Below are 57671 nucleotides of genomic sequence, written 5' to 3' on the forward strand. Positions count from 1 at the left end.
CACGCGCTCGACGTGGTGGGGCGCCCATTCCGGCACGAGACGGATGAGCACGCGGCCACCGTTGCTGAGATCGAGGACCAGCACGTTCTGCGGATCGTGGCTCGGGTCCATGTCGATCTTGGTGGGCAGCTGCGCCGGAGCCTCTGTGGCTGCGACGTCCTTGTCCTTGGCGAACGCGGCCGGGCTGGCAAGTACAGTGGCACCCAGCATCAGCGCGGCAACGGTATGGCGAAAATTCATGGATTACTCACAAGCTCGAAAACCGATCCTTGGCTGGGGCGATAGAGCCCTCTCGCTGTCGGTACAATGAATGATTTAGCGGGAAGCCCCCGCGCTCAGTAGTCGCCGAGGCGTCCGCGCGCGTCGATCCGGGCGATCACGTCCTCGCGCACGGCCGGGCTGACGAACTTGGTGATGTCGCCTCCGAACAGCGCGATTTCCTTGACCAGCTTGGAGGCGATCGGCTGCAGGCTGACGTCGGCCATCAGGAACACGGTCTCGATATCGGGATCGAGCTGCTGGTTCATGCCGGCCATCTGGTACTCGTACTCGAAGTCCGCGACGGCGCGCAGGCCCCTGAGGATGATCGTTGCGTTCTGCCGCTTCGCAAACTTCATCAGGAGCGCGTTGAAGGCCACCACCGTGACGTTCTCGACGCCCAGCGCCTTCACCTCGCGCTCGACCATCGCCATGCGCTCTTCGGGGGTAAACATCGGATTCTTGGACGGATTGGTCGTCACGCCGATGATCAGGCGGTCCACCAGCTTCGCGCCGCGCCGGATGATGTCGGCATGGCCCAGCGTGATCGGATCGAACGTGCCGGGATAGACGCCCACGCGCTCCGCAGTCCGGGTCTCAGTCATTTCGGCTTCCTCCATGCGGCTCGCGGGCCGCGGCTTCCTGCCCTGATGCGCGCTGCCTTGCGCGAAAAAATCAGTGATCGCGCTCGACGATATAGCGCGCAACGCTGCGCAGAAGATCGGCTTCCTCGCCATGCCCCGACAAGTGCCCGACAGCCTGCTCCACCAGCATGCGCGCCTGATCGCGCGCGCGCTCGGCGCCCATCAGCGAGACGAAGGTGGCCTTGCCGGCATCGGCATCCTTGCCCACGGCCTTGCCCGCCACTTCGGCGTCGCCCTCATGATCGATCAGGTCGTCGGCGATCTGGAAGGCCAGCCCGATATCGCGGGCATAGCTGCGCAGGTGCGTGCGCCCCTCAGGCGGAACATGGCCCAGGATCGCGCCCATCTCCACCGCCGCGCCCAGCAGGGCCCCGGTCTTGAGCTGCTGGAGGCGCGTGATCGTGTGCAGGTCGAATTCGGACGTTTCAGCCACCAGATCCATCATCTGGCCGCCTGCCATGCCTTCGGCACCGCTGGAGGTCGCCAGCACGCGCACCAGTTCGATGCGCGTGAAGGGATCCGCGCTCGTCGCCGGATCGGACAGCACCTCGAACGCAAAGTCGTGCAGGGAATCGCCCGCCAGGACCGCCGCCGATTCGTCGAAAGCCAGGTGCAGGGTCGGCTTGCCGTGGCGCAGGGCATCATCGTCCATGCACGGCAGGTCATCGTGGATCAGTGAATAGACGTGGATCGATTCGAGCGCGATGGCCGCGCGGATCGCCGCCTCGCGCTGAACACCGTACATGCCCGCAACCGCGGTCAGAAGCAGCGGACGCAGCCGCTTGCCCCCACCAATCGCGGCATAGCGCATCGCCTCGTACAGACGCGCACGCGCATCGTCGGGTACCGGCAGCAGCGCATCGAACGCGCCGTCCACTTCACCCGCAATCGCGACCAGCGCCTCTTTCAGCCGCGAATCGCCCGAAGCCCCCTCACCCACGTCTCAGCGCTCCGGCGTGTCGAAAGGCTGGGTGGAGACGGGCGTACCGTCGGGTCCGGTCACGATCTTTTCGATCCGGGCCTGGGCGGCATCGAGCCGCTTCTGGCAGTGCTGGCGCAGCTTCTCACCCTTTTCATAGAGCGAGATCGAATCCTCCAGCGGCACTTCACCGCTTTCCAGCTGGCGCACAATGGTTTCCAGTTCGCGCAGCGCGTCTTCGAAGCTGAGCGTGTCGAGTTCGGGTGTCTGGGCATCCATGCGCCAAGCAATGGCGCTGCCCGGCACGAGGGTCAAGGTCACACAGCGCTCTTCCGACAGGCAATTCGTGCATCAAAGGCCGGTTCGGCGATATTGGAGACTAGCAAGCGCGCACCGACATGGCTAAGGGCCGTGCGCATGAGCGAAATCACCCCTGACGTCGTCGAGGCGCATGGCCTCAGCCCCGAGGAATACGAGCGCGTCGTGAACGCGATGGGCCGCGTGCCCAATCTCCTTGAACTCGGCATCTTCTCGGTCATGTGGTCCGAGCACTGCTCGTACAAGTCGAGCCGCTTCCACTTGAAGCAGCTCCCGACCGAGGCCCCCTGGGTCATCTGCGGCCCGGGCGAGAACGCGGGCGTGATCGACATCGGCGATGGCCAGGCCGCCATCTTCAAGATGGAAAGCCACAACCACCCCAGCTACATCGAACCCTACCAGGGCGCGGCGACGGGCGTCGGCGGCATCCTGCGCGACGTCTTCACGATGGGCGCGCGCCCCGTCGCGAACATGAACGCGCTGCGCTTCGGCCGCCCCGAACACCCCAAGATGAAGCACCTCGTGCAGGGCGTGGTCTCGGGCATCGGCGGCTACGGCAACTGCGTGGGCGTGCCCACCGTTGGCGGCGAAACCAACTTCCACAAGGCCTACGACGGCAACATCCTCGTCAACGCGATGACCGTGGGCGTCGCGGACACCGACAAGATCTTCTACTGCGCGGCGACCGGCCTTGGTAACCCCATCGTCTACGTCGGCTCGAAGACCGGCCGCGACGGCATCCACGGCGCGACCATGGCGTCCGCCGACTTCGACGAGAAGTCCGAAGAAAAGCGACCGACCGTGCAGGTTGGCGACCCCTTCACCGAGAAGCTGCTGATCGAGGCCTGCCTCGAACTCATGGCGACCGACGCCATCGTCGCGATCCAGGACATGGGCGCGGCGGGCCTCACCTCGTCCTCGGTCGAGATGGCCAGCAAGGGCGGCGCAGGCATCCGCCTCGACATGAACCAGGTTCCCTGCCGCGAAGAGGCGATGACGCCCTACGAGATGATGCTGAGCGAGAGCCAGGAGCGCATGCTCATGGTGCTCAAGCCCGGCAAGGAAGCCATGGCCGAAGCCATCTTCCGGAAGTGGGAACTCGACTTTGCGGTGATCGGCGAAGTCACCGACACCGGCCACATGGTCCTCGAATTCGACGGCGAGGTCGTCTGCGACATTCCGCTGGGGCCCCTGGCCGACGACGCGCCGGAATACCAGCGCCCCTATGTCTCGGCTGAGGACTACAAGATCTGGGCCGCGGTCCCCGCAATGGACGACGTGCCCGCGACCACCGATCTGGGCGCAGATCTCACCACACTCATCGGCTCGGCTGACCTCGCCTCGCGCGCGTGGATCTGGCAGCAGTACGACAGCCAGGTCGGCGCCGACACGATGCAGAAGTCGGGCGGTGACGCTGCGGTGGTGCGCGTGCACGGCACGAAGAAGGCGCTCGCCATCAGCACCGACTGTTCGCCCCGCTACTGCTACGCCGACCCCTACGAGGGCGGCAAGCAGGCCGTGGCCGAGACCTACCGCAACATCTCGGCCGTCGGCGGCCTGCCGCTGGCGATCACCAACTGCCTCAACTTCGCGAACCCCCAGCGCCCTGAAATCATGGCGCAGATCGTGGGCTGCCTGAACGGCATGGGCGATGCCTGCCGCGCGCTCGACTACCCGATCGTGTCGGGCAACGTCTCGCTCTACAACGAATCGAAGGCCACCGGCGGCGGCTCGGCGATCCTGCCCACCCCCGCGATCGGCGGCGTCGGCATCCTGGCCGACCACGACGCGATGGCCACCATCGCCTTCAAGAACGAGGGCGATGCGATCTGGCTGATCGGCGGCAAGGGCACGCACCTTGGCCAGTCGCTCTGGCTCAAGACCATCGCGGGCAAGGAAGCGGGCGATGCACCCGTCGTCGATCTCAAGGCCGAGGCTGCGAACGGCGGCACGGTCCGCAGCCTGATCGGCGCGGGAACGGTCAACGCCGTCCACGACATCTCCGACGGCGGTCTTCTTGTTGCGCTCGCCGAAATGGCGCTGGCAAGCGGCCTTGGCTGCACGCTCGACGCGGAACTGAGCACGGCCGAAGCCTTTGGCGAGGACCAGTCGCGCTATGTCGTGACAGCTCCTGCAGGGACCGAGATCCCGGGTGCCGAGAAGATCGGCAGCGTTGGCGGCTCCTCGGTTGCCGGTGTCGAAGTCACCGAACTGCGCCGCGTCAACGAGGCCTTCTTCAAGGATTGGATGGAAGCCTGATCGGCTTTCCTTGAGGAAACACAATTCCCGGCCGCCCCCCACCGCAAGGTTCGGGGGCGGTTTCGTTTGGGCATTGTCGAAATGTCAGAGCGTGGCCGGTTCCAGGCTTTGGGCGAAGGCGGCCAGCAGGTCGGGATCGAAATTGCCGCGTGCGCGGCGCATTTCGTCCAGCGCCAGCGCGCTCGACCAAGCCTGCTTGTAACTTCGCCTTGAAATCAGCGCGTCGTAGACATCGCAGATCGTCGCGACCCGAACCGGCTCGGCGATGTCCTTCGCGATCAGCCCGCTCGGATAGCCGCTGCCATCAAGCCGTTCATGATGATGACGGCAGACCGCGATCACCAACGGGCTCACCAGCCCCCAGCGCTCCAGCAGCACGCAGCCGTTCTCGGCGTGCCCACGCATGACCATTGCCTCTTCGGAATCAAGTCGCCCTGGTTTGTTGAGGATCTCCGACGGGATGGTCAGCTTGCCGATATCGTGCAGGAGGCCCGCAAGCCCCATCTCCAGGACGTATTCACGCGGGCAGTCCGCATGATGGGCAAAATTCATCATGAGGCACGCGACGGCGAGCGCGTGCGAGCGAACTCCCTCGCGCCCGAAATGATCGTGCACCGAGCCCAGGATGCCTTCGCGGCTTTCGCGCAGCCAGCGCTCCATCAGTGCGACGAGATGGCGGGCCTCGTTCAAACCACATGGCTGGGCGTTCAGAATTTCCTGCGCAATCGCGCCGACGCGTTGGCGCAGCTCAACGCGAATTTCCAGTTCGGTTTCCGGCCGCCAGGGCATGACCTCAAGCCAGTCCTGGCGGCATCTGGGTCCGCTTTCCGCAATCCAACCACCGCCAAACGCCATAAGTCCTGCTAGTTCCGCACCTTGATCATCAAGGCACGGTCCAACCACCATACCCGCGTTTACAAAGCCTTAATGGGCAAGCCTTGCCGCAAGGCCTTTGCAGATCCTGAGAACCAGTTGCAGCCGCGATAGCCGCCGACGCGAAGTCAGCCGTGCACCCAGTCCTGCTCGTCAATGCCCAGCAGGCGCAGAACATCGGTGAGGTCGCCCCGGTCGATCCAGCCATTGGCGGCAAGGCGCGCCTTGGGCTTGGCGTGGTAGGCGATGCCGTAGGTCGAGGCCTCGAGCATCGGAATGTCGTTGGCACCATCGCCCGTTGCAAGACTGGGTACGAAGTCGCCGCCTTCACCGGCCACCGCCGCGATTTCGGCCAGCAAAGTGGCCTTCTTGACCGAACTGTCGACCACGGGCCCGGCCAGTTCGCCGGTCAGCTTGCCATCGGCGACCGCAAGGCGGTTGCCCACGACGTGCTCGAAACCCAGCATCGCGGCGATGGGATCGGCGAAGTGGTGGAAGCCGCCGGTGACGAGCACGGTGCGACAGCCGAACTTCTTGAGCGTTTCGACCAGCGTCTTGGCGCCGGGCATCGGGCGGATACGCTCGGCAAGGCAATCGTCGACCGCGGTCTGGCGAAGGCCCGCAAGAAGACCCACGCGCTCGCGCAGTGCCGATTCGAAATCAAGCTCGCCCTGCATCGCACGCTCGGTGATGTCGGCAATCCGCTCCTTGAGCCCGGCAAAATCGGCCAGCTCGTCGATGCACTCCTGCCCGATCATCGTCGAATCCATGTCCGAGATGAAGACTTTGGGCAGGATCGGCTCATGGTCGGTGACAAGGCCATCGCTCGCGCCGAAGTGCGCATCCAGCGCACCGCGCAGGACATCCGCGCCGTCGTCGGGCGAGGCGATCTGGAGCGTCTTGTCACAGAAGTCGAGCATCGCCGCCGAGGCCAGGCGCACCCCGCCCTTCTCCATCTCGGCGCGTACGGTGTCGATTTTTGCCGAGAGATTTTCTGCGTCTGCTATCAGCCGGGCAATGAGCACTGCCAAATTCCTTGATGCGAAATATGATTCCAAGGCCGGGGACCGGCCGCCGCTGGCGCTCATTGCAGGGCCGACGGCCAGCGGCAAGAGCGATTGTGCGGTAGCCCTGGCCCAGGAACTGGAGAAGCGCGGCCGCAGCGGCGTGGTTCTCAACGCCGATGCCTCGCAAGTCTACGCCGACATACCGATCCTGAGCGCCTGCCCGACTGAGGAAGAGCGTGGCGGGATCGCGCACCGCCTGTTCGGCACCTGGGACGCGGCCACGCCCTGCTCCGCCGCCGATTGGGCCAAGGCCGCCCGCACGGAAATTGCCGGGGCCCATGAGCGCGGCGCCGTCCCGATCCTTGTCGGCGGTACCGGCCTCTATATCCGCACCCTGCTGGATGGGATCGCCCCGATCCCGGCCATCGACCCCGCTGTGCGCGCGGAAGTGCGCGCCCTTCCCGTTGCCGAGGCGCACGCTGCACTGTCCCGCGAAGACCCGGCGCGCGCCGCACAACTCGCCCCGGCAGACACCACCCGCGTGGCGCGCGCACTGGAGGTCGTGCGCTCCACCGGCCACCCCCTCGCCCATTGGCAGGAACGCAAGGAAGGCGGGATTGCCGACCAGGTCACGCTCTTCCCGGCCATCCTCATGCCCGAACGCCAGTGGCTCTACGAACGCTGCGACCTGCGCTTCACGCGCATGGTCGAGGCCGGCGCCCTCGCCGAAGTCGAGGCGCTAATGGCGCGCCAGCTTGATCCCGACCTCCCCGCGATGCGCGCGATCGGCGTGCCCGAACTGGCGGCCCATCTGCGCGGCGACATCACATGCGAGGAGGCCATCACACGCGGCGCACAGGCAACGCGGCGCTACGCCAAGCGCCAGTTCACCTGGCTGCGCCACCAGCCCCCGGAAGACTGGTCCCGGATTGAATCTGAAAATTACACCCTAAAGTCCATTTGCGATATTTTATTTCGACGTTTTGGGTTGACGTGATATTTCGCAATGCCTAAAGGCTGCCTCGTCAAGCCCTCGGAAGTTGGGCTCGGAGGAGAGGATGACCCGGCGCGGCGATTGCCGTGCCGGGTCCGCTTCTTTGGAGGGAAATCCTCCTGACTTATCCATCTCGCGGCGCCCGGTTTTTCGGGGCCCCGAGGCAAAAAGGAACGTGTTGTGAGTGACGAGCGCAGCGGCGCGAACATCCTGGTCGAAAGCCTGGTCCGGCAGGGCGTCGAATTCGTATTCGGCTATCCCGGCGGGGCGGTTCTCCCGATCTACGATGCCCTATTCGGCGATGAACGCCTGCGTCATATCCTTGTGCGGCACGAAGCCGGCGCGGCCCACGCAGCCGAAGGCTATGCCCGTTCAACCGGCAAGCCCGGTGTCGTGCTGGTCACGTCTGGCCCGGGCGCGACGAACGCCATCACCGGCATTGCCGATGCGTACATGGATTCGATCCCGCTCGTTGTCATCTCGGGCCAGGTTGCGACCAACCTGATCGGTTCGGACGGCTTCCAGGAAGCCGACACGGTCGGCATCTCGCGCCACTGCACCAAGCACAACTACCTCGTGAAGGATCCGGCCGACCTCGCCGCGATCATCGACGAGGCGTTCCAGATCGCGACGACCGGCCGCCCCGGCCCGGTCCTCATCGACATCCCCAAGAACGTCCAGGTCGCCACCGCCACCTGGAGCGACGCGCCCGTCCAGCGCCGCGACCGTTACGCGCCCCGCCTGCGCGCGGACACCAATGAGATCGACGAAGCGATCGCCATGATCGCCTCGGCCCGCGCGCCCGTGCTCTACACCGGCGGCGGCGTCATCAACTCGGGCCCGCACGCCACCGCGCTGCTGCGCGAGCTGCAGGCCAAGACCGGCGCGCCCGTCACCTCGACCCTGATGGGTCTGGGCGCTTTCCCGGCGGACCACGCGGACTGGCTCGGCATGCTGGGCATGCACGGCACCTACGAGGCCAACCTGGCGATGAACCAGGCCGACCTCATCGTCTGTGTCGGTGCGCGCTTCGATGACCGCGTGACCGGGCGTCTCGACGCCTTCGCGCCGAACTCGAAGAAGATCCACATCGACATCGACCGTGCCTCGATCAACAAGATCGTGCCTGTCGACCTGCCGCTCGTCGGCGACTGCGGCGAGATCCTGGGCCAGCTTCTCGAAGCCTGGGGAACCCGCGCGCCGCAGGACCTGTCGGGCTGGAAGGCCCGGATCGACACCTGGCGCGAACGCAACAGCCTGGCCTATCCCGGCAATACCGCCGCGATCATGCCCCAGCACGCGGTCGAACGCCTATTCGAGCTGACCAAGGCGAAGGACCCGATCATCGCCACCGAAGTCGGCCAGCACCAGATGTGGGCGGCGCAGTACTTCCACTTCTTCGGCCCGAACAAGTGGCTGACCTCGGGTGGCCTGGGCACGATGGGCTATGGCCTGCCCGCCGCCATCGGCGCGCAGCTCGGCAACCCCGACAGCCTCGTCATCGACATCGCGGGCGACGCCTCGATCCAGATGAACATCCAGGAGATGGGCACCGCCAGCCAGTACCGCCTGCCGGTCAAGGTGTTCATCCTCAACAACGAATGGATGGGCATGGTCCGCCAGTGGCAGGAGCTCACCTATGAGAGCCGCTACTCGAACTCGTACTCGAGCAGCCTGCCCGACTTCGTGACGCTCGCCGAAGCCTATGGCTGGAAGGGTATCCGCATCGAGAACGAGAGCCAGCTCGACGCGGGCATCGAGGAAATGATCGCCTACCAGGGTCCGGTCATCGTCGATTGCCACGTGGCCAAGGAATCGAACTGCTTCCCGATGATCCCCTCGGGCGCGGCCCATACCGAGATGATCCTCTACGGCGATGCCGTGGCCGGTACCCTCGACGATGCCGCCAAGGCGCTCGTCTGAGCGCGCTTGCGAACCCAGGAATACGGACAATGATGCACATCAAGCAAGAGGTCGAGGAACGGCACGTCCTGACCGTCATGGTCGACAACGAAGCCGGTATCCTTGCCAAGATCGCCGGGCTGTTCACCGCGCGCGGCTACAACATCGATAGCCTTACCGTGGCCGACATCACCGAGAACCACTCGGTGAGCCGGATCACCATCGTCACCCACGGCCCGCCGAGCCAGATCGACCAGATCCACGCGCAGCTCGAACGCCTCGTGCCCGTGCACAAGGTGGTCGACCTTACCGAAGCGGGCCCGCACGTGCAGCGCGAACTCGCGCTCATCAAGGTGGCGGGCGTGGGCGAGAAGCGCGTCGAGGCGCTGCGCGTCGCGGACGTGTTCCGCGCCAAGGCGGTGGACACGACCACCTCCAGCTTCATCTTCGAGCTCACCGGTAGCCCGGAGAAGATCGACAGCTTCGTCGCGATCATGCGCGAACTGGGCCTTGTCGAGGTGGGCCGCACCGGCATCGTCGCGATGATGCGCGGCGCCGAGGAAGCCTGACCAATTAATCCCAACTTCGCGTCGCACCGCACTTGATTGCGGGCAGGCGGTCGATAAACCGCGACGCAGGATCGAAAGCGAGCTGGCCGTCCCATCCGCACAGGACGCGCCCGAGCACCAGAAGGAAAGCCAGATGAAAGTCTATTACGACGCCGATTGCGACATCAACCTGATCACCTCCAAGAAGGTCGCGATCCTGGGCTACGGCAGCCAGGGCCACGCCCACGCGCAGAACCTGCGTGACAGCGGCGTCAAGGACGTGGCGATCGCGCTGCGCCCGGGTTCGGCTTCGGCTGCGAAGGCCGAAGGCGCGGGCTTCAAGGTCATGGCGAACGCCGAAGCGGCCGCCTGGGCCGACGTGCTCATGATCCTCGCGCCCGACGAGCACCAGGCCGCCATCTACGCTGCCGACCTGCACGACAACCTGAAGCCCGGCGCTGCGCTCGCCTTCGCCCACGGCCTCAACGTCCACTTCGGCCTGATCGAGCCGCGCAAGGACATCGACGTCATCATGATCGCGCCCAAGGGCCCGGGTCACACCGTGCGCGGTGAATACCAGCGTGGCGGCGGCGTGCCCTGCCTCGTCGCGGTCGACCAGGACGTCTCGGGCAACGCCCACGACATCGCGCTGGCCTACGCATCGGGCGTCGGTGGCGGCCGTTCGGGCATCATCGAGACCAACTTCCGCGAAGAGTGCGAAACCGACCTCTTCGGTGAGCAGGCTGTCCTGTGCGGCGGCACCACCGCTCTCGTCCAGGCCGGTTTCGAAACCCTGGTCGAAGCCGGTTATGCCCCGGAAATGGCCTACTTCGAGTGCCTTCACGAGCTCAAGCTGATCGTCGACCTGATGTATGAGGGCGGCATCGCCAACATGCGCTACTCGATCTCGAACACCGCCGAATACGGCGACATCAAGACCGGTCCGCGTCTCATCACCGAAGAGACCAAGAAGGAAATGAAGCGCGTTCTGGAAGACATCCAGTCGGGCCGCTTCGTGAAGGACTTCGTCCTCGACAACCGCGCCGGCCAGCCCGAGCTGAAGGCTTCGCGCAAGACCGCGCAGCGCCACCCGATCGAGGAAACCGGCGCCAAGCTGCGCGCCATGATGCCCTGGATCGGCGCGAACGCCCTGGTCGACAAGACCAAGAACTGATCGCGCTGCGTCCCTCCGGACGCCGCATCGCGACACTTGCAGACCCGATCCTGTTCGCGCAGGGTCGGGTTTGTGCTTTTCCGGGTTCTGCACGCACGCAGCCAGCGCCCGTTCAGCAGCCCCTTGCGAAGGATCGCGAATGACACGCAACCACCGCCGCCTCGCCGCCCTCATGGCCGCTCTTGCCCTTCCCCTGATGGCCCTGCCCGCCTGCTCGGCCTCTTCGCAAGGAGGCCCCGACATGGCCGCGACCCCCACCGATCCGACACCGGCGGCATCCCGCGATGCCTCGCCCATCGGCCCCGAGCCTGAGGCGCTGTGCGGTGTCGAGCTGTTCGAACGCCACGTCGGGGAAGAGGCCTCCGAAGCGCTCCTCGCCTCGATCCGCGAAGCGCGCGGCAAGAAGCCCATGCGGGTTCTTCCGCCGGGCTCGGTCATGACCATGGATTTTCGTCAGGACCGCCTCAATATCCTGACCGATGAGGACAATATCATCACCACCATGCGCTGCGGCTGATCTGTCCCCACGCCCGGTTCTGCCGCCACGCGGACAGATGCGCGGCGCGCGGCGCGGCGTGCGGATTTGGCGCAATCAGACCCTTTACATTGCGCGCAGCAGTGCCCATAGGCTTGGGCATGACTCGTCGTCTTGGCCTTCTCCTGCGACTTACGCGCCCTTGGGCGTGAGCTTGCGTGCTGCCCTGACAGCGCGCACGGCGCTCAAGGGGACCTGAGAAAGACGCGCGCTGGACCCAAGGTCCGCGCCGCGCAAGGCCAGCAAGACACATTCCGAACGAGACACACCCATGACAATGCTGAAAGACCCCTCGGTCAAGTACCGCCCCTTCCCGCAGATCGACCTGCCCAGCCGCCAGTGGCCGTCGCAGACGATCACCAAGGCGCCGCGCTGGCTCTCCACGGACCTGCGCGACGGCAACCAGGCCCTCATCGATCCGATGGGCGCGGAGAAGAAGACCCGCTTCTTCGACCTGCTCGTCAAGGTCGGCCTGAAGGAGATCGAGGTCGGCTTCCCCAGCGCGGGTGCGACCGAGTTCAATTTCATCCGCGGTCTCGTCGATTCGGGCCGCATCCCCGAGGACGTGCTGGTCCAGGTCCTGACCCAGTCGCGCCAGGATCTGATCGAGAAGTCGTTCGAAAGCCTCGCGGGCGTCCATGAGGCGATCGTCCACGTCTACAACGCGGTCTCGCCGCTGTGGCGCAACGTGGTCTTCAACATGGACCGCAAGGACGTGCGCGGCATTGCCGTCAACGGCGCGAAGATCATCCGCGACCAGATCGCCAAGTACCCTGAGACCAAGTGGAACGTGGAGTACAGCCCCGAGACCTTCTCGACGGCCGAACTCGATTTCTCGATCGAGTGCTGCGAGGCGGTGATGGAGGTTCTCCAGCCCACCCCTGAGAACCCGACCATCCTCAATCTGCCGGCCACGGTCGAGGCGGCAACGCCCAACATCTACGCTGACCAGATCGAGTACTTCTGCAACAATCTGCCCAACCGGGAAAGCGCGGTCATCTCGCTGCACACCCACAACGACCGGGGCACCGGCGTGGCCGCGGCGGAACTGGGCCTGATGGCGGGCGCGGACCGTGTCGAGGGCTGCCTGTTCGGCAACGGCGAGCGCACCGGCAACTGCTGCCTGGTGACAGTTGCGATGAACATGTACACGCAAGGCGTCAGCCCCGAGCTGGACTTCTCGAACATCGACGAGGTGATCCAGACGGTCGAGTACTGCAACCAGCTCAAGGTCCCCGAACGTCACCCCTACGGCGGCGAACTGGTCTTCACCGCGTTCTCGGGCTCGCACCAGGACGCGATCAAGAAGGGCTTCGCGGCCAAGGAATCGCGCAACGACGAAATCTGGGCCGTGCCCTACCTGCCGATCGATCCCGCGGACCTCGGCCGCGACTACGAGGCGGTCATCCGCGTTAACTCGCAGTCGGGCAAGGGCGGCTTTGCCTGGGTCATCGAGCAGGACCAGGGCCTCAAGCTGCCCAAGCGGATGCAGGCGCACTTCTCCAAGCACGTGCAGAACCTGGCCGACGAACTGGGCCGCGAGCTGCAGGCGGGCGACATCTGGGACGTGTTCCGCACGGCCTACCGCCTCGATGCGCCGCAGCGTTTCCAGCTCATCGACTGGGACGAGGCGCGCGGCAGCGACGGCACCCGCGTCTTTGCGGGCAAGATCGGCGTCGATGGTCAGGAACAGTCGGTCTCGGGCCGTGGCAAGGGCCTGATCTCCTCGATCGTGGCGACCCTCGATGAGGGCTTCGGCGTCAAGCTCGACGTGCGCGACTACGCCGAGCACTCGATGGGCAAGGATTCCAACGCCCGCGCCGCCGCCTACGTGGAATGCGTAACGCCCGAGGGCCAGGTCATCTGGGGCGTGGGCATCGACGAGGACGTGGCGACCGCCAGCGTGCGCGCGGTGCTGAGCGCGGCCAACGCCGTCGGCGCCTGATCGCTCCGCCATCCCTATCGCAGAAAGGCCGGGAGAGCAGGCGCTCTTCCGGCCTTTCTCGTAGGCCGCGCCCGCGATTTTTCCTTCCCTATACGTAAAGCAATCTCGACAGTCCGCTCCCGCCCGCCTATCCTCGTGAGCAAAGCATATGTTCTGGAAGAGAGATTGCCCGTGACTGGACCCGACAGCGGCGCTGCAGCGCGCCTTCGCGCCAAGCTGCGCCTGCCCGTGATTGCCGCCCCGATGTTCCTGGTGTCCGGCCCCGAGCTCGTGATCGCGCAAGTCCGCTCCGGCATCGTCGGCAGCTTTCCCTCGCTCAACGCCCGGCCCGTCAGCCAGCTCGACGAGTGGCTTCATCAGATTACCGAGGAAACTGCGGGGTGCGAGGCTCCCTTCGCGGTCAACATGATCGTGCACAAGTCGAACGCGCGGCTGGAGGAAGACCTCGCCGTCCTCGAGAAGTGGAAGGTGCCGCTCGTCATCACCTCGCTCGGCGCCAATGCCGAGCTGAACCAGGCCGTCCATGGCTGGGGCGGGTTGGTCCTGCACGACGTGATCGACGACCGCTTTGCCCGCAAGGCCGTGGACAAGGGCGCGGACGGCCTCATTGCGGTCGCGGCAGGCGCTGGCGGACATGCCGGGCGCCTCTCCCCCTTTGCTCTGGTCCAGGAGATCCGCAGCTGGTTCGACGGCCCGCTTGCCCTGTCCGGCTCGATTGCCAATGGTTCGGCCATCCTGGCCGCCCAGGCCCTGGGCGCCGACTTCGCCTATATCGGCACACCCTGGATCGCGACCGAGGAAGCCCGGGCCGTTCAGGGCTACAAGGATGCCATCGTGGCGGGCTCCGCCTCCGACATCGTCTATTCGAACCTCTTCACAGGCGTTCACGGCAACTACCTGCGCCCCTCGATCGTGGCGGCCGGGCTCGACCCCGACAACCTGCCCGAAGGGGACCGAAACCAGATGAACTTCGGCTCAGGGGGGAATACCGCGGCCAAGGCCTGGAAGGACATCTGGGGCGCCGGGCAAGGGATCGGTGCCGTCGAGGCCGTGGAAAGCGTCGCTGCGCGCACCGAGCGCCTCGAACGCGAATATCAGGAGGCCCTGGCCCGCCTGCGGGCTCGCACCGGCATGGCCTGAACTGCAGGCTCGGCGGTTTCTGGAAGCACGGCAGGGACAGGCGTTGCCGCCCAGAGGGATTCGGCCACTTCATCAAGCTCGGAGAAGTCGCGCGTGGCCGGGTCATAGCGGTTCAGCAGTGGACGCGTATCGAGCAGGAAGCGTCGCAAGGCACGCTGCAAGAGCGCAAGGCGCATCTGCGCCTGACGGGCCGCCTGTGCGGGATCGCGGCTCCGCTGACGGGCCCAGTCCGCCTCGATCTGCCCCACCCGCAACGTGACGAGCTCGCTGTAACGCCGATGCGGCCCTCGATGGAGCGGCAGCCCAAGCCGCAGCGCCGCCACTTCGCGGCAGGGCAGCAGCAGGCCGTTTTCGCGAAAGTCCTCGAAGCGGGCATGATCATCACCGATTTCGCGAAACATGCGCTCAAAGCTGGTGCGGGCCAGCAACTGGCGCGGCAGGAGGTGATGGCGCTGGAGGGCAGGATCGTATCCCGGCGCGTTCTGGCGGTTGACCGATCGGAACGCGAGGAATTGACGCCTGCCACCCTCCCGCAGGGTCATTCAGAGCGCCACGCCCAGATCTTGCGCCCCTGCCCGGCCGGTTCGAGGACGAGCTGCTCGCCGCCGATGGAGACGTCGACCTCGCCTGGAGGCACGCCGTTTGCGACAAGGTAATCGACCAGCCGCACCGCCAGCTTGATATCCGCCACGGGATCGCCCTTGGGCCCGGCTTCGAGCTGCATTTCCGCGCCGGTAAAGAAGGCCAGTCCCTCGCTCGCCACGCTGCCATCGGGCGCACGCGCCAGCGAGGTCAGCCCCAACGCCGGAAAAGCTCCGCCCGCCAGCCAGTTGAGAACGAGGCGGGCAAAATAGGCCGGCTCCATCGCGCTGCGGGCCGGAGGCCAGAGCACTTCCCGAAGCGGCAGATGCAACGCCAGGTTTGCCGCCAGCCCGGCCATGGTGCGAATGACCGGTGCCAGCCCCGCTCCGGCCGCGATGTGGCCCGCGGGCCCCAGGATCACGGCTTCGCCCGGCATGGTCGGCGCGTCCTTGCCCGCCGGAGCAAAACCATATCTCTGGGAAGACGCTGGCAGCGGTCCGGCCTCGGCGGGAGCAAGCCCGCGCAAGTCGAACGTCAGGCCGCTTGCGAGGATTTCCACCCAGCCTTCCTCGGCCGGGGGCTCATGGCTCAGGCGCGCGACAAGTCCGTCGTTGCCCCCCTCTTCGACAATGCGGCGTATGGTGGCAAGATCCGGACGCGTTCCGGGCGCAAAGACGAGCGCGAAGGCCTCGTCCGCGACGGGCCAGGCCCTGGTTGAAACGCTCGCTTCCACCGCTCTTGCCGTCCTCCCGGGCCCCCGAACCGGATTGGCGCAAGGCCGACCCTCGCTGTCCAATAGGCCACAACTGGCCCCCGTTCGTCGAGTCTCTTGCGCACCTTCGTCTCAGGACGGGTCAGAAGACACCCATGGCAAGCCCGGTGGCAAGCGCCTCGCCCATCTCCCGGGATGCCGCGAGCGAGGCCTGCGGCACCGTCTTGGGCGCCAGGATTTCCTCGGGCGTCTGCGCCCCCAGGTCGACGATCATCCCCTCGGCCACACGCTTCAGCCGCCAACCCGTGGCGATGCGCTCGATCTGGGCCTGCGCCCCATGTCCGTCCGAACCCGCCGCGATCACCGTCGCATAGCCCCGCCCCTCGATCCGGCCGAGCACCGGGTAATAGGCCTGGTCGAACATCTCCTTCATCTCGCCCGTCATGCTGGCCAGGTTCTCCGGGCAGACGAAGACGTAGGCCCCGGCCTCCAGGATATCCTCTGCCGTCACGTCCCGGGCCCGGATACGGCGCACAGCGGCGCCATCTCCGGCGCGCAGCGCCCCCTCTTCCAGCGCCTGCGACAGCGCGCGGGCCGCCCCTGTCCGGCTGTGCCAGATGATCGCCAGATGGCTCATTGCGGGGTGTACTCCTCATGCCCGGGTGTTGGCGGCGTGAACGCTCTTTACCGTTGCCACGCGGTACGTGTAACCGCAGCGCCATGGCTTCGCGACCTTCAACCGTTTTCGGCATCGAGCGCTCCCTCACCGGCAAGTCCTGGCTCTGGCGTGGGGGAAACATGGACATCTCGCAAGGGTTCGGAAGCCCCGGCGGGCTGGAGGACGACATCGTCACCCAGCTCCTCCTCTCGCGCGGGGTCGATCGCAGCGACCTCGACCGCCATCGCAATCCTTCGCTGCGCGCTTTCCTGCCCGACCCCTCCGAGTTCCAGGACATGGACGTGGCCGCGGCGCGCCTGGCCGATGCGGTCCAGAAGCGCGAGGCGATCACCGTCTACGGTGACTACGACGTCGATGGCGCAACCAGCGCGGCGCTGCTGATCCTGCTGCTGCGCCGCCTGGGTATCGAGGCGCGCTACTACATCCCCGACCGCCTGCTCGAAGGCTACGGCCCTTCGGGCGAAGCGCTGGTGCGCCTGGGCAAGGAAGGCTCCGATCTCGTCGTCACGGTCGACTGCGGCGCGATGGCCCACGAGGCGCTGGCGATGGCGAAGGACGCCGGGCTCGACGTCGTCGTGGTCGACCACCACAAGTGCTCGCCCGAGCTTCCCAGAACGGTCGCGCTGGTCAATCCCAACCGCCTTGATGAGAGCGACCTTGCCGCCTCGCACGGCAATCTCGCGGCCGTAGGCGTTGCCTTCCTCCTGGCCATCGCGACCGTGCGCACACTGCGTGCGCGCGGCTACTTCCAGGAGAGGCGCGAGCCCGATCTCTTCGCCCTGCTCGATCTCGTCGCGCTGGGCACGGTGGCGGATGTCGCCTCGCTTCACGGCCTCAACCGCGCGCTTGTCGCCCAAGGGCTCAAGGTCATGGCGAGGCGCGAGCATATCGGCATGTCTGCGCTGATCGATGCGAGCCGCCTCAGCCGCGCGCCCACCTGCTCGGACCTTGGCTTTGCCCTTGGCCCGCGCATCAACGCCGGCGGGCGCGTGGGCGAATCGACGCTGGGCGTGCGCCTTCTCACCACCACCGACCCGCACGAGGCCGAGCAGATCGCCGCCCAGCTCTCGCACCTCAACGACGAGCGCCGCGCGATCGAGCAGGCCGTGCAGGAAGCCGCCGAGGAACAGCTGGCCCGCCAGGACAACCGGTCGGTTCTCGTCCTCGCCGGCGCAGGCTGGCACCCCGGCGTCATCGGCATCGTCGCCGGGCGCATCAAGGAGAAGACCGGAAAGCCTGCCCTTGTCATCGCGCTTGAGGCTGACGAGGCGGGCAACGGCAAGGGATCGGGCCGCTCGATCGCAGGTGTGGACCTGGGCGCGGCGATCATCGCCGCGCGCGAGGCCGGCCTGCTGGTGGCGGGTGGCGGCCACGCGATGGCCTGCGGCCTGACCATTGCGCCGGACAAGCTGGAGGCCCTCTCCGACTGGCTCGACGACAGGTTGGCCGGAGACGTCGCCCGCGCCAGCGCCAGCCAGTCGATTCGCCTTGATCTGGCGCTCTCACCGGGCGGGCTTACGCCCGATCTTGTCGAAACGCTCGACGGCGCAGGCCCTTACGGCATGGGTTGGCCGGGCCCGCGCGTGGCCGTGGGGCCCGTGCGCGTGTTCAAGGCGGACGTTGTCGGCAAAGACCATGTGCGCCTGATCGTGGGCGGTCAGGATGGCGGGCGCTTCAAGGCCATGGCCTTCCGCGCGGCCGAGACGGACATGGGCCAGGCCCTCCTCCACGGCAGCGAGGGACGCCGTCTGTGGCTCGCCGGACGGACCAAGATCGACGATTGGGGCCCCCGTCCCCAGGCCGAACTCCACATCGAAGACGCCGCCTTTGCCGACTGACTTTGCAGAATTTTTGCAGGAATTTCATTTTTCGCCAACGATAGGGGTTGACCGCTCATGGGACCCCCGCTAGAGGCGCGGTCCTGCCACCGGCGCAGCACGGTTTGGCCCCTTCGTCTAGCGGTCTAGGACGCGGCCCTTTCACGGCTGAAACACGGGTTCGAGTCCCGTAGGGGTCACCATTTCGGTGCTGTGCCTGGCAGGTTTTAAAATGGCTTAACGGCCCCTTCGTCTAGCGGTCTAGGACGCGGCCCTCTCACGGCTGAAACACGGGTTCGAGTCCCGTAGGGGTCACCAAGCTTTTTTGAAACGCCTTACATGGCCTTCGTGGCCCCTTCGTCTAGCGGTCTAGGACGCGGCCCTTTCACGGCTGAAACACGGGTTCGAGTCCCGTAGGGGTCACCACTTCTTCTCCCGGCCACAGTGCCGGTTCGGGTGCGATAAAGCCCCCCTCCCCCTCACATTCTGAACCTCGTCCTACCGGCATGCCGTAGCGCCCATCGTGCGCCGCGCCTGGTCCAGATGCAGGTGGTTGGCGTGCGCGGCGTTGTAGTCGGGCGAAAGCACGGTCGCAAAGGGCCCGCAGGCCGCATCGCGCACCGCGTGGAGAAACGCCGCCTTGCCGCCGCTTTTCTCCTCCCAGTCATCGAGTACGGTGACGCGCGTGCCATCCTCCAGGACGAAGCCCGCAATGTCGATGGCGTTGCCGGTGGCGTGCTCGCTCCAGTTTCCCTCCTCGCCACCGCCGATCCGGCGGCAGTTGTAGGTTCCCATGTGCTCGATCCGGGCGACACCCTGCCCCAGATGCGCGCGCGCCGCCGGTTCGATGCCATGGCGCAGCCAGCGCGCGAAGGCCGCATCCACCGCGCAGGTCGCCTGCGCCGTGGAGGGACGTAGCCCAAACCCCAAGGCGGAGACCGAGGCCAGTTGCTGGCGGTCCGCGCGCCGACAGGCACCGTCGCCGGTAGCGGGCAGAATTTCAGGGACGATGGCGCTGCGCTCCAGAAAGGCGGCACATGCCCTGGGATCGTCACGCAGGGCCGCGAGCTTGAGCCCGGTCGCCCAGCCCTCGGGCTGGTCAAGCGTCAGCGGCGCACGTGGGTCGTGCTCGGGGTGATCGGCAAGCCAGGCCAGCCCGGCCGCCACAAGGCACACCAGCGCCAGGAGAACGAGGGCAATCCGGTCGAGAGGCAGGCGGCCAAGAAACGAGGACATGGCCCTTACAAGCCTTGTCGCGCCGCTTTGCTCCCGCCCGGTGTGTCCTGCAGGTGGCGGTCTCAGTCGCTCAGCATGGCCACGACGAACCAGGACAGGCCGGTTGCGGCCAGGAACAGGGGCCAGGACCAGAAAAAGGTATGGCCGTCGATCGACGCGCGCTCAAGCAGGAGCACGCCGCCGCGCATGCCCTGCGAGCCCAGGATACCCGCCACGACCCAGGTCAGCAGCCCGGCCGGAAAGAACGCCTTGATAAGCGCCACGTCGCAATCTCCTCCTTCAATTCCCCGGCTAGACATGCGCCCAAGTGGTTAACGTCGTGCAAATACATAACGAACGATAGCGAAATTCAATGAAAGTCGCGTGACTTGGGGATCACGCGGACATCGCGCGGGTGGCTGCGATGGTAGCCGCAGTCGCGGTTGCCCGGCCCCGGCGCGCGCCAGGGCTCGACCGGCGCGAAGGCCTCCCCCGATCCGTCGCCTCGGGCCCCGGCCCTGTCCATCTGCTCGGCGCGGCTCGGCAGCGGTTTGGTCACATGATCGGCGCGCGCCGGAGAGGCGGGCAGAAGGTCCTCGGACAAGCGGTGCAGGTCCTGCGTCGCGTCGGTAAGGTGCGCGGCGATGACGTGGATCACCTCGTCGTCGTATTCCACCCGCCCGCGCACTTCCATGACGCGCGCGCCCATGATGACGCGGCGCTGCTTCTCCATGAGATCGGGCCAGACCACGATATTGGCCACGCCCGTCTCGTCCTCCAGCGTGATGAAGCACACGCCCTTGGCGCTCCCCGGACGCTGGCGGATGAGGACCACGCCCGCGACCTTGACCATCGCGCGGAACTTGCGCGCGCGCAGGTCCGCGCAGCGCACGAAGCCGCGTTCGGCCAGAGATGCCCTCAGGAAGGCCATGGGATGCGCTTTCAGGCTCAGGCGCTGGGTCTGGTAGTCGGCGACCACTTCCTCGCTGAGAGGCATGCCTGGAAGGCGTGTGGGCGATATCTCGGCCCCCTCGTCCCGGGCCGCCGCCGCCGCGAAGAGCGGAAGGTCGGGCGCGGCGATCAGGCTGCGCGCCTCCCACAGGGCCTGGCGGCGCGGCAGGGACAGCGAGGAGAAGGCATCGGCCGAGGCCAGTTTCTCGACCAGGGGTGGCCCCAGATGCGCCCGCTCGCGCAGGGCCGCAACGTCGGCGAAGGCCCCGCCAGCGGTCCGCGCGGCCACCAGCTTGGCCGCGGCGTGTTCGGGAAAACCGTCGATCTGCCGCAGGCCCAGCCGCAGCGCCACGCGTCCACCGTCCCTGGGAGAACCCTCCAGCGTGCAGTCCCAGTGCGAGTGGTTCACATCCACGGCACGCACCTCCACCCCGTGCTCGTGTGCGTCGCGCACGATCTGCGCGGGCGCGTAGAAGCCCATGGGCTGCGAATTGAGGAGCGCGGCGGCAAAGGCCGCCGGGAAATGGCATTTCAGCCAGCTCGACACGTAGACAAGGTGCGCAAAGCTTGCCGCGTGGCTTTCGGGAAAGCCATATTCACCAAAACCCTTGATCTGGTTGAAGCAGCGCTCGGCGAAATCGGGATCGTAGCCGCGCGCGACCATGCGCCCGACCATCATGTCCTCCAGTTCGTGGACCATCCCGCGCGAACGGAAGGTCGCCATCGCCTTACGCAGCCGGTTGGCCTCGGCGCTGGAGAACTTCGCGGCATCGAGCGCGATCTTCATCGCCTGCTCCTGGAAGATCGGAACCCCCAGCGTGCGCGCGAGAATACTGGTCAACTCGTCTGGGGGACCATGCGCGGGCGCAGGCGCGGGGATCGCCACCGCCTCCTCGCCGCGCCGCCGCTTGAGGTAGGGATGGACCATGTCGCCCTGGATGGGGCCGGGGCGCACGATGGCGACCTGGATGACAAGGTCGTAGAACTCGCGCGGGCGCAGGCGCGGGAGCATGTTCATCTGCGCGCGGCTCTCCACCTGGAACACCCCCAGCGAGTCTCCCTTGCGCAGCATCGCATAAGTCTCCGGGTCCTCGCGCGGGACCGTGGCCAGCGTCAGGTCGCGGCCATGGTGCGCCCCCAGCAGGTCCAGGCACTTGCGGATGCAGGTGAGCATGCCAAGCGCCAGGACATCGACCTTGAGAATGCCCAGCGCGTCGATGTCATCCTTGTCCCACTCGATGAAGGAGCGGTCCGCCATGGCCCCGTTGCCAATCGGGACGGTCTCGCTCAACGCCCCCTGGGTGAGAATGAAACCGCCCACGTGCTGCGACAAATGACGCGGCATACCAATCATTTGCTCGGTCAACTTGAGAACACGCCGCAAGTGTGGATCGGAGAGGTCCATGCCCGTCTCGTTGACGTGTTTCTCGCCGATTTCCTTGCCGTAGCCGCCCCATACCGTGCGGGCGAGCGCGCTCGTCACATCCTCGGTCAGGCCCATCGCCTTGCCCACATCGCGGATCGCCATGCGCGGACGGTAGTGGATGACGGTGGCGCACAGCCCCGCGCGGCGGCGGCCGTAGCGCGTGTAGATGTACTGGATCACCTCCTCGCGCCGCTCGTGCTCGAAGTCGACGTCAATGTCGGGCGGCTCCTTGCGCTCCTCGGAGATGAAGCGGTCGAAGAGCAGCGCGTGCTTGGCCGGATCGACCGCGGTGATCTCAAGACAATAGCAGACCGCCGAATTGGCCGCCGAGCCGCGCCCCTGGCACAGGATCGGCGGCTCCTGCCCGCGCGCGAAGTCGACGATGTCCTTGATCGTCAGGAAATAGCGCGCCAGCCCCATCTTGCCGATCAGCGCCAGTTCGCGGTGCAGCGTGGCGTCCACCGCCTCGGGCGTACCTTCGGGGTAGCGCCGCGCCGCGCCCTCCCAGGTCAGGAGCTCAAGCTGCGCCTGTGGATCGCGCCCGCCGGGACAGATCTCCTCGGGGTACTCGTACTGCAGTTCCTCCAGACTGAAGGTGCAGGCATCGGCGAAGTCACGCGCGGCATGGATCGCGTGGGGCCAGCGCGCAAAGAGCCGCTCCATTTCGGCCGGGGACTTGAGGTGCCGCTCGCCATTGGGCTCCAGCGCCAATCCGGCGCGCGCGACGGTGGTCCTGTGACGGATCGCGGTCATCACGTCGTGCAGCGGACGGCGCTCGGGCGCGTGATACAGCACGTCATTGGTGGCGAGCAGCGAAAGCCCTGCCTCGCGTGCCAGCGCATCCAGCTGGGCAATGCGCGCCACATCATCGCCGACATGGAGGTAACAGGCGGCAATATGCCCCAGCGTGGGAAGCCGGGCGGCAAGATCGGGCAGCAGCTCGCTCAGCGTGCCTGTGCGTTCGTGGACGACAGGTGCCGCCTCGCCCTCCCCTCCAAAGGCAACCACATTGCTTTCGACGGCAATCGTGACGCGCTCCTCCAGGTCGCGCGGCGGCACCAGCACGAGGTGGACACCCTCCCCCCGCGCGGCCAGCATCGCCAGCGAAATCTCGCACACGCCCTTGTCCTGCCACTCCCCCTCCAGCGTCCCCATGCGCCCGGCCGAAATCAGCGCGCAAAGCCGCCCATAGGCCGCGCGGTCCTGCGGATAGGCTAGGAAGGTCAGCCCCTCGACAGTCTCGATCCGGCACCCGATGACGGGGCGCAGCTTGAGCGCGCGGGCCTCGGCGTGGATACGCACGACGCCCGCCATCGAGTTGACGTCGGCAATGCCGATGGCATCGTAGCCCAGCTCATACGCGGTCTCGACCAGGCTCACCGCATCCGAGGCCCCGCGCAGGAACGAGAAGCAGCTCACCAGACCCAGCTCCACGAAGGAACTGCGCGCAGGCGGCTCCACGCTGTCGGGATCGACAGTCACGCGGCGGCGGTCAGGGGTCAGCGGAGCTTCGGGCATGGTATACGAACGCAATCACGAAAGGAACAATGTTCCTTATATGTTCTCATTCAGCCCTGCGCCAGCCCGGAACCTAGGAATACGTGGCGATCGTCGCGGCCATCTCGTCGAAGCGCACCCAGGCGGCCACCGCCAGCGCCGCTGTCAGCAGGCAGGTCACGCAAATGGCCAGGCTTCCGCGCGAAAGTGGGTTTGGACGCAAGGGAAGCAAGGTCATCACCGCCACGCCCAGCGGCAGCGCCACGGCGCCCGGCATATCCGGCCCCACCCCCTGCATCAGCAGGAAGCCCAGCGTCAGGCCGTATCCTAGGCTCACGGCCGCCACCACGCCATCCACCACCAGCGCAAGGCCAGCAGGAACGAAACGCCGCAGCCCGGCGGCAAGGCCCGTCAGCATGAGCGGGATCGTCAGCGGATAGGCCGCCACCGGCGCGAGCGCCTGTGCCGCGCATCCCAGCAGCAGGATCGGCACCATCGCCCCGACGTCGCCGCTCACGCCCCGAGGCTTGCGGCCGAACGTCGCCACAGCCAGCGCCACGGCGGCCAAGGCGACCATGGCCTGAAGGCGGGGGATCGCGGCCAGCCTGTCATAGTAGTTCGCCCCCTCGCCCGAGACCGAGAGCATGTTGAGGCCCGTGAAAACCAGCGCGGATCCGACCAGCAGCACCAGCATCCGCACCAGACCGCCCAGCGCCGCGCGCCCCTCGACACGCCCCGCGAGCGCCAGCCCGCCGCCCGCCACCGCGAGCACCAGCATGACCCAGCCCCAGACAGGCGCATAGTCGAGCACGAAGAGGCCAAAGACGTCGAAGAAGACCCGCCCGGGGGCAGGCTGGGGGAGGTGTTCCGCGCCCAGCAGCGCCCGGGTCAGGCCCAGCGTCTGCCCGCCCATCTGCTGAAGCGCGCCCCGGTCCAGGTTGTCCGCCGTCGCCTGGGGCGAATGGTAGAGCTCGGGCCGCCCGATGAAGGCGAAGTTCCAGGCCGCGTAATCGCGCTCAAGCGCAACGGTAAGATCGGTGTCGTTGGGCAGGAAGGCATAGATGAACGTGGACAGCGAATCCCCGCCCGGATGCGGTGCCGCCTTCGCCCAGAGACGCGCCACTTCGCCATTATCCCGCGAGGTCTGGAACATGCGGGCCACACCCCCGCCGCCCCGCGCCTCGAGGTTGATGATCGCACCGATCCGCTCGGCCTCGGGCGCGGCTTCAAAGAACATCCTGGCTCCGCGAAGCCCGGCCTCTTCACCATCGGTCAGAAGAACGTAAAGACTGCGCGCTGGAGCAGGCCCTGCCTTCAGAGCCCGCACGGTTTCAAGGATCGTGGCTACCCCGGCTCCATCATCGGCTGCGCCGGGCGAGCCTTCAACGCTGTCGTAATGCGCCATCAAGGCCACCCCGGGCAGCGAGGGATCGCGCCCGGGAAGCTGCGCGATGACGTTGATGAGCGGAATGTCCGCTCTCTCCAGTCCCGCCCTCGCGTCGAGGTGCTGGCGGCCCAGATCGTCAAAGGCGCCCGCCTGTTCACGCACCACCAGCCCCTGTTCGCGCAGCTGCGCGCCCAGCCAGGCACGTACCTGCGCAATTTCGGCGGATCCGCTGGGGTGCGGTCTCCGGGCAATCCGCTTAACATGGACCATGGCCCTTTCGGCCGAGAACGCCTCGGCCGGAGTATCCTGCCCGCGCGGGAACGGAGGCGTAGTCCCCACGATCGCCAGGACCAGAGCGCACAGGACTGCGCTGCATAACACCAGAACCTGCTTCAACGGCGCACTCCCCTCAAGTGCGCCGTTTGTCCTGCCTCGGGCGCAAGGCTGTCAAGAGCCCCCGCCCTTGCGCCGGACGTGTCAGGGAATGAGGCGATCCTCGCGCAACTTTGCAAAGAGATCGAAGAACGCCTCGTCGGTGGCCTCATACCCGGTGAAGCCCAGCTTTCGGCTCTTGCCCATGTCGGTGACGACCTCGATGGGACGCCCCAGGTCAGCATCGGTGTGCCAGGGGGAGGCCAAGCGTGCGAGGTCGCTTTCGACAAGGCCATGGCGCGCCGCGATATCGGTCCAGATGTCCGCGTCGTGCGCCATCTGCTCTTCCAGCGGGCGCACGGTGCCATCGAAGGGCGCAGCCTCGATGCCGAACCACTGCGCGATCCGCTCCCACATCCAGCTCCAGCGAAAGACATCGCCGTTGACGATGTTGAAGGCCTCGTTCGCCGCAGCGGGCGTGGTCGCGGCCCAGACCAGCTGGCGGGCCAGCTGGCGCGCATCGGTCATGTCGGTGAGGCCGTTCCACTGCATGGCCGACCCCGGGAAGGTGAAGGGACGCCCCGTTTCGCGGCAGATCGTGGCATAGACAGCCAGCGTGGTGCCCATGTTCATGGCGTTGCCCACGGCCTTGCCGATCACCGTGTGCGGGCGGTGGACCGACCAGGTGAAGCCATCCCGCTCGGCCGCGGCGAACAGCTCGTCCTCCTGCGCGTAATAGAAGTTCTCGACATCGAGCCGCCCCTGGTCCTCGCGGAAGGGGGTCTTGGGCAGGTGGCCCTTGCCGTAGGCTCGAACGGCCCGAGGTAATGCTTGAGCCCGGTGACCAGCGCCACGTGCCGCGCGCCGTGGGCGGGAGGCAGCGCGGCAAGCAGGTTACGCACCATCGCGCCGTTCACACGGATGTTCTGTGCCTCGCTGTCCCGGCGCAGCCAGGTGGTGAGGAAGACGGCGTCGGGATGGATGTCCGCCAGCGCAACCTTCGCCGCTTGCGGGTCGAGCAGATCGGCCGCGACCGGCGCCACGCCGTCCTGTTCCTGCGGGCGGCGGGCGAGGCCATGGACCTTCCAGCCTTCGGCGACGAGCTGGCGCGCCACGGCGCTGCCGGTAATGCCAGTTGCGCCCACCACGAGTGCAGTGCGGGTCATGCAATTCTCCGTTTCTCAGCTTTGCAGGTTTACCTTGGCCCCCGATCTAGGCAGGAACGTGCCGAGCTTCCAGAAGGCACCATTTCGGGACATAGGCACCAGGAGGTAACCACCCATGCAACCGGGCACACCCGAGGACCAGTGGCGCGAGGACTGCGCGCCGCGCCGGGTCCTTGAACTCTTCGCGACCAAGTGGACCAGCATGGTCCTGCACACGCTGCACTCCCGCCACGAAGGGGCAGCGCGCACCGGCGTGCTCTTGCGCAGCCTTCCTGGAATCTCCAAGAAGATGCTGACCCAAACCCTTCGAGACATGGAATATTCTGGTTTGATATCACGCCACGTTCAGGGCACCATCCCGCCCGCGGTCGAGTATCGCCTGACACCGCTCGGCCTGCGCTTCGTGGAGCCGGTCGAACTGCTCTATGGTTGGGGCCGCGAGAACGCGGACGCCCTCGACGAATTGAAACAAAGGCCGACCTCGCGCCGTTGAGCGCGCGTCCGTTGCCACCTACGAAAGACGTTCCCATGCGCCAGGTTCTCCGCCAGCACCCTGCCCTTCGCGACGATATCGGTGATCTCACCACGCGCCGTCCGCTGCCGAGCCGCGATCTGCCCCAGCTCGATCCGTTCCTGTTCCTCAACCACCATGGCCCGCAGGTCTACGCCCCCGGCAACCATGGCCTCCCCTTCGGCCCGCACCCCCACCGCGGCTTCGAGACGGTCAGCTTCATCCTGAAGGGCGAGATGGCGCACCTCGACAGCGGCGGGCACGAAAGCGTGATCGGCGAAGGCGGGATCCAGTGGATGACGGCGGGCTCGGGGCTCGTCCACGCCGAGATCAGCCCGGAGAGCTTCAAGCAAAGCGGCGGCCCGCTCGAGATCCTGCAGCTGTGGGTCAACCTGCCCGCCCGCCTCAAGATGACGCAGCCCGCCTATACCGGCCTGCAGCGCGCGGACATTCCGGCCATCGCGGTGCCGGGCGGGACAGTGAACCTGATCTCGGGCGATTTCGAAGGGCAGAAGGGTCCCTATGCCTCGCTCACCGGCGTCGCGATGATGACGGTGGAACTGGAGGCCGGGGCTACGCTGGCACTGCCCGCCCCCTCGACGCGCTCGGTGTTCCTCTATGTCGTGGCGGGCGAGCCCGTGGTCGGGGGCACTGCGTGCCGGGAAGCGCATCTCGTCGAACTCGACCAGGGCGGTGATGCCGTCGAGGTCTCGACGCACGGCCCCGTAACCCTGCTTTACGGGCACGCCGATCCCATCGGCGAACCCGTCGTGGCGCATGGCCCCTTCGTCATGAACACCCGCGAGGAAATCCACGCCGCGATCCAGGACTATCAGGCGGGCAAGTTCGGCGCGATTGCCGGGTAATCCGGCAACGCGCCTTCAACGCAGACGCCGCCTGTCGAGCGCGATCCCGGCGAGGTTCTGCCCTCGCCGGATCCAGCGCACACGCAGCGAAGGACCTCCCGCGACGAGTTCGCGCAAGCGCGTGGCGTGGGGCTCTCGCCCCAAACCACCGTCCAGCACGGCCTGCGCCTCGTTCACCACGGCCAGCGCATCGCCGAGCAGGACCACGTCCTCAAGGCCGATCCGGCAGGCCAGATCGAGCGCCTCCAGCAGCGCCAGCCACTCGGCATCGAAGCTGCCTCCCTCACCCATGTCGTCGAACAGATGCGCCTCGCCGCGCACCACGACCGCCGCTTCCATCCGGCCCGGATTGGGACGGCAACCGCCGTCGAAATAGATCTTGGTCCTGCCTCCTGCCATGGCGCCCTTTACCGCGTGGACCGCGCGTGCGCGAGCCCCCTCTTCCAGGGTCGCCGAATGCGGATCGGGCCAAGTGCAACCCAAAGAAAGAAGCATTTTTCAAGGGGCCATCGCCCCTTGACCCCAAAATCGGCGACCTCGCCTTTCTCAGCCAGGGTGGCGCGCGCAAGGTGAGCTAGACAGGTTGGGGAGCCCGAGGGCGATGGCCCTCGGAAGATTCCTTATTAACTTGAAATATAAAATTCAAATACCTGAAAAATATAGATTTCAAATCTATCCAAACACCCCCTGCAGGAACCACGCCGGGACACCCCCGCGCCCGTCGCCGACAACGCCGCTGCGGTAGATCCAGTAACGGCGACCTGTGGCATCCTCGATCCGGTAATAGTCGCGCAGGCGCACGGCACCGCGTTCGCGCCACCATTCCGGGGCGATGCGCTCGGGTCCTTCGGAGCGCAGCACATCGTGCGTTGCGCCTCGCCAGCGAAAACGTCGGGGCAGGCCGTCCGGGGTCTCGTAGATCACCGATATCGGCTCAGGCTTATCAAGTATTTTCAATGGCCTAATCTTGAAATCGGATGCACCTTGCGAAGTCTTGAGGGGAGCCAGAGGCTCCTGCCAGCGCTGCGCACGTTCGGGCATGTGGCTGGCAAAGGGAACCGGGCGGCGCACCGCCTCGGCCCCGAGGCGCACGGTCAGGCGGTCTACGCAAGCCGCAAGACTGGTTCCGCGCGCCTCGCCTTCCTCGCCCGCCTGTTCGAGATCGCGCTGGGCCAGATCGAGCGGCTCGCACCAGGACGCGCGCAGGCGCACCATCTCGATCCCGAAGCCGGCATCGACATCCTCGATCCGCCGCGCGAAGAGCCCCGCCAGATGCGCGGCCGTGCGCGAGGGTGCCGCCATCTCGACCTTGCGCACGACGAGTTCGCCATCCACTTTCCAGAGGCCCAGTTCGAGCCGCCGTGCCCCTTCCCCCCGGCCTTCGAGCACGCGCTCCATATCCCCCGAGAGATCCCGCACCACCTGCTCCAGAAGGGTCAGATGGCGGATCGGTTCGAGCAGGCGGCGCTGGACAAGCGGGGCGTGGGTGACAAGCACGGGCAAGAGCGGCTCGGGCACGCGGCCCAGCAGCTGGTCCATGCGCATGAGCGGGTTGGCGCTGGCCGAACGGCGGTTGCGAAAGCGCCGCACCAGTGCGTCACGCGCCACGCCGTCCAGATCCCCCAGCCGCTTGAGCCCGAGCCGCCGCAGCACGGTCAGCACGTCCCCGTCGAGCCGGAGCGCGGCGACGGGAAGGCTGGCGAGGCGCTGGACCGGATCGTCCCCTTCACGCAGGATCGCGCCGTCCGGGCCATGGTGCGCAAGCGCCCAGGCGGCTCCGGCAGTGGGCGCGATCGCCATGCGCGTTGCCAGCCGGCGGCGTGCAAAGGCGGTGCGGGCATCGGCCAGCAGCGCCCCCTCCCCCCCGAACAGGTGCGCGACCCCGGTTACGTCGACCAGCAGGCCATCGGGGGGATCGAGCGCCGACCAAGGGCCCCAGCGCAGCGCCCAGCCCGCAAGCTTTTCCAGAAACGCCAGATCTCCTGCCGGATCAGACGGCGCCACGGCGAGGTCAGGACAAAGCGTGCGCGCATCGGCCAGCATCATGCCCGCCTGCGCGCCCGCGGTGAGCCCCGCCGCGTTGGCCGCAGCAATGCGCGGCCCATGCGCGGTCTCGGCGATCAGCGCGAGCGGGCGGGCATCGGCCCCCTCCCCTTCGGCGAGGCCTTCGCCCAGCCGCCAGCGGTCGAGCGCCAGAACGCGCAGCCAGATGCCGAGGATACGGCGGGAGGAGGCTCCTTCCAGCATGGCGCGTCAGGCCCCGCCGCCTCCCTTGGCGCGCGCCAGGGTGTTCTGCAGTTCGGGCGCCGCGCCGCCGGTTTCGGCCACCAGCCGTCCATCCCCGCGCAAAAGCCACTGGCCCGGGGGATGGCGCCGCGCGCGAAAGAGTTGCGCCTGCCAGCTCGGCGCGCCGGGTGCATGCGCGTTCCAGCGCGGCGCAAGCGATGGCGCGGAGGTAACCTCCCAGCGCATCCGCGCCGAAGACAGGTCGCGCCGGGCATCGAGCCGCACCAGCCAGAACGGCACACCGTGGCGCTCCGCGGCAAGACCCAGACGGCGCGAGGCGGTCATGTCGAGAGCGCGCGGATTGCCCGAAATCTCCCCGATGACGAAGGCAAGGTCGCGGCAGCGCAGCCCTTCCTCAAGCGCGAAGAGCGCATCTTCCGGGCTCTTCACGGCGACGTGGATCAGGCGGTCGCGCAAGCTCTCGGGAAGCCCGGCCCGGTAGGGGCGTCCGCTGCGGGCCAGGGCCTTGCGGTCCTGCACCCAGAGCCACATGCGGGTATCGGGCGTGTCGGCCAGCGGATCGGGCGCGCGGGCCTGCTGGCGATCAAGCGCAAGGGCAAGGGCCAGAGCGGCGCCCGCGCCCTCATCGCCCGAAGCGAAGATCTCACCATGCGCGGTGGCTTCCCCTGCCTGTCCCGGCGTCCATCGCGCGCCCTGCTGCTCGCCCAGACGGGTGGCGCCAAGCTCGGCGGCGGTCGGCAGGGACAGGGGCGGATGCGAAGTCATGGCAGAACACCGTTACGGGAACAATGTTCTTATTATGTTCTCATTTAGGCGCGTTTGCAATCGCCTTGCTGTGCGCAAGGGTGTGGAGATGCGTGTGGATAACCTGTGCGCACACTTGGGATATCGTCACCGCGATTTCCCTCCCCGCACGAAAAAGGGGGCGCCGAAACGCCCCCTTTTCCTGTTTCGAAACCTGGTGCGCAGGCTCAGTCGATCGGCGGGACCGGCTGCGGCGGCGCATCGGCGTCGCTCTCGTGGACCTCGACAAGGCCGCGTCCGACATGGCTCTTGCGGTAGCCGTAGGCGAAGTAGACGATGAGCCCGATGCCGCCCCATACCGGCAGAACCATCTTCGATTCAAACGGCAGGTTGAGGAACAGGCCGAAGCAGCCCGCGGCCGCCAGCGGAGCAACCACCCATACCAGCGGCGTGCGGAACGGGCGCGGACGGTCGGGCTGGGTGCGGCGCAGGATCAGCACGGCCAGGGCCACCATGAAGAAGGCGAACAGCGTGCCCGAGTTCGAGATGTCGGCCAGCTGGCCCACCGGCAGGAAGGCCGCGAAGAAGGAGACAGCAACACCGGTGATCATGGTCACGATGTGCGGGGTCTTCCACTTGGGGTGGATCGAGGCCAGCTTCTCGGGGAGAAGGCCATCGCGCGCCATCACGAAGAAGATGCGGGTCTGGCCAAAGAGCATGATCAGGATGACCGAGGGGAGCGCCAGGAAGGCGGCCACGCCGATGAGGTCACCCACGCGCTCCCAGCCCACCGCGCGCAGCACGTGGGCCAGCGCCTCGCGCGAGCAGACGAGCGGCTCGGTACCGGCGGCGACAAGGCTCTTGCACTGGTCGGCCAGCATCGAGGTGCCGGGCGCCAGGATCTCGCCGTTGGGGCCCGAAACCGGCTGCGCACCGATGGCGCCGATCGCGCCTGCGGCAACCAGCAGGTAGAACACGGTGCAGATCGCAAGACTGCCGATCAGACCGATGGGCACGTTCTTCTGGGGGTTCTTGGTCTCCTCGGCCGCGGTCGAGACCGCGTCGAAGCCGACATAGGCGAAGAAGATCGAGGCCGCCGCGCCCACCGCGCCAAGGCCCGCGCCCTGGCCGTTGCCGAACCAGCCGTTGGGCATGAAGGGCTCGAAGTTCTCGCCCTTAATGACAGGCAGCGTGAGGACGATGAAGACCGTGAGCGCGGTCACCTTGATCGCCACGAGCACGGCGTTGACGCGCGCGCTTTCCGTAGTGCCGACCATCAGCAGCGCGGTCACCAGCAGCGCAATCAGGAGCGCGGGCAGGTTCACGATACCGCCCGCATAGGGCCCGACCGAGATCGCATGGGGCAAGGTAATGCCCCAGCTGTTGAGAAGACCCACGAAGTAGCCCGACCAGCCGACCGAAACGGCGCTGGCGGCCACCGCATATTCGAGGATGAGCGCCCAGCCCACCATCCAGGCCAGCAGTTCGCCCATGACCGCGTAGGTATAGGTGTACGCCGAGCCCGAGACCGGCACCATCGAGGCGATCTCCGAGTAGCACAGGGCCGCCACGCCGCAGACGAGAGCGGCGATGACGAAGGCCCACATCATGCCCGGCCCCGCCTTCTGCGCAGCCTCGGAAGTGAGAACGAAGATACCGGTGCCGATGATCGCGCCGACGCCCAGAAGCGTCAGCTGGATGGCACCGAGCGAGCGATGTAATGATTTCTTTTCCGCCGTCGCCAAAATGGCGTCGAGCGGCTTGACGCGTCCAAACATGCGTGGATCCCTGAATTCGCTGATGGGCGCAAGCTAGTCCAAGGCGCGCGCAAGGCAATAGCTGCAAGCGCCATAAGGACGGCCTTTGAACAGGAATCCGCGCAAAACATGCCATTTGCGCCAAGTTTCACCTCCCGCTAGGAGGCGCAGCACATAACGGGCACACCAAAGGAGAGGCCATGTCCACGACGTTCCAGCTCGACACGGCGACCAGCCGTGCCCATCCCACGCCCGCGCCGATGAAGCGGCTGACGATCCCGGCCATCCGCGCCCGCAAGGATGATGGCGTCACCACAGAGCCCATCGTCATGCTCACCGCCTACACCGCGCGCCAGGCGCAGCTGCTCGATGCGCACTGCGACCTCCTGCTCGTGGGCGACAGCCTGGGCCAGGTGATCTACGGCCTGTCCTCCAGTGTGCCCGTCACGCTGGAGATGATGATCAACCACGGCGCCGCCGTCGTGCGGGGCAGCTACCACGCCGCGGTTGTCGTCGACATGCCGTTTGGCACCTACGAGCAATCGCCCGAGCAGGCCTTTGCCAACGCGGCCCGCCTGCTGAAGGAAACCGGCTGCGCGGCGATCAAGCTGGAGGGCGGCGAGGCCATGGCCGAAACCGTCGCCTTCCTGACGCAGCGCGGCATTCCGGTGATGGGCCATGTCGGCCTCACCCCCCAGGCGGTCAACGTGCTGGGCGGCTACAACGCGCGCGGACGCTCGGAAGCCGAGGCGCAGAAGATCGTGGACGATGCCAGGGCGCTCGACGCGGCCGGGGCCTTCGCGGTCGTGATCGAGGGCGTGGTCGAGCCCATCGCGATTGCCGCCACCAGGGCGATTACCTGCCCGACTATCGGCATTGGCGGCTCGGCGCAGTGCGATGGGCAGGTGCTCGTCACAGAGGACATGTGCGGCCTGTTCGAGCGTGTGCCTCGCTTCGTGAAGCGCTATGCCAATCTCGCCGAGGAGATCGAGACCGCGGCGGCGACGTACGCAAGCGAAGTGCGCGCGCGCAGCTTTCCCGGACCCGAGCAGACCTACCAGCCCCGCAAGGGCTGAGCGGGTCTCCTCTCACCCGGCGTTCGGCACGTCGTCCAGCAACGCTTCGCCCTCGGCGATGAGCGGGGTCTCTCCGACCATGCTGCGCGCCTTGGCGAGAAGCGCGCGGGCGGTGCCGGGCGCCTCCTCCGAAACGGCCAGCGCAAAGCCGAGCGCCTGCGCGGCGTCCGGGCTGGAGCGCTGGAGGCGGTAGGCCGCCTGCGCAGCCTCGCGCGCCTCTTGCGTGTGGCCCAGCCCCGTCTCGACAAGGGCCAGGTCGCAGAGCAGGCGCACATCGCGCGTGCCGCCGTTGTCGCGCAGCCAGGTCAGGATCGCGCGTGCGCGCAGATAGTCCCCGCTCGCCATCGCCAGCCCGGCCGCGGCCCGCAGGGCGCTCCGGCTCTGCGGGCTCTGGTCGAGATAACCCTGCACCAGACCTTGCGCGCCTTTCGGATCGCCAGCGAGGAGAAAGGCCTCCACGCGGCGGCGGAACAGGCCGGGGGGCATGCGCACTCTTGTCGCAAGGGCATAACGTTCCTGCGCGGCGGCAGGATGGCCCAGTGCCAGTTGGACATCGCCAGCGAGCGCCTGGCTGTCGAAGAATCCGGGCCTGTCCTGGCGCATCGCCTCGGCGGCCCGTTCGGCCGCACGCCCCTGCCCCTCCGCAAGCAGCCGACCGATAGGCCCACCCCGTCCGACAACGCGCAACTGCGCCTGCGCCGGGCGCGCGGCGCGGTCGAGCAGTTCGCCGGCCTTCTGGCGATTTCCCAAGACCTCGTAAGCCCGCGCGACCTGGGTCAGCAGGTAGGGCGACGCCTCGTCGCGGGCGATGTCCGGCCCGAAACGCATCGTTGCAAAACGGAGCTGTCCCGCCTCGTAGATCGCGCGGGCGAGCAGGTCCTTGGTGCGGCGGCTGTCGGGCCGCTGGCGCAGCACCGCCTCGAAAGCCTCGATCGCAGTCTGCGGATTGCCGAGCGCCAGTTCCGCCACGCCGCGAAGCTGCTGGACACCGGGCACCATATCGAGCTGGCCTTCGGTGTGCGTGAGCAGGCTGCGCGCCAGTTCGAAGTTTCCGGCGCGCGCGGCGATCACCGCCTGAAGGTAGTAAGCCTGCGCGTTGCCGGGCATCAGTTCGAGCACCCGCCGCGTAACCGTCACCGTCTGCGCCGCGCGCCCCAGGTCGCCCAGCGTGGCCGCGTAATCGAGCAGCAGCGACACGTCCGAAGGCGCAGCCATGATGCCCTTCTCGAACCACGGCAAGGCACCCGCAAGGCCATAGCGATCGCGCACGAGCTGCCCCTTGAACTGCAAGGCCCGGGCGTTGTGCGGCCCCAGTTCCAGCGCATGGTCGGCCGCGGCAATGGCCTCCATATGGGCCCCGCGCACGTAATCCAGCCGCCCCATCTCGACCCACAGCTCCGGGTCGTCCGGGGTGAGCGCGCGCGCCTTGGCGAAGGCCGCCTGCCCCGCCTCGAAGTGGCCCGAAAGTTGCTCGAGGCGGGCCAGCGCGCGCCAGCCACGTGCGGCGCTGCCAGGCGCAAAGCCACCCTCTTCCAGCCAGGACCGTGCCTTGGCGAGCTGCCCTTGCGCGAGGTAGGCCTCGCCCATCCAGGCGGCGACCTCGCCGCGCGGGGCGCCATTGCCGAGCGCGGCGCGCAGTTTCATTTCGGCCGCGATGCCATCTCCGCGCGCAAGCGCCGCGCGCGCCTCTCCGATGAGAGCGAACGGGGCCACCGGCTCCTGCCCGCGGCTCTCGCCGCTACCGGTTAGCGGGCACAGCACCAGCAGCGCCGAAACCAGCGCGGCACGCCCCCACGTCCCTCTTCCCACCATCATCGGGCCATCAGGGCTGCAGGTCGTACTGCTTGAGAAGATCATAGAGCGTGGGACGGCTGATCCCGAGCATCTTGGCCGTACTCGAGATATTGCCTTCACTGCGCGCCAGGGCATGGCGGATCACCTTGCGGTCGGCCTGTTCACGCGCGGTCTTGAGGTTGAGCGCATTGATGACCTGCTCGTCGGGATCGGCCAGATCCAGGTCGCTGGCCGAGACGAGCTTCTCGTCGGCCATGATCACCGCGCGTTTTACCCGGTTCTCCAGTTCGCGCACGTTGCCCTGCCAGGGCCAGGCATCGATCGCGGCCAGAGCATCGCTGGCAAAGCCGCGCACCTTGGGGTTCATCTCGGCCGCGTAGCGCGCGAGGAAGGTCTTGGCGAGCAGCGTCGCATCGCCGGGGCGCTCCGCCAGGCTGGGAATGCGCACGACGATTTCGGCGAGGCGGTAGTAGAGATCCTCGCGGAAGCGGCCATCGGCGATCATCGCATCGAGATCCTGGTGGGTGGCGCACACGATGCGCGTGTCGACCGGAATCGATTCGCGCGAGCCCACCCGCTCGATCACGCGCTCCTGCAGGAAGCGCAGCAGCTTGACCTGCAGCTGGAGCGGGATGTCGCCTACCTCATCCAGGAACAGGGTCCCGCCCCTCGCCTGCTCGATCTTGCCGGGCGTGGTCTTGACCGCGCCGGTGAAGGCGCCCTTTTCGTGCCCGAACAGCTCGCTTTCCAGGAGGTTCTCGGGGATCGCGGCGCAGTTGATGGCCACGAACTCGCCGCGCGCCCGGTCGCTCGCATCGTGCAGGCCGCGTGCGAGCAATTCCTTGCCGGTCCCGCTCGCCCCCAGCAGCATGACCGAGACATTGGTGTTGGCGACGCGTTCGATGGTGCGCGCAACCTTGAGCATCTCGGGCGCGGCGGTGATCATCCGCCCCAGCACTTTTTCCTCCTTCTCGACCTTGGAGGACAGGCGGCGGTTCTCTTCCTCCAGCCGGTGGAGCTGGAGCGCACGGCGCACGATCAGCCCCAGCGCATCGATGTCGACAGGCTTCTGGTAGAAGTCGTAGGCCCCACGCGCGATGGCGGTGAGCGCGCTTTCGCGCGCGCCATGGCCGCTGGCGACGATGACCTTGGTGTCGGGCTTGAGCGCCATGATCTCGTCAAGAACCGCGAACCCCTCGCTCGTTCCATCGGGATCGGGTGGCAGCCCCAGGTCGAGCGTCACCACGTCGGGCGCCTCGGAGCGCAGGAGGGCAAGCGCCGAGGGACGGTCCCCCGCCACGATGACCTCGAAGTCCTCATAGGCCCACTTGAGCTGCGCCTGCAGCCCGGCATCGTCCTCGACGATGAGGAGCTTGGGCAGCGACTTTGCGGCATTATCACTCATCACGCGACTTTCTGATCATTCTTCGTGAGGTTCTGGTAGAGATTGGTCGCCTCGCTGAGCGGGATACGCACGACGAAGCGCGAACCCAGCCCCTCGCGCGATTCCACGTCGAGCCGCCCGCGCATCGCGCGCACCAGTTCGCGCGCCTCGTACGCGCCGATCCCGAAGCCTCCGCTCTTGGTTGACACGAAAGGCTTGAACAGACCGTTGCGCACGAACTCGGCAGACATGCCACAGCCGGAATCGAGCACCTCGAAACGGGCATGGAGGCCATCGGCGACGACCGAGAGGAAGACCGGGCTGTGCGGATCGCTTGCATCGATCCCGTTCTGGACGAGATGAACCAGAACCTGCTCGAGCGAATGGCGGTTGGCAGTGATCGCCAGGTCGGGCGAATCCACCGCCACGAACTGCGCGCTGCTTGCAAAGCTGGTTCCGACCGAGGCCAGTACGTCGCGGGTGCGAATGTTCTCCAGCTTCTCGACCGCGCCGGTGCCATAGCGCCCGAGCCGGGCGATCAGCGCGTTCAGCTTTTCCGAAGAATTGCGCAAGGTCACCAGCATGTCGGCGCGAAAGGCCGGTTTGTCGGCGTGCAGTTCCGCGTTGCGGGCGAGCAGGCTGAACTGGCTCGCAAGGTTCTTGATGTCGTGCATGACAAAGGCAATGCGGCGGTGGAAGTCGTCGAACCGGTTGGCCTCGGCCAGGGCAGTCTGGCTGGCATTTTCCGCAAGGTAGCTCGCCACCTGCTGGCTGATGACGCGCAGGAGATCTAGGTCCTCCCAGTCGAAGGTGCGCGCGAACTGCGGCCGGGCAAGCACCACAAGGCCGACCAGGCGCTCGAAGTGGACGAGCGGGATGACCGCCCAACTGCGCGCATCGGCAAGGAGCCACTTCGGGATCTCGAATGTCGTGTCCGCTCCCTGGGCTGCGCTGCGACCGCGCACTTCGTCGAGATCTACAATATAGCCGGTGCGTTCGAGGTAGGACTGGCCCTGCAGCGACATCGCGACACCCGGCACCTCGATCTCGGGCCAGTTCCAGCGTGCGGCGAGCGTCATTTCGCCCTGCTCCCCGGGTGCGAGAAGAAGTCCTGCGGGGCTCTCGAAAAGGTCCGCCACCGACTTGACCACGCGCTCGCCCAGCGGCGCGGCGTTCTCACCCCCGCTGCCGATGGTGCGGGTAAAGCGTAGCCATTCCTCGCGGTAATCGTAGCGGTGCTGGAAGAAGTGCTTGGCCAGCGTCACCTTGAGCCAGCTGCGCAGCTTGCGCGAGGGCAGGACGACCAAGGCAATCGCGCTGGCGAGGGTCAGGAAGGCGAGTTCGAGCAGGCGCGCGAAGTTGCCCCCCGCATAGGACAGCCACTGCGCCACCGCGACCATACCCACCAGATAGGCCCCGATCACCAGCAGCGAGAAGGTCTGGAACGTGACCGCACGCGAAGGGCGGATCTTCAGTTCGTCCCGGTTGGCCGCGACCGAAAGTCCGATGAACATCGCCAGGATGACCGTCGCCACCGCACGCAGGGCCGCCACTTCGCGCGGCCAGGACCCGGCGAGGTATGAAATCGTGTAAAGGTTGAGATCGAAGGCCCACAGCACGGCGAGACCAATCGTCGGCCAGCGAAGCGCCGGGCGCGCATCGTGCGAACAGCCCGCGTAGAGATTGTGGACCAGAACCAGCCCCCCGACTGTCACCAGGAGCCGGAACAGGACATTGAATTCGAAGGCAAGGCTTCGCAGTTCAAGCGGCAGCGGCAAGGTCCCCAGCCCATAGTCGATGCCCAGATGCAGCAACTCGACAAAGCACAGCGCCATCACGACAGGACGGATCGGCGCCAGCGTGGTGTCGCGTCCATCGCCGCCGAACAGGCGAAAGACGACAAGGAGCCAGCCCATGTTGCGCGCGGTCTCGCACAGCGATGCCAGGATCGGCGGCACCGTCCCGACCGCAACGGCCGCGACCGAAAGGCTCCACAACGAGGTCAGGACCAAAGCGACGAGCGCGGCCCCGCCTGCCCCGGCAAGCCGGTGACGGCGCGGCCACAGCGAGAGGCCGACAGCCGCCGTTGCAATGGCGCCGGTCAGGTCGAGCGCAATCGCAATCGTGGTCCAGATATCGGGACTGTCCCAAGCCATCATCGGGCTCCCTCACTCCAGATCACGACCCGCAAGGTCTGCAACAGGATCAGGAGGTCGAGGAAGGGCGTGTAATTCTTTGCGTAATAGAGATCGTATTCCAGCTTGTTGCGCGAATCCTCGACTGATGCGCCATAAGGATAGTTGATCTGCGCCCACCCGGTAATTCCGGGTTTGACCATATGGCGCTCGGCAAAGAAGGGAATGTGCGCTTCCAGGTCGGCCACGAACTCGGGTCGCTCGGGCCGGGGCCCGACGAAACTCATCTCACCTTTAAGAACCGTCCAGGCCTGCGGCAGTTCATCGATCCGCACCTTGCGCAGGAAACGGCCAAGCCGGGTAATACGGGGATCGTCCTTGGTCGCCCATTGCGCCCCCGCCGCTTCCGCATCGCTGCGCATCGAGCGCAGCTTGATGACATCGAAAGGAACACCGAACAGGCCGACACGGGACTGGCGGTAGAAGGCCGGTCCCTTGCTGTCGAGCTTCACCAGGAGCGCAAAGACCAGGACCACCGGGCCGGTCAGGAGCAGGACGCACGAACTTGCAACGATGTCGAAAAGACGTTTGACGGCGCCGGAAACGGCCCGCCCCGACGAAAAGCCGTCCGAAAAGATCAGCCAGCTGGGATTAACCGTGTCGAGGTCGATCCGGCCGGTCTCGCGCTCGATCAGGCTGGAGAAATCGTTGACGTGGACGCCAGCGGTCTTGATCCGCAGCAGGTCCTTGAGCGGCATCGCGTTGCGCCGCTCCTGCAGCGCCAGCACGACCTCGCTGACCCCGAGGCTCTCGACGAAGCGGGTAAGGTTCTCGATCTCGGCGCGCGGGGTCGCCCCCTCCACGCAGGGCGCGCCCTCGTTCATGTCGACGAAACCGGCGACCGCGAAGCCGCTTTCCGGACGCCTGGAGAGCACCTCGATACGCCGCGCCCGCGCGCCCGAGCCCAGTACCAGGACGCGGCGCCGGAACACGGCGGAGCCGAAGGCGGCGTGGAAGAAGAGCCGGTTGCCCATCAAGAGCACGATTGCCAAGCCCATCGAATAGACAAGGGTGGAGCGCCAGAACTGCTCGGTGGCGACAACAAAGTCGACGAAGGCCAGCGCGATCACGCCCAGCGAGACCGCGACGAGCAGGCGCGCAGCGGCAAATCGCATGGAACGAAGCGCCTCCGACGCGTAGACGCCGACCGAAACCATCGCGAGGATCATCACGGCCCCGAACGCTCCGTGGGCGGCCATACGCGCCAGGAGCGAGCCCATGTCCATACCGATCTGCATCGCCCGCAAGCGCCAGGACAGCTCGTTCGCCACTACGAGCAAGGCGAAGTCGACGATACACAGCAGGATCACCGCGTAGGGGATGTAGTGTTTGAAAAGCCGGACCATCGCCTCGGGTCGCTATCCTTGCGCACGTTAACTCATGTGACCTCAGCTTAACCCCAAGGCGTAAACTGTCGGTAAAACTAACACACCTCTACCGGCCAGCCCGCTGGACACAAGGACGCAAATCCCGGATCATGGTGCTTTCAGAGCTATTCCTCGCCCAAAATGTCGGCCCGTTTTACAGAGACGCACGGCGCGAGGAAAGGCGCTCGGCGCGCCTACGGGACCGGCTGTAAACCATGTGCTAACCACGAGAGGAAACCATGGTGTTACCCGCCCCACGGTAGAGGCCGCGCTGCCATGACAGGAATTCGCACCAGCCGCGCGTCAGCCGGTAAACTCTCGCTCAAGCAGACCTCGGTACACTTCGCCGCCATCACGCTCGTCGCCACGGGCTTGCTGGCCGTGTTCGCCGACGGCGAGCGCAGCAAGGCGGCGCTCGCTGCCGCGGCCGCGCACGAAGCTGACGCGGAGGATGCGATCGGCGAAGCCGCAAAAGGCGCAGCCAAGAACCTCATCAAGATACGCCCCCGCCGCGATACGCCCGGGCAGTTCGGCCCGGATCCGGTGCGGCGCCCCGCCCCTTCAGGCGCGATGGCCTATGCCCAGGGCGACGAACTGCGCCATGAGCCCGGCTACGAACCCGGCCCGGACCTCCTGCCCACATCCCCCCTCGCGCGGTCGGCACCTCCGGCCAATCTGCCAGCGGGCATGACGCTTGAGGAATGGCTGGCCCTGCATGAAGAAGAGCGCGGCGACCTGCCCGCTATTCGCCTTGGCCCCGATGACCTGCGGGCGATGGGTGCCCTGCCCTCATCCGGCCAGCCCGCCGGCTGACCGAACACCCGCCTCACGCCGCGGCTACTTCGTACCCAGGATATCAAGCGCGGTGAGCGTCAACGTCTCCGCACCCGAGCCGATGACCTTGTCCGCTTCGGGCGCCCAGAACGCGCTGTGGAGCGAGGGCAAGGGCGGCCCACCTTCCTGCGCGGCCTTGTAGGCAGCCTCGGGCACGCCGCCCACCCAGAAGATGATCGACTTGATGTTCTCCTCGTCGGCACGGCGGTATTCGCCGAAGTCCTCCCCGCCCATCACGGACGGAAGTTCGCCGACCTTGTCGGTCCCCATCTTCGCCTGGAGCCGGACCAGCGTTTCTTCCGTGAATTCCGGCGAGTTCCAGGTCGCCCGGGTATAGAGCTCCTTCCAGCTCACCTCGGGCAGGTCCTCTTCGGGAACGCCGGCGGCCAGCGCTTCGCCGCGCGCGATCCGCTGAATACCCTCCAGCAGCTTGGCGCGCGTTTCGTCCGAGTAGCTGCGCACCGTCAATTCCAGCTTGGCGCTGGAGGAGATGACGTTGTGCTTGGTGCCAGCGTGGAACGAGCCGACGGTCACCACGACCGGGTCCTTGGGATCGATCTCGCGGGACGCAAGCGTCTGCAGCTTCATGACGATCGAGCTCGCCAGCACGATCGGGTCGATCGTGGTGTGGGGATAGGCCCCGTGCCCGCCGCGTCCCTTGACGAGGATGTCCACGCTGTCGACATTCGCCAGCGCCCAGCCCACAGCCGCGCCGACCTTGCCCGCTTCCATTCCCGCCGAATCGTGAAAGGCCAGCGCATAGTCCGGCTTGGGAAAGCGCGAATAGAGGCCGTCCGCCAGCATCGCGCGCGCACCGGTCCCCATTTCTTCGGCAGGCTGGCCGACCATCACGAGCGTGCCCGACCATGCCTCGCGCCGGGCCGCGAGCAGCCGCGCGGTCTCGATCCAGGCGGTCATGTGGGTGTCATGGCCGCAGGCGTGCATGATGCCACTTTCCACCCCGGCGGTGGAGACCCCCTTCATCTTCGAAGCGAAGGGAAGCCCCGTCTGCTCGGTCACGGGAAGGCCATCCATGTCGGCGCGGATAAGGACCGTGGGGCCCTCGCCGTTGCGCATGACTGCGACGATACCGGTACCACCCACACCCTCGGTCACCTCGAATCCGGCCTCGCGCGCGGCCTTGGCCATGATCCCGGCGCTGCGCGTCTCCTGCATCGAGAGCTCCGGGTGCGCGTGCAGATCACGGTAGATATCCATGAGCGCCGGCATATCGGCCGCGATAGCCTGCGCGACCGCGTTGCTCCCCTGTGCCGCCACAGGTGAGGAGGTTACGCCCAGCGCCGTTCCGGCGGCGAGGGCCAAGCGAAGCATGTCAAGATGTCCCATAGACGCAAGGCTATGGAATGCCCTGTAAAAGGCAAGGGCTCATAACGCTTTGGGAAAGGTCCGTCCGCCGACAGATGCCGGTGTGGTGCCCCTGGCCCGACTCGAACGGGCACGCCTTTCGACAAACGATTTTGAGTCGTTCGCGTCTACCATTCCGCCACAGGGGCACGGGATGAAGGCCAGACGCTTAGCCGCAGCCATCGGCGCATTCAAGAGGCCAATGCGCGAATACCCACCGGGACGGGCATTTGCGTCGGTCCAGGTCTTTTTCTCAGAATTCCCAATCGAGTGCGACGTGGAGCAACTGGCTCTTCATTGCGCCCTTGCGCGATCCGAACGAGCCGATCTCGAAGCGCGGGCCATCTTCCCCTGTGGCATACTGCCAGCGCAGCTTGATCTTTTCGGCGTCCGCCTCGGGAGCCGGACCTAGCTCGACGCGCTCGGTACGTTCGCGAGTATTCAAGGGCTTGGCGGAAAGGGAAAATCCACGAAGGTCGAGACGTCCGTCCGGCGGTGGGACACGCGCCGAAGAGGCGGCAAGCGCCAGCGGAACCACGCCCTTCGCGACAGGCTCTCCCGCATGAACAGCGGCGGCCGGGACACATGCCCCGAGGCCAAAACCCAAGCAAAGGACGTTCCTGATCGCCATTCCATCTCCCCGGACCAGCTCTACGTAAGTACCACGTAGAAACGGCGTGGGGAACACGACAGTTCCCGGCAAGTCCGGGCAAAGCACGAAAGGGTGCCCTGGAAAGGGGTACTAAGCCCCCATTTCCAGCGCCTTGGGCCATCCGAAAAAAAATCGCTGCGCCCGATACGAAAAAGGGCGGCCAAAGCCGCCCTTCCCCGATCCGGATGATCCGTGAAGCTCAGCTCTTGAGCGAGTTCGCAAGGATCTTGTGAATGCGCGAATGGAGCACGTCGTTGCCCGCCAGGATCTGGCTGTCGCAATAGGGAAGCGAGCGGCCCTTCCAGTCGGACACGAAGCCACCGGCCTCGCGCACGAGCAGGCAGCCCGCCGCCGTATCCCACGGCTTCAGGTCGGCTTCCCAGAAGCCCTCGTAACGCCCCGCAGCGACCCAGGCGAGGTCAAGTGCGGCCGAACCGAAGCGACGGATGCCCGCCACCTGCGGTGCAAGCGCCTGGTAGATGCGCGACCATTCCGCGACATTGCCATGCCCCTGGAAGGGAATGCCCGTCGCGATCACGCTCTCATCAAGGTGACGGCGCGACGACACGCGCAGGCGCGCATCATGGAGCCAGGCGCCCCGGCTCTTCTCGGCCCAGAAGCTCTCGTCGGTGATCGGCTGGTAGATCAGCCCCGCGGTCACTTCGCCCCAGCCGCCGTTGATCGACTTGTTGCCGTCCAGGCGCGGTTCCTGCACCGCGATCGAGATCGCGAAATGCGGAATGCCGTGAAGGAAGTTCGTGGTGCCGTCGAGCGGATCGACGATGAAACGCGGCTTGTCGGGATCGCCCTCGATCGAGCCGCCTTCCTCGAACAGGAAGCCCCAGTCCGGACGGGCTGCGCGCAGCTCGTCCCAGATGGTACGCTCGGCGGCGCGGTCGGCCTTGGAGACGAAGTCGGACGGCCCCTTGCGCGAGACCTGGAGATGTTCGACTTCACCGAAGTCACGGCGAAGTCGGCCACCAGCCTTGCGGGCGGCCTTTTCCATGACGCGGATGAGACCGGAAATTGCGGCCATAACCTTTACTCTGCTCCTACTGCCGGCCGGGCCGGCACATCAATTTTCAAACGCGCCGACCTCACCCGAACGATCGGGTGGTCAGCGCTCGTTGCCCGCGCTCGCGCCTTCGGGCTGGTAACCGCAGACCAGGGCAATGGCTTGCAGCAACTCGCCAGGCTTGTCACGGTGAACCTTGTCGGCGTTCTTGGCGATAAGGCCATCCACCGAAGTCCCGATCTTGCCCAGCGAGTTGTTGTAGAGACAGCCCACCAGCGCGTTCTTGACCGGCTCCTCGACCTGCTCGGAGCGCAGGGCAGAGACCATCACGTTGAGATAGAGGACCGCGTTCTGCACGTCCTCGGCCTTGGGCTGGGCCGGAGCGGCGTCCTGCGCTGCCACGCCGACCGGCAGGGCCGAAAGGGACAGGGCAGCGCCGAGCGCCAGCTTGTGGAGGTTGGAACGCAGCTTCATGATCAGTCCGCCTTTCGCACGTAGGCCTTTTCGTAAACATCGACGACGATGCGCGTACCGCTTTCGATGTGCGGCGGCACCATCACGCGAACGCCATTGTCGAGAACGGCCGGCTTGTAGCTCGACGAGGCGGTCTGCCCCTTCACCACGGCGTCGGCCTCGACGATGACGGCCTCGACCTGTTCAGGCAGCTGCACCGAGATCGGGCGCTCTTCCCACAGTTCAAGGGCAACCTGCATGCCGTCCTGAAGGAAGGCTGCGGCATCGCCAAGAAGATCGGCGGGAAGCTGGATCTGGTCGTAGGTCTCGGTGTCCATGAACACCAGCATGTCGCCCTCGGCGTAGAGGTACTGGAAGTCCTTGGTGTCGAGGCGCACCTTCTCGATGGTGTCGGCGCTGCGGAAGCGCACGTTGGTCTTGCGGCCATCGATCAGGTTCTTCATCTCGACCTGCATGTACGCACCACCCTTGCCGGGCTGGGTGTGCTGCGTCTTGGCCACCTTCCAGATGCCCTTTTCGTATTCGAGAATGTTGCCGGGACGAATGTCGACGCCGCTGATCTTCATGGAAACCTGCCTTCGATGGGAAAGAGCTGAGCGAAACAGATCCGGACCTCTACAGGAGAGACACACCGTTTCGCAAATCCCGCGCCCCTTAGCCGAGGCAGACGGGCATGGCAATTGCCTCGCTGCGGTGCTAGCGCGGCTGTCATGAACCGAGCCGCCCTCTCCCGCCGCCTTGCGCCGGCGATCCTGTGCCTTGCTGCGTCCCTCGCCCTTGCCGCGCCGCTCAGTTCGGCGGGCGCCGACAGCCCGGAGCCGCCGCCGGTTCCTGGCGGCAAGATCGGCACGCTCAAGATGGGGCGCTACGCCTGCGAACTGCCCGGCGATGCGGGCGGCCTGATCGGCGAGCCGGTTCCCGAATACGACTTCACCATCGTCAATGCGTCCAGCTATCTCGCCAAGGGCGTGCGCGGAAGCTACCTGCATACAGGTACCGACGTGGTGATGACGGGCGGCGTCTTCCGCAACCGCCGCTTCACGCGCATCAGTGCGGGTTTCCTCGAAGAAACGGGCCCCGGCCCCGAACCTGAAGCAGGTGCGATGCGCTGCATCCTTGTGCCCCGGCGCTGAGGGCCAGCTTCCTGATCCTGCCCCCCTGACGGCAAAAGCGCACAAGGGCGTGCAGCCTTTTGCGCATCGGACCATTTCCTCCCCCAAGGCGACGCGGCCCCGGTTCCTCCGGCCCCGCCAGACAAAGGGGATCGGGAATGACCGACAGGATCAGGATCGGAGTACTCAACGACGCAGCGGACCTGCGCGCGGACGAGGATGACGATTCGCCTGCCAGCCACGACATCGCATTCTGGCTCGATCGCGAGATCGCGGCCTTGCGCAGGCGCGGTTGCGCCCTCCCCGAAGTGGAAATCGTACATGCCTACGCGCTGGGCCTGCCCGGCGGCACCGGAGCCGCGGTCGAGGACGCCTGCCATCGCCTGATCGACGACGGCGTAGCCTGATCGTGGGCCCCTTCGTCAGCGACAACGCCGCCATCGCCGCGCGCGTCTACGAAGAGCGGCGCGTCCCCGCCCTGATCTGCTCCCACGACGAGCACGCGCGCACGCGCCATGCCTTCCAGCTCCAGTCAGGCGGCGCCGTCGATGAGGCCGCGCGGCTTGTCCAGCACCTGGCCGCCAGCGGGCGCACTCGGCCGGTCGTCCTGCACGAGACATCCCGCCTCGGCGAACGTCTGGCCAAGGCATTCCAGGAAGAGGCCGCAATCGCGGGTCTGGCTCCGAGCGCCAGCGTAGCTGTGGCACCGCAGGCCGGAGCGCACGAAGTTGCGGATACTCTTGCATCGGCCCTCAACGAAGGTGGTGCGCGCCCGGATGCGCTGTTCTATCTGGGGCGCACAGTACCGTCACGCGAACTGTACGATGCGATTGGCCAGTCGGGCTATGACGGTATCTGCCTTGTCAATCTCCTCGCGGCCCGCAGCGCCGCTTCTCGGCACGCCCCTACACGCCCAGAAGATCTCGAGGGGTGGCTGCACCTGTCGCTCGTCTCCGAGCGCAATCCGCGCTTCCGGGCGCTTCAGGACGAATTTCCCGATGCCCGCGCACACCACGACACGATGGCCCGCGACCACGATCTGGCACGCCTGGTCGCCCATGCGCTTGCGCGCGCGCCATCGCCTACCCCTTCAGGTCTGCGGCTTGCTCTGGAGCAGGTCCGCCTTCTTCCCGCGACGCAGGGCGAGGAAGGAACTATGCTGGGCCTGGGCCCGCTTGTCCGCGCGGCCCTGCAGGGGCCCTACCTGACGATCCGGCAATGGAAGGCGGGGGGCAGCGTGGCAATACCCGAAACCTGAACTAGACGGGCCCCTCGGCCGAGGCGCCCAGCACCGGGGGCGCGGCAAGGACAGGCTCCAGGCCCTTGGCGGCATTGCGGAGCGGCAGGATTGCCCCCCGGAAGGGACGCACGCAGTTCCGGCCTGCGTTCTTGGCGCGATAGAGCATCTGATCTGCCCGCCCCATGGCGGTCACAACCCCGCGGGGCGAGGTCCGGTCCACTTCCGCCACGCCGACACTCAACGTGACGCTGAGCGCCTTTCCACCCGCCGTGAACGGCTCTCCAGCCACGGCCTCGCGTACCCGCTCTGCCACATCGATGGCGCCGGCGAGGGACGTCTCGGGCAGCAGAATGGCGAACTCCTCGCCTCCAATGCGCCCGACCAGATCCTCGCGGCGCCCCTGCATGTCCAGGATCTGGGCAATCCCGCAGAGCACCTCGTCCCCCGCCAGATGCCCATGGACATCGTTGACCTGCTTGAAGTGATCGACATCCAGGAGGAGCAGCGACATCGCCCGGTCATGGCGACGCGCGCGCTGGATTTCGGTCTCGGCCCGCGCGGTGAACGCCCGGCGATTGAGCATTCCGGTGAGATAGTCGTGGTCGGCCAGATCCAGGAGCTGACCCACGTACACGGAAATGCGCCGCACCATCGGGCGAAAGATGAAGAGCGCCTCGAACGTCAGGGTCAGGAGCACGATCGCAAGGATACCCCACTGGATCCGCTCCATCTGCTGCGCGCGCAGTTCGCTGACCGACTGGTGGATCGCGACCACTTCCTCAAGGCCGCCGAGCAAGGGCCCGCGCGAGAGGACCGACAGGGTACGCAGGTTCCCGATCTCGTCGGCAGCCGCGGCCCCATGGCCTCCCCGCGGGAGGGCGATCTCCGCTTCCGCCGCATCCAGAAAACGCCGAGCCAGGCGGTCTATTTCGGCAGGTCCGTAATAGACGTCGTGCAAACGGCGCTCGGCAACGGAAGCGCCTTCCTTTCTGGAAGCGAGGCGGACGAGTTCGCGGTGGGCATCGGCAAACTGGCGCACGGCCGTCTCGAGCGGTTCGCGTACCTCCTCGTCGCCCCGGTGCAGATCGTCCGCAAGGGCACTGATGCGCTGCGAGAGCATACGCTGACGCCCGCTCATGTTGATGATCGCCGCGGCACCCTCGTTCGCCCGCAACGTCTCCGTGAGGACGAAGTGCGAAACGATGCTGAGGAGTGCGATCAGCCCCAGCGCCACGACATAGCGTAACGTGAGACTGCGCGGTGTAACCTGCGACATCTGCAACCAACCCCCGTTCAAAATCGAGGGGACAGTGCCCATGAAGGCTTAACAACAAGTAATAATACTTATGATTCAAGTGTATGTGAAATTTGCACATACATATCTTCACGGGAATATCCCTGAACGGGACCCTAGGCTCAGGAGGCCCGAAGGCCTTTGACCTGGCCCAAAGTCCGCCAGAATTAGTCCCGTAGGCTCTGATCAGTAGATGCCGCCCTGCTCCTCGGCGAAGTTGTCGGCAACGCCCTGGGCAGCTTCCGCCGCCGTAGCCCGCGCCTTGCGCGCGCCATCGATCTCGGCAATCAGCGCATCGCGCCGCTTGGTGAACTCGTCCTCGGCGGTGTACTGGCGCGGTTCGGTGTCGGGCTTGAAGGCTTCCCAGATGACCGAGGCCTTGGGTTCGTCCGACGGCTCCACGCCCATCACCTGCTTGCCGGTCACACGGTCGATGCGCACCATTCGCACGCCCGGCGGCGCGACGAAGGGCTGGTCGCTCCAGCGCTCGCGCGTGGCCTCGATCACGTCCTTGAAGATCGGCGCGGCGATCCGCCCGCCCTGGGCATAGCCGCCCAGCGAGCGCGGATTGTCGTAGCCCAGGTAGACACCGCCCACGTAGTCCTGCGAGCCGCCCATGAACCACACGTCGGTCGGGCCGTTGGTGGTGCCGGTCTTGCCGAAGAGCGGCAGGTTCAGGCTGCGCAGACGCACCGCGGTACCGCGCGTGACAACACCTTCGAGCATGTGGATGGTCTGGTAGGCGGTGTCCGCGTTCATCACCTGCTTGCCGCGGCGCGCGATGCGCGGCATCGGCTTTCCGTCCCATTCGGCCATGTTGCAGCCATCGCAGTTGCGCTTGTCGGCCTTCCAGATGACCTTGCCACTGCGATCCTGCACGTAGTCGATGACCGAGGCGTCATACTGCACGCCGTTGTTGGCAAGCGCGGAATAGGCGTTGGCCATGCGCGCCACGGTCGTCTCGCCCGCGCCGAGCGCGAAGGAGAGGTACGGCTTGTAGTCGCCGATGCCCATGGTCTTGAAGGTCTTGACCACCTTGCCCATGCCGATGTCGTTGGCGATGCGCACAGTCATCAGGTTGCGCGACTGCTCGAGGCCCCAGCGCATGGTACGCGAACCCGCGCCGCCTTCGTTGCCGAAGTTGCGGAAGCACTTCTGCCCAAGATTGCCGCCCTGGTAGACGCAGAAGGTGCCGTCGAGCACCTGTGTCGCGGGCGTCATACCGTTGTCGAGCCCGGTCGCATAGACGAAGGGCTTGATCGTCGAGCCGGGCTGGCGCTCGGCCTGGACCGCGCGGTTGAACGAGCCCAGACCGGAATCGAAGCCGCCCTGGAGGGCCAGCAGACGTCCCGAATAAGGCTGCTCCATGACCATGCCACCCGAAACCTCGGGGACGGTGCGCACCGCGTAGGTCCCGGCCGAAACCGGTGCAGCGGCGAGGAAATCTCCGACCTTGGCGCGGTCGGGGACATTGGTGAGCGCGGCGATGTCGCCATCGGAAAAGCCGATGCGCCCTTCCCCGTTCGCGGCATCGAGCACGACCCCCACGCGCCAGTTCTGGTAATCGATGGTCTTGTTCGAGACGATGAGCTGGGTCTGCCAGTTCTCCATGTCGTTGATGTGCGCGATCGGACCGGCCCAACCACGCTGCCCATGGTAGTTCAGGAGGCCCTTGCGCAATGCGGCGCGGACCGCGCCCTGCAGTTCGGGATCGAGCGAGGTGCGCACCCACAGGCCGCCCGCATAGACGCTGTTGGGGCCGTCCTCGGCCTTTTCGCCGTAGCGGTCGATCAGGCGGCGGCGCACTTCCTCGATGAAATAGCCGTTGGCGGGATCGTAGTCGGGACCGCGCTGCGTGACGAGGCCCAGCGGCTGCGCCTTGGCCTCGGCCGCCTCGGCGGCACTCACCCACTCGTTGCGCACCATCTGGTCGAGCACCCAGTTGCGACGTTCAAGCGCACGGGCTTCGTGCTTCTTGCGCCCGTAGACTTCGGGCGCGCGCGGCAGAATTGCGAGAAAAGCAGCTTCGTTCAGCGTCAGCTCGTCCACGTCCTTGTCGAAATAGGCGCGTGCGGCGGCCTGGACACCGAACGAGCGACGGCCAAGCGGGATCTCGTTGAGATAGAGCTCGAGGATCTGCTCCTTCGAAAGCACGCCCTCAATGCGGTAGGCGAGCACCATCTCCTTGAGCTTGCGGGTAACCGAATACTCGTCGCCGATCAGGATGTTCTTGGCGACCTGCTGGGTGATCGTCGAGCCGCCCTTGGCGCGCTCGCCCGAGCCGTACTTGGAGACATAGTCGACCACGGCGCCTGCAAAGCCGCCGATATCGACGCCGCCATGCGACCAGAACGTGCGGTCCTCGGCCGAGAGAAACGCGTTGACCAGCGGGCGCGGCAGGTCGACATAGCGCAGCTGCACGCGGCGTTCGCGCGCATAGCTATAGGCAATGTCGCCATTGATATCGCGCACCATGGTGGGCAGTGGCGGCTGGTAGGCAAGCAGCGACTTGGCATCGGGCATGTCGCGCATGAGCACGACCCACAGTCCGATCAGACCGATGATCCCGGCCACACACAGGTACACAAATCCGCGCAGGATCCGGCTTGATCGCCAGATCCGTGCGATTCGACCCTGGCCGCGTTCGCGGCGGGGGCTGGTGCTTGCGTCTTCCGGCGTATCCTGGGCCGCGCCGGGGCCGGTGTCAGAGCTCGTGTCGGTCATCGTGCAAGCCCTCTAGCACGCCCTTTTTGCGCAAGGCCAGCAGGAGATCGGGCAAGTCGCGGATAACACGGCGAAGCGAGACTCCCATCGAGGCCGCCGTAAGCGACAGGACCGACCTCCCCGGTGCCTACTGGAAATCCGCGCGCCGCGCGAAATAGCGCCGGATCGCGCGCGCCGCTGCGCCTGCAACCACGCCCTGCCCCGCGCGCGACTGGAGGAAAGCGGCATCCTTTGCATTGTTGATATATCCGGTCTCGAACAGGACCGAGGGCATGTCCGGCGCCTTGAGGACCGCCAGCGCGGCGGTTTCGACGTGACGACGGTGAAGACGCACGTCCGCATCGGAGAGTTCCTCGATCAGGAAGGAGGCAACTTGCGCGGAGGCCTCCTGCGCGCCGCGCTGCGACAGGTCGAGCAGGATCGCGCCCACGGCATCATTGGCGGCATCGAGGACGACACCGTTCACCCGGCGCGCGCTCGTGGCATCGCTCTCGGCATCGCTCGCCGCGAACCGGCGTGCGGCCTCGCCGCTCCCCTTTTCCGAAAGCACATAGGCGCTGGCACCGCGCGCAAGGTCGCTTTCCGCGCTGTCGGCATGGATCGAGAGGAAGAGGTCAGCCCCCAGGCGCCGGGCAATATCGGGGCGATCGGCAAGCGAGATGAAACGGTCGCCATCGCGCGTCAGCGCAACCCGGATATCACCGCGGGCAAGCAGGTCGGCGCGGATCGCGCGCGCGATCTGCAAGGCGATCTGCTTTTCCTTGACCCGGCCATGGCCCGCGCCCGGATCGAACCCGCCATGCCCGGCATCGATCACCACCAGTGGCTGGCGGGCATCGCGCGGCCCTTCGACCGCCGGCAGATCGGCTGGCTCACCGATCTCCGGCAGCTTCATGCGCACCACGTATTCGCGCCCACCACTCGCCTGTGCGAACGTGCGGTTAATCACGAAGACGCAGGCAAGCAGCGCAAGCGGAGCCAGCAGCAGCAGGAATATCTGGACCAGACGCACCATAATCGGTGTCTCGTTAGGGCCTCGCCGCAAGCCCCGCAATCCTCTTGCGCGTGCCGGCAAGGATCCCCCCGGAAGACGGCGCATTTCAGCAGGTGTGCGCCCCGCTGCGGCGATGTTCGATCCACTTCGGAAGACATGCCCCACCAAGCAACTTGCCGTGGCTTACGTGTAGTGCTAGGCAGTTCAAATCCGCGACTGTTCACCCCGGACAGGTTGGCAAGTTATCTTCCTGAAAGGGACTTGCAATCTGCCATCAGGGCCGACAGCCTGCGCGGAGAGAATTGAACCGGCCGCTTTCCGGCCCGGCTCCAACAGGTTGATGCGAGAGATGAGAAGCCAATTGCCGCCTTGCCAGCCCAAGCCCTTCGGGGCGGTGGCGGCGTGGCCGCAACTTTCGGCGTGTTGGGTTTCGCCACGCGAACTTCCGCTCGCAGACGCAATCGCTGCCGCACCGGCAGTGGAATATGATACGACACTCGGAGCGATGGATTGCTCCGACCCCATCTACAATCCGGTCCGCTACGGAGCAGAGGCCTCCCGTCCTTACGGCGCCCTCCCGTTCTCCTGCGGCCTTCACGATAATCGACGCGCGCCACTGGCTGATCCGGCCGGAAGGCAGCGCGTCCGGAGACTTACCAATGGCAACGCGCATGCTCATCGATGCGCGCCACCCGGAAGAAACGCGGGTGGCGGTACTCAAGGGAAATCGCATTGAAGAGTTCGATTTCGAATCGACCGAACGCAAGCAGATAAAGGGTAACATCTACCTCGCGAAGGTGACGCGCGTGGAGCCTTCGCTCCAAGCCGCCTTCGTCGATTTCGGTGGCAACCGTCACGGCTTTCTTGCCTTCAGCGAAATCCACCCGGACTACTACCAGATCCCCAAGGAAGACCGCGACGCGCTCCTCGCCGAGGAAGCCGCGCACGCGGAGGAAGAAGCGGCCCTGCGCGCAAGCGAAGCGGAAGATGAGGACGAGGACGAAGAGAACGACACCGACGGCGAAGACTTCGACGACGGCGGCCTGACCGAGGTCGACACCTCCGAAAAGGACGATGTCGCCACGATCGAGGACGGCAACGTCGAGCGGGGCTTCGAGGACGGCGAAGACGGCGAAGACGACAACCATGGCCGCTCGCGCCGTGGCCGTGGTCGCGGCCGCCGCCAGGGCAAGGCCCGCTCGAAGGAAGCCGAAGAGCTGCGCTCGAAGCGCCTTGCGCTGCGTCGCCGTTACAAGATCCAGGACGTCATCCACCGCCGCCAGGTCCTGCTCGTGCAGGTCGTCAAGGAAGAGCGTGGCAACAAGGGCGCAGCCCTTACCACCTACCTCAGCCTTGCCGGTCGCTACTGCGTGCTCATGCCCAATTCGAGCCACGGCGGCGGCATCAGCCGCAAGATCAATTCGGCCTCGGACCGCAAGCGCCTGAAGTCGATCATCGCCGAGATGAACCTGCCCCGCTCGATGGGCTGCATCGTGCGTACGGCCGGCCTCCAGCGCACCAAGACCGAGATCAAGCGCGACTTCGACTACCTCGCCCGTCTCTGGGACGAGCTGCGCGAAAAGACGCTGCACTCGGCCGCGCCCGCGCTGATCCACTCGGACAGCGACCTGGTGAAGCGCGCCATTCGCGACATCTACAACCGCGAGATCGAGGAAGTCGTCGTCGAGGGCGAGGAAGGCTACCGCGCGGCCAAGGACTTCATGAAGCTCCTGATGCCCAGCCACGCGCGCCGGGTTAAGCCTTATTCCGATCCCGTGCCGCTGTTCCAGCGCTACGGCGCGGAGGACCAGCTGACCGCAATGTACGACCCCGTCGTGCAGCTGAAGTCAGGTGGCTACATCGTTATCAACCCGACCGAGGCGCTGGTCTCGATCGACATCAACTCGGGCCGCGCCACCAAGGAGCATGGCATCGAGCAGACGGCGGTTGCCACCAACCTCGAAGCCGCCCGCGAGATCGCCCGCCAGCTGCGCCTGCGCGACATGGCCGGCCTCGTCGTGATCGACTTCATCGACATGGAATACGGCTCGAACGTCCGCAAGGTCGAGAAGGCCATGAAGGACGCGCTCAAGAACGACCGCGCCCGCATCCAGGTTGGCCGCATCTCGAGCTTCGGCCTCATGGAGATGAGCCGCCAGCGCCTGCGCACCGGCGTACTCGAGGCGACCACGCGCTCGTGCCCGCACTGCGACGGCACCGGCCTTGTGCGCACCGCCAGCTCGGCGGGCCTTTCGGCCCTGCGCCTGATCGAGGACGAAGCAGCCAAGGGCAAGGGCGTGATCGTCTCGCTCTTCGCCAGCACCGAAGCGGCTGTCTACATGCTCAACGCCAAGCGCGCCGACCTCGCCGACATCGAGGAACGCTACGGCGTGACCGTGGAAGTCATCCCCGAGGGTGAGAACGAGGGCGCCAAGATGCGCGTGGCCTCGTCCGGCCCGCGCAACGACTTCGTGCCGCGCTTCGACCCGATCGCAACCGAAGTCGAGGACGACGGCCTCTACGAGGACGAGGAAGACGAGGCCTTCGAGGCCGAGGAAGCCCGCTCGAACGACGAGGACGAAGGCGGTTCGCGCCGCAAGCGTCGCAAGCGTCGCCGCGGTCGCGGTGGTCGTGACCGCCGCGAGGACGGCCAGGACGCGGGCGAAGCCCAGGCAGACAGCGACGAGGACGACGAAGGCACCGAAACCAGCGGCGCCGAAGCCAGCAACACCGAAGCCAGCGACGGGCATGACGACGAAGCCGAGGCCCCGCGCAAGCGCCGTCGCCGTGGCGGTCGTCGCCGCCGCGGTCGCCGCAATGCCGAGGGCGAAGGCTTTGGCAGCGAAGGCGAGGAAAGCACCTCGGACGAGAGCCCCGAAGCTGAAGCCGAAGCGCCTTCCGAGCCTGCCGTGAGCGCGCCCGAACCGGCTCCAGAGCCCGAAGCCACGGTCGCCGCCGAAATGGCGCCAGAACCGGTCGAGGTCGCGGAAGTTCCGGCCGAGGAGGAACCCGCTGCCAAGCCGAAGCGCACGCGCACGCGCCGCAAGAAGGTTGAGCCTGCCGCCGAGGAAGCCGCCGCCGAACCGGCTGCGGAGGCTCCGACTGCCGAACCGGAAGCTGAGGAAAAGCCCAAGCCCAAGCGCGCCCCGCGCCGCAAGAAGGCCGAGCCTGCCACAGAAGACGCGGCAGCCACGACCGAAGCGGCCGAGGAAAAAGCCCAAGCCCAAGCGCGCTCCGCGCCGCAAGAGGACTGAGGCGGCAACCGAAGACGCGGCAACCGCGCCCGAGGCGACCGACGAAAAGCCCAAGCCCAAGCGGGCCCCGCGCCGCAAGAAGGTTGAGCCCGTCGCAGAAGAGGTCGCCGCCGAGGCGGCCCCCGAAGCCGCGGCAACCAAGCCTGCCAGCGAGGAAACCGCGACCAAGGTTGAAGCCGAGGCCGAGGAAGCCCCCAAGGCCGAGGCTCCGCGCCGCGGTTGGTGGCAGCGCACGTTCGGCGAATAATCGCCGCGACCTCGCAAAAATCGAAAAAGGCTCCCCGCTCTTCGGAAACGGGGAGCCTTTTTTGCATGGGCCGTCGCAAACTGCGCCGGCCCCCTTGGCTAGGCAGGCAGCCTCGATCGGCGCAGCCGCTCGCCCGGAAAATACATCCAACACATCCCCCTAATCGGCAAAACCGTCGATTTTCTGCGACTTGCAGAGCACGACTGGCGCGACCGATCGCGGATCATGAAGGCGCCATTTCGCCGCCAGATTCAGCCGAACATGCGCAATTTGCATGTAAAAAAGCGGTGTTAGAGCGCCGGAATGCCCATCTGTTCACACTCCCCCCTTGCCCCGCGCGGCTGAATCGCTAGAGGGGAACCACCGAGGCGGTTATGCCGCAATGCAAGAAAACGGGGATTCGTTCATGGCGCAGTTCACCCTTCCGGCCAACAGCAAGATCAAGAAGCAGGGCAACGTCCACAAGGCTGAAGGTGCGACCCGCGTCAAGAAGTTCACCGTCTACCGCTACGACCCGGATTCCGGCGAGAACCCGCGCTACGACACCTTCGAGATCGACCTCGACAATTGCGGCCCGATGGTTCTCGACGCGCTCATCAAGATGAAGAGCGAGCAGGACCCCACCCTTACCTTCCGCCGTTCGTGCCGCGAAGGCATCTGCGGTTCGTGCGCCATGAACATGAATGGTGCCAACGGCCTTGCCTGCACGACCGCGATCGAGGATCTCAAGGGAAACATCCGCATCACCCCGCTGCCGCACATGGACGTGGTCAAGGACCTGGTCCCCGACTTCACGCACTTCTACGCGCAGTACGCGTCGATCCGCCCCTGGCTGCAGACTGTCTCGACCACGCCGTCGGGCAAGGAACGCCTACAGACCCCCGACCAGCGCGAGAAGCTCGATGGCCTCTACGAGTGCATCCTGTGCGCCTGCTGCTCGACTTCGTGCCCGAGCTACTGGTGGAACTCGGACAAGTTCCTGGGCCCGGCCATCCTGCTCCAGGCCTATCGCTGGCTGGCGGACAGCCGCGACGAAATGACCGGCGAGCGCCTCGACGAGCTGGAAGATCCCTTCCGCCTCTACCGCTGCCACACGATCATGAACTGTTCGAACGTGTGCCCCAAGGGCCTCTCGCCCGCACGCGCGATCGCCGAAATCAAGAAGATGCAGGCCGAACGCCAGATCTGATCGGCGTATCCCGGCGTTTCTTCGATGTCAGTCGTGATGCATTGCGCGCTCCCCGTCGGCGTTTTTCGCCTGCGTGATATACACCAGGAGCGCGCGGCATGACCGCCATGCTCGGTCGTTACGAGACCCTGGTCGCCACCGGGGAACTGCGCTCGGATCCCGAGCAGGCCGCCGTCGCCGAGCGCCTCGACCAGTTGCAGCGCGCCTTCTACAAGGCGCGCAATTCCACCGGCCTTTTCGGCAAGCTACTGGGCAAGAAGGCCCCCTCCCCGCGCGGCGTCTACATGTGGGGCGGCGTTGGGCGCGGCAAGTCGATGTTGATGGACCTGTTCCACCAGACGCTCGACATCACGGCCAAGCGCCGGGTTCACTTCCACGCCTTCATGCTCGAGGTGCACGCGCTCCTCAACGAAGAGCGCAAGAAGGAAAGTGGCGACCCGATCCCGCCTGTTGCCGCGACGATCGCGCGCAACGTGCAGTGCCTCGCCTTTGACGAGATGGTGGTCAACAACTCCGCCGACGCGATGATCATGAGCCGCCTGTTCACGCAGCTCATCGAGCACGAGGGCGTCACGATCGTGACGACGTCGAATCGGGCACCGTCCGAACTCTACAAGGACGGCCTCAACCGCGAACACTTCCTGCCCTTCATCGACCTCATCGAGCAGGAGCTCGACGTCTACACGCTGAACGGGCCGACCGACTATCGCCTTCAGCGTCTTGGCGGCATGGCGACATGGCACACCCCCTTGGGCGAAGAGGCAACCGAACAGACCCGCGAGGCCTTCTACCGCCTGACCGACTACCCACCGGAAGATGCCGAGCATGTTCCCCCGGCGGATATCGATGTCGGCGGCGGACGGCTGCTCCATGTACCCAAGAGCCTCAAGGGCGTAGGTGTCTTCAGCTTCAAGCGCCTGTGCGCAGAAGCGCGGGGCGCTTCCGATTACCTGGCGATTGCGCCGCGCCTACCACACGGTCATCGTCGTCGGCATCCCTCGTATGGGACCGGACCG

The 57671-nt window shown here is 66.4% G+C and carries 47 protein-coding genes, 4 tRNA genes and 2 pseudogenes (2 of these 53 only partly in view); 22 read left to right on the forward strand and 31 right to left on the reverse strand.

Going from position 1 to position 57671, the window contains the following annotated elements; translation table 11 throughout:
• The 4 genes from MBENS4_RS19670 to MBENS4_RS19685 all read right to left on the reverse strand — a co-directional run.
• A protein-coding gene (locus tag MBENS4_RS19670) for a peptidylprolyl isomerase (protein WP_039393907.1) crosses the window boundary here: on the reverse strand, positions 1 to 240 show its start. The gene continues 450 nt to the left of window position 1, outside the view; the window shows 240 of its 690 coding nt (coding positions 1-240); it begins with the start codon at positions 238 to 240; its stop codon lies off the left edge, out of view.
• A gap of 95 nt (positions 241 to 335) precedes the next feature.
• Entirely contained in the window at positions 336 to 863 is a 528-nt protein-coding gene (gene coaD / locus MBENS4_RS19675; RefSeq protein ID WP_039395572.1) for a pantetheine-phosphate adenylyltransferase, read from the reverse strand.
• A gap of 70 nt (positions 864 to 933) precedes the next feature.
• A complete protein-coding gene (locus MBENS4_RS19680; protein WP_039393908.1) occupies positions 934 to 1842 on the reverse strand; it encodes a polyprenyl synthetase family protein in 909 nt (302 codons plus the stop codon).
• A 3-nt stretch (positions 1843 to 1845) separates the two neighbouring features.
• A complete protein-coding gene (locus MBENS4_RS19685) occupies positions 1846 to 2100 on the reverse strand; it encodes an exodeoxyribonuclease VII small subunit (RefSeq protein WP_039395575.1) in 255 nt (84 codons plus the stop codon).
• 138 nt (positions 2101 to 2238) lie between these two features.
• Here MBENS4_RS19685 and purL point away from each other — a divergent pair, with 138 nt between their 5' ends.
• Positions 2239 to 4398, forward strand: a complete 2160-nt coding sequence (purL, locus tag MBENS4_RS19690) for a phosphoribosylformylglycinamidine synthase subunit PurL (RefSeq protein ID WP_039393917.1) — start codon at positions 2239 to 2241, stop codon at positions 4396 to 4398.
• 84 nt (positions 4399 to 4482) lie between these two features.
• Here purL and MBENS4_RS19695 read toward each other — a convergent pair whose 3' ends face one another.
• Entirely contained in the window at positions 4483 to 5187 is a 705-nt protein-coding gene (locus tag MBENS4_RS19695; protein WP_052322558.1) for an HD-GYP domain-containing protein, read from the reverse strand.
• A 212-nt stretch (positions 5188 to 5399) separates the two neighbouring features.
• Positions 5400 to 6296 carry a phosphoserine phosphatase SerB gene (serB, locus tag MBENS4_RS19700; protein WP_039393918.1) on the reverse strand — a complete coding sequence of 299 codons (897 nt, stop codon included), beginning with the start codon at positions 6294 to 6296 and terminating at the stop codon, positions 5400 to 5402.
• Here serB and miaA point away from each other — a divergent pair.
• The 7 genes from miaA to MBENS4_RS19735 all read left to right on the forward strand — a co-directional run bounded on the left by miaA (position 6289) and on the right by MBENS4_RS19735 (position 14516).
• Complete coding sequence (gene miaA, locus MBENS4_RS19705; protein ID WP_039395581.1) at positions 6289 to 7275, forward strand: tRNA (adenosine(37)-N6)-dimethylallyltransferase MiaA; 987 nt, start codon at positions 6289 to 6291, stop codon at positions 7273 to 7275. The two genes, serB and miaA, sit on opposite strands and share 8 nt — an antisense overlap.
• Positions 7276 to 7452: 177 nt before the next feature.
• Entirely contained in the window at positions 7453 to 9195 is a 1743-nt protein-coding gene (gene ilvB, locus MBENS4_RS19710; RefSeq protein ID WP_039393919.1) for a biosynthetic-type acetolactate synthase large subunit, read from the forward strand.
• A gap of 29 nt (positions 9196 to 9224) precedes the next feature.
• Positions 9225 to 9743 carry an acetolactate synthase small subunit gene (gene ilvN / locus MBENS4_RS19715; protein ID WP_039393920.1) on the forward strand — a complete coding sequence of 173 codons (519 nt, stop codon included), beginning with the start codon at positions 9225 to 9227 and terminating at the stop codon, positions 9741 to 9743.
• Positions 9744 to 9825: 82 nt separating this feature from the next.
• On the forward strand, positions 9826 to 10896 hold the full coding sequence (gene ilvC / locus MBENS4_RS19720; RefSeq protein ID WP_255352694.1) for a ketol-acid reductoisomerase: 1071 nt from the start codon (positions 9826 to 9828) through the stop codon (positions 10894 to 10896).
• 139 nt (positions 10897 to 11035) lie between these two features.
• Positions 11036 to 11413 carry an I78 family peptidase inhibitor gene (locus MBENS4_RS24375; RefSeq protein ID WP_052322559.1) on the forward strand — a complete coding sequence of 126 codons (378 nt, stop codon included), beginning with the start codon at positions 11036 to 11038 and terminating at the stop codon, positions 11411 to 11413.
• A gap of 289 nt (positions 11414 to 11702) precedes the next feature.
• Complete coding sequence (gene leuA, locus MBENS4_RS19730) at positions 11703 to 13376, forward strand: 2-isopropylmalate synthase (RefSeq protein WP_039393925.1); 1674 nt, start codon at positions 11703 to 11705, stop codon at positions 13374 to 13376.
• Positions 13377 to 13619: 243 nt separating this feature from the next.
• Positions 13620 to 14516, forward strand: a complete 897-nt coding sequence (locus tag MBENS4_RS19735) for a nitronate monooxygenase (RefSeq protein WP_052322664.1) — start codon at positions 13620 to 13622, stop codon at positions 14514 to 14516.
• On the opposite strand, the gene MBENS4_RS19740 is transcribed toward MBENS4_RS19735, so the two are convergent.
• The 3 genes from MBENS4_RS19740 to MBENS4_RS19750 all read right to left on the reverse strand — a co-directional run bounded on the left by MBENS4_RS19740 (position 14471) and on the right by MBENS4_RS19750 (position 16447).
• On the reverse strand, positions 14471 to 15058 hold the full coding sequence (locus MBENS4_RS19740) for an AHH domain-containing protein (protein ID WP_084592253.1): 588 nt from the start codon (positions 15056 to 15058) through the stop codon (positions 14471 to 14473). The genes MBENS4_RS19735 and MBENS4_RS19740 overlap by 46 nt on opposite strands.
• On the reverse strand, positions 15055 to 15831 hold the full coding sequence (locus MBENS4_RS19745) for a hypothetical protein (protein WP_039393926.1): 777 nt from the start codon (positions 15829 to 15831) through the stop codon (positions 15055 to 15057). Before MBENS4_RS19745 ends, MBENS4_RS19740 begins: the two co-directional genes overlap by 4 nt.
• Before the next feature lie 121 nt (positions 15832 to 15952).
• Entirely contained in the window at positions 15953 to 16447 is a 495-nt protein-coding gene (locus MBENS4_RS19750; protein ID WP_039393928.1) for a flavodoxin family protein, read from the reverse strand.
• An 83-nt stretch (positions 16448 to 16530) separates the two neighbouring features.
• Here MBENS4_RS19750 and recJ point away from each other — a divergent pair, with 83 nt between their 5' ends.
• The 4 genes from recJ to MBENS4_RS19770 all read left to right on the forward strand — a co-directional run bounded on the left by recJ (position 16531) and on the right by MBENS4_RS19770 (position 18732).
• The gene (recJ, locus tag MBENS4_RS19755; protein WP_039393929.1) at positions 16531 to 18327 is read left to right on the forward strand and encodes a single-stranded-DNA-specific exonuclease RecJ; all 1797 of its coding nucleotides are present in this window, start codon (positions 16531 to 16533) and stop codon (positions 18325 to 18327) included.
• Positions 18328 to 18433: 106 nt separating this feature from the next.
• Positions 18434 to 18509 (forward strand) — tRNA-Glu (locus MBENS4_RS19760).
• Between the two features lie 39 nt (positions 18510 to 18548).
• Positions 18549 to 18624, forward strand: a tRNA-Glu gene (locus tag MBENS4_RS19765).
• A gap of 32 nt (positions 18625 to 18656) precedes the next feature.
• A tRNA-Glu gene (locus MBENS4_RS19770) sits at positions 18657 to 18732 on the forward strand.
• Between the two features lie 72 nt (positions 18733 to 18804).
• Here the strand turns inward: MBENS4_RS19770 and MBENS4_RS19775 are convergent.
• The 5 genes and pseudogenes from MBENS4_RS19775 to MBENS4_RS19795 form a co-directional block, all read right to left on the reverse strand.
• Positions 18805 to 19542, reverse strand: coding sequence for an extensin-like domain-containing protein (locus MBENS4_RS19775; protein ID WP_039393930.1), 738 nt, complete (start codon positions 19540 to 19542; stop codon positions 18805 to 18807).
• Positions 19543 to 19604: 62 nt separating this feature from the next.
• Entirely contained in the window at positions 19605 to 19805 is a 201-nt protein-coding gene (locus MBENS4_RS19780) for a hypothetical protein (protein ID WP_039393932.1), read from the reverse strand.
• Between the two features lie 86 nt (positions 19806 to 19891).
• Positions 19892 to 23416 carry an error-prone DNA polymerase gene (locus MBENS4_RS19785; RefSeq protein ID WP_039393934.1) on the reverse strand — a complete coding sequence of 1175 codons (3525 nt, stop codon included), beginning with the start codon at positions 23414 to 23416 and terminating at the stop codon, positions 19892 to 19894.
• 73 nt (positions 23417 to 23489) lie between these two features.
• On the reverse strand, positions 23490 to 25178 hold the full coding sequence (locus tag MBENS4_RS19790) for a M20/M25/M40 family metallo-hydrolase (RefSeq protein WP_144401013.1): 1689 nt from the start codon (positions 25176 to 25178) through the stop codon (positions 23490 to 23492).
• A gap of 81 nt (positions 25179 to 25259) precedes the next feature.
• Positions 25260 to 26320 (reverse strand): annotated as a pseudogene (locus MBENS4_RS19795) (SDR family oxidoreductase).
• Positions 26321 to 26435: 115 nt separating this feature from the next.
• Here MBENS4_RS19795 and MBENS4_RS19800 point away from each other — a divergent pair.
• Positions 26436 to 26813: a winged helix-turn-helix transcriptional regulator gene (locus MBENS4_RS19800; RefSeq protein WP_039393936.1), complete on the forward strand. Its 378-nt coding sequence runs from the start codon at positions 26436 to 26438 to the stop codon at positions 26811 to 26813.
• Positions 26814 to 26848: 35 nt separating this feature from the next.
• Positions 26849 to 27697, forward strand: a complete 849-nt coding sequence (locus MBENS4_RS19805) for a pirin family protein (protein WP_039393937.1) — start codon at positions 26849 to 26851, stop codon at positions 27695 to 27697.
• A gap of 15 nt (positions 27698 to 27712) precedes the next feature.
• On the opposite strand, the gene MBENS4_RS19810 is transcribed toward MBENS4_RS19805, so the two are convergent.
• From MBENS4_RS19810 to MBENS4_RS19825, 4 genes are all read right to left on the reverse strand, one after another.
• Complete coding sequence (locus MBENS4_RS19810; protein WP_039393938.1) at positions 27713 to 28096, reverse strand: reverse transcriptase-like protein; 384 nt, start codon at positions 28094 to 28096, stop codon at positions 27713 to 27715.
• Between the two features lie 273 nt (positions 28097 to 28369).
• The gene (locus MBENS4_RS19815; protein WP_039393940.1) at positions 28370 to 29944 is read right to left on the reverse strand and encodes a DUF6504 family protein; all 1575 of its coding nucleotides are present in this window, start codon (positions 29942 to 29944) and stop codon (positions 28370 to 28372) included.
• Between the two features lie 6 nt (positions 29945 to 29950).
• Positions 29951 to 30709, reverse strand: a complete 759-nt coding sequence (locus MBENS4_RS26930; RefSeq protein ID WP_242405023.1) for a hypothetical protein — start codon at positions 30707 to 30709, stop codon at positions 29951 to 29953.
• 206 nt (positions 30710 to 30915) lie between these two features.
• A complete protein-coding gene (locus MBENS4_RS19825) occupies positions 30916 to 32466 on the reverse strand; it encodes an amino acid permease (protein ID WP_039393947.1) in 1551 nt (516 codons plus the stop codon).
• A gap of 179 nt (positions 32467 to 32645) precedes the next feature.
• Here MBENS4_RS19825 and panB point away from each other — a divergent pair, with 179 nt between their 5' ends.
• Complete coding sequence (gene panB / locus MBENS4_RS19830; protein WP_039393948.1) at positions 32646 to 33521, forward strand: 3-methyl-2-oxobutanoate hydroxymethyltransferase; 876 nt, start codon at positions 32646 to 32648, stop codon at positions 33519 to 33521.
• Between the two features lie 12 nt (positions 33522 to 33533).
• On the opposite strand, the gene MBENS4_RS19835 is transcribed toward panB, so the two are convergent.
• Genes MBENS4_RS19835 through MBENS4_RS19850 form a run of 4 tightly spaced genes read right to left on the reverse strand, consistent with a single transcriptional unit; the run spans position 33534 to position 40240 of the window.
• Positions 33534 to 35336 (reverse strand): tetratricopeptide repeat protein, encoded by a 1803-nt coding sequence (locus MBENS4_RS19835; RefSeq protein WP_039393951.1) that lies wholly within the window; start codon positions 35334 to 35336, stop codon positions 33534 to 33536.
• Positions 35337 to 35343: 7 nt separating this feature from the next.
• The gene (gene prsR, locus MBENS4_RS19840; RefSeq protein WP_039393952.1) at positions 35344 to 36720 is read right to left on the reverse strand and encodes a PEP-CTERM-box response regulator transcription factor; all 1377 of its coding nucleotides are present in this window, start codon (positions 36718 to 36720) and stop codon (positions 35344 to 35346) included.
• The gene (gene prsK / locus MBENS4_RS19845) at positions 36720 to 38858 is read right to left on the reverse strand and encodes an XrtA/PEP-CTERM system histidine kinase PrsK (RefSeq protein WP_242405024.1); all 2139 of its coding nucleotides are present in this window, start codon (positions 38856 to 38858) and stop codon (positions 36720 to 36722) included. Before prsK ends, prsR begins: the two co-directional genes overlap by 1 nt.
• Positions 38855 to 40240, reverse strand: coding sequence for a TIGR03013 family XrtA/PEP-CTERM system glycosyltransferase (locus tag MBENS4_RS19850; protein ID WP_039393954.1), 1386 nt, complete (start codon positions 40238 to 40240; stop codon positions 38855 to 38857). Before MBENS4_RS19850 ends, prsK begins: the two co-directional genes overlap by 4 nt.
• A 297-nt stretch (positions 40241 to 40537) precedes the next feature.
• Between MBENS4_RS19850 and MBENS4_RS19855 the strand changes: the two genes are divergently transcribed.
• Positions 40538 to 41074, forward strand: coding sequence for a hypothetical protein (locus MBENS4_RS19855; RefSeq protein WP_039393956.1), 537 nt, complete (start codon positions 40538 to 40540; stop codon positions 41072 to 41074).
• 24 nt (positions 41075 to 41098) lie between these two features.
• Here MBENS4_RS19855 and MBENS4_RS19860 read toward each other — a convergent pair whose 3' ends face one another.
• The 6 genes from MBENS4_RS19860 to efp all read right to left on the reverse strand — a co-directional run bounded on the left by MBENS4_RS19860 (position 41099) and on the right by efp (position 45167).
• On the reverse strand, positions 41099 to 42427 hold the full coding sequence (locus MBENS4_RS19860) for an amidohydrolase (RefSeq protein WP_039393958.1): 1329 nt from the start codon (positions 42425 to 42427) through the stop codon (positions 41099 to 41101).
• Between the two features lie 98 nt (positions 42428 to 42525).
• A tRNA-Leu gene (locus tag MBENS4_RS19865) sits at positions 42526 to 42609 on the reverse strand.
• A 104-nt stretch (positions 42610 to 42713) separates the two neighbouring features.
• Positions 42714 to 43067, reverse strand: a complete 354-nt coding sequence (locus MBENS4_RS19870) for a hypothetical protein (RefSeq protein ID WP_144401014.1) — start codon at positions 43065 to 43067, stop codon at positions 42714 to 42716.
• A 244-nt stretch (positions 43068 to 43311) separates the two neighbouring features.
• Positions 43312 to 44148 (reverse strand): inositol monophosphatase family protein, encoded by an 837-nt coding sequence (locus MBENS4_RS19875; RefSeq protein WP_039393966.1) that lies wholly within the window; start codon positions 44146 to 44148, stop codon positions 43312 to 43314.
• 81 nt (positions 44149 to 44229) lie between these two features.
• Positions 44230 to 44601 carry a hypothetical protein gene (locus MBENS4_RS19880; protein WP_039393969.1) on the reverse strand — a complete coding sequence of 124 codons (372 nt, stop codon included), beginning with the start codon at positions 44599 to 44601 and terminating at the stop codon, positions 44230 to 44232.
• A gap of 2 nt (positions 44602 to 44603) precedes the next feature.
• The gene (gene efp, locus MBENS4_RS19885; RefSeq protein ID WP_039393973.1) at positions 44604 to 45167 is read right to left on the reverse strand and encodes an elongation factor P; all 564 of its coding nucleotides are present in this window, start codon (positions 45165 to 45167) and stop codon (positions 44604 to 44606) included.
• A 144-nt stretch (positions 45168 to 45311) separates the two neighbouring features.
• Between efp and MBENS4_RS26170 the strand changes: the two genes are divergently transcribed.
• The 3 genes from MBENS4_RS26170 to MBENS4_RS19900 all read left to right on the forward strand — a co-directional run bounded on the left by MBENS4_RS26170 (position 45312) and on the right by MBENS4_RS19900 (position 46971).
• On the forward strand, positions 45312 to 45734 hold the full coding sequence (locus MBENS4_RS26170) for a hypothetical protein (protein ID WP_039393974.1): 423 nt from the start codon (positions 45312 to 45314) through the stop codon (positions 45732 to 45734).
• 137 nt (positions 45735 to 45871) lie between these two features.
• Complete coding sequence (locus MBENS4_RS25955) at positions 45872 to 46120, forward strand: hypothetical protein (RefSeq protein WP_039393975.1); 249 nt, start codon at positions 45872 to 45874, stop codon at positions 46118 to 46120.
• Between the two features lie 2 nt (positions 46121 to 46122).
• Positions 46123 to 46971: an ABC transporter substrate-binding protein gene (locus tag MBENS4_RS19900; RefSeq protein ID WP_039393976.1), complete on the forward strand. Its 849-nt coding sequence runs from the start codon at positions 46123 to 46125 to the stop codon at positions 46969 to 46971.
• 1 nt (position 46972) lies between these two features.
• On the opposite strand, the gene MBENS4_RS24380 is transcribed toward MBENS4_RS19900, so the two are convergent.
• The 3 genes from MBENS4_RS24380 to MBENS4_RS19915 form a co-directional block, all read right to left on the reverse strand.
• Complete coding sequence (locus MBENS4_RS24380; RefSeq protein WP_052322561.1) at positions 46973 to 48229, reverse strand: diguanylate cyclase; 1257 nt, start codon at positions 48227 to 48229, stop codon at positions 46973 to 46975.
• A 204-nt stretch (positions 48230 to 48433) separates the two neighbouring features.
• Positions 48434 to 50971, reverse strand: coding sequence for a penicillin-binding protein 1A (locus MBENS4_RS19910; protein ID WP_039393977.1), 2538 nt, complete (start codon positions 50969 to 50971; stop codon positions 48434 to 48436).
• Positions 50972 to 51098: 127 nt separating this feature from the next.
• Positions 51099 to 51986 (reverse strand): N-acetylmuramoyl-L-alanine amidase family protein, encoded by an 888-nt coding sequence (locus MBENS4_RS19915; RefSeq protein WP_039393978.1) that lies wholly within the window; start codon positions 51984 to 51986, stop codon positions 51099 to 51101.
• A gap of 638 nt (positions 51987 to 52624) precedes the next feature.
• Between MBENS4_RS19915 and MBENS4_RS19920 the strand changes: the two genes are divergently transcribed.
• From MBENS4_RS19920 to zapE, 3 genes and pseudogenes are all read left to right on the forward strand, one after another.
• Positions 52625 to 55219: an Rne/Rng family ribonuclease gene (locus MBENS4_RS19920; protein ID WP_052322562.1), complete on the forward strand. Its 2595-nt coding sequence runs from the start codon at positions 52625 to 52627 to the stop codon at positions 55217 to 55219.
• 653 nt (positions 55220 to 55872) lie between these two features.
• Positions 55873 to 56655, forward strand: a complete 783-nt coding sequence (locus MBENS4_RS19925; protein WP_039393979.1) for a succinate dehydrogenase iron-sulfur subunit — start codon at positions 55873 to 55875, stop codon at positions 56653 to 56655.
• A gap of 98 nt (positions 56656 to 56753) precedes the next feature.
• A pseudogene (gene zapE / locus MBENS4_RS19930) lies at positions 56754 to 57671 on the forward strand (cell division protein ZapE) (it continues 199 nt past the right edge of the window).

It is taken from the genome of Novosphingobium sp. MBES04 (assembly GCF_000813185.1).
Lineage (GTDB): Bacteria > Pseudomonadota > Alphaproteobacteria > Sphingomonadales > Sphingomonadaceae > Novosphingobium > Novosphingobium decolorationis.

Bases quoted from the DNA above. Each gene is read 5' to 3' on its own strand.
- coaD (WP_039395572.1), bottom strand. From the start codon at position 863: ATGACTGAGACCCGGACTGCGGAGCGCGTGGGCGTCTATCCCGGCACG.
- MBENS4_RS19685 (WP_039395575.1), bottom strand. From the start codon at position 2,100: ATGGATGCCCAGACACCCGAACTCGACACGCTCAGCTTCGAAGACGCG.
- purL (WP_039393917.1), top strand. From the start codon at position 2,239: ATGAGCGAAATCACCCCTGACGTCGTCGAGGCGCATGGCCTCAGCCCC.
- MBENS4_RS19695 (WP_052322558.1), bottom strand. From the start codon at position 5,187: ATGCCCTGGCGGCCGGAAACCGAACTGGAAATTCGCGTTGAGCTGCGC.
- miaA (WP_039395581.1), top strand. From the start codon at position 6,289: ATGAGCACTGCCAAATTCCTTGATGCGAAATATGATTCCAAGGCCGGG.
- ilvN (WP_039393920.1), top strand. From the start codon at position 9,225: ATGATGCACATCAAGCAAGAGGTCGAGGAACGGCACGTCCTGACCGTC.
- MBENS4_RS24375 (WP_052322559.1), top strand. From the start codon at position 11,036: ATGACACGCAACCACCGCCGCCTCGCCGCCCTCATGGCCGCTCTTGCC.
- leuA (WP_039393925.1), top strand. From the start codon at position 11,703: ATGACAATGCTGAAAGACCCCTCGGTCAAGTACCGCCCCTTCCCGCAG.
- MBENS4_RS19735 (WP_052322664.1), top strand. From the start codon at position 13,620: ATGTTCCTGGTGTCCGGCCCCGAGCTCGTGATCGCGCAAGTCCGCTCC.
- MBENS4_RS19740 (WP_084592253.1), bottom strand. From the start codon at position 15,058: ATGACCCTGCGGGAGGGTGGCAGGCGTCAATTCCTCGCGTTCCGATCG.
- MBENS4_RS19750 (WP_039393928.1), bottom strand. From the start codon at position 16,447: ATGAGCCATCTGGCGATCATCTGGCACAGCCGGACAGGGGCGGCCCGC.
- recJ (WP_039393929.1), top strand. From the start codon at position 16,531: ATGGCTTCGCGACCTTCAACCGTTTTCGGCATCGAGCGCTCCCTCACC.
- MBENS4_RS19775 (WP_039393930.1), bottom strand. From the start codon at position 19,542: ATGTCCTCGTTTCTTGGCCGCCTGCCTCTCGACCGGATTGCCCTCGTT.
- MBENS4_RS19785 (WP_039393934.1), bottom strand. From the start codon at position 23,416: ATGCCCGAAGCTCCGCTGACCCCTGACCGCCGCCGCGTGACTGTCGAT.
- MBENS4_RS19800 (WP_039393936.1), top strand. From the start codon at position 26,436: ATGCAACCGGGCACACCCGAGGACCAGTGGCGCGAGGACTGCGCGCCG.
- MBENS4_RS19805 (WP_039393937.1), top strand. From the start codon at position 26,849: ATGCGCCAGGTTCTCCGCCAGCACCCTGCCCTTCGCGACGATATCGGT.
- MBENS4_RS19810 (WP_039393938.1), bottom strand. From the start codon at position 28,096: ATGGCAGGAGGCAGGACCAAGATCTATTTCGACGGCGGTTGCCGTCCC.
- MBENS4_RS19815 (WP_039393940.1), bottom strand. From the start codon at position 29,944: ATGCTGGAAGGAGCCTCCTCCCGCCGTATCCTCGGCATCTGGCTGCGC.
- MBENS4_RS26930 (WP_242405023.1), bottom strand. From the start codon at position 30,709: ATGACTTCGCATCCGCCCCTGTCCCTGCCGACCGCCGCCGAGCTTGGC.
- MBENS4_RS19825 (WP_039393947.1), bottom strand. From the start codon at position 32,466: ATGTTTGGACGCGTCAAGCCGCTCGACGCCATTTTGGCGACGGCGGAA.
- panB (WP_039393948.1), top strand. From the start codon at position 32,646: ATGTCCACGACGTTCCAGCTCGACACGGCGACCAGCCGTGCCCATCCC.
- MBENS4_RS19835 (WP_039393951.1), bottom strand. From the start codon at position 35,336: ATGATGGTGGGAAGAGGGACGTGGGGGCGTGCCGCGCTGGTTTCGGCG.
- prsR (WP_039393952.1), bottom strand. From the start codon at position 36,720: ATGAGTGATAATGCCGCAAAGTCGCTGCCCAAGCTCCTCATCGTCGAG.
- prsK (WP_242405024.1), bottom strand. From the start codon at position 38,858: ATGATGGCTTGGGACAGTCCCGATATCTGGACCACGATTGCGATTGCG.
- MBENS4_RS19850 (WP_039393954.1), bottom strand. From the start codon at position 40,240: ATGGTCCGGCTTTTCAAACACTACATCCCCTACGCGGTGATCCTGCTG.
- MBENS4_RS19855 (WP_039393956.1), top strand. From the start codon at position 40,538: ATGACAGGAATTCGCACCAGCCGCGCGTCAGCCGGTAAACTCTCGCTC.
- MBENS4_RS19860 (WP_039393958.1), bottom strand. From the start codon at position 42,427: ATGCTTCGCTTGGCCCTCGCCGCCGGAACGGCGCTGGGCGTAACCTCC.
- MBENS4_RS19875 (WP_039393966.1), bottom strand. From the start codon at position 44,148: ATGGCCGCAATTTCCGGTCTCATCCGCGTCATGGAAAAGGCCGCCCGC.
- MBENS4_RS19880 (WP_039393969.1), bottom strand. From the start codon at position 44,601: ATGAAGCTGCGTTCCAACCTCCACAAGCTGGCGCTCGGCGCTGCCCTG.
- efp (WP_039393973.1), bottom strand. From the start codon at position 45,167: ATGAAGATCAGCGGCGTCGACATTCGTCCCGGCAACATTCTCGAATAC.
- MBENS4_RS26170 (WP_039393974.1), top strand. From the start codon at position 45,312: ATGAACCGAGCCGCCCTCTCCCGCCGCCTTGCGCCGGCGATCCTGTGC.
- MBENS4_RS25955 (WP_039393975.1), top strand. From the start codon at position 45,872: ATGACCGACAGGATCAGGATCGGAGTACTCAACGACGCAGCGGACCTG.
- MBENS4_RS24380 (WP_052322561.1), bottom strand. From the start codon at position 48,229: ATGTCGCAGGTTACACCGCGCAGTCTCACGTTACGCTATGTCGTGGCG.
- MBENS4_RS19910 (WP_039393977.1), bottom strand. From the start codon at position 50,971: ATGACCGACACGAGCTCTGACACCGGCCCCGGCGCGGCCCAGGATACG.
- MBENS4_RS19915 (WP_039393978.1), bottom strand. From the start codon at position 51,986: ATGGTGCGTCTGGTCCAGATATTCCTGCTGCTGCTGGCTCCGCTTGCG.
- MBENS4_RS19920 (WP_052322562.1), top strand. From the start codon at position 52,625: ATGGCAACGCGCATGCTCATCGATGCGCGCCACCCGGAAGAAACGCGG.
- MBENS4_RS19925 (WP_039393979.1), top strand. From the start codon at position 55,873: ATGGCGCAGTTCACCCTTCCGGCCAACAGCAAGATCAAGAAGCAGGGC.